Genomic DNA, 57,671 nt, shown 5'->3' with positions numbered 1-57,671 from the left:
GACGCAGGCGGTAGGGGAACTCGCCGAGCACGCGCAGGCCGAGGTTCTCCAGGATCGGCAGCACGTCGGACAGCGCCAGCGGCGTATCGGCGTGGTACAGCTTGCAGTGCAGCAGGCGCTCGCCCAGGCGTGTCAGCGGCTGGTAGAAGCTCATCACCAGCGGCTTGGTCTCCGACAAGGCCAGCACATGTTGCAGGTCGACCACCGCAGAGTGCGCCGGGAAGCGCTCGCGGTAGCCGGCCGGGAAGCCCTTGGGGAAGTCGCCGAGCACGTTGGTGCCCTGGGCTTCGCCGAGGTTCTCGATGACCAGCGCGGTGTAGTCGTCCTGCCACGAGCGGCAGGCCTGGACCACTTCCTTTTCCAGCTGCTGGGGGTCGATGTCGATGCGGTTCTTCGGGTCGACCCGCAGAATCAGCTGCACCCGTGCCAGCACCGACTCGGAGAAGAAGGTCCAGAACTCGCAGTCGCTGGCCTTCAGGCGCTCCATCAGCACCTGCTGGATCTTCTGGCGCACCTCGGTGGAGTAGATTTCCCGTGGCACGTAGGCCAGGCAGTAGCAGAAGCGCCCGTACGGGTCCTTGCGCAGGAACACGCGGATCTTGTTGCGCTCCTGGATCTGCACGATCGACATCACCGTGCTGAACAACTCGTCGATCGGCGTCTGGAACAGGTCGTCGCGCGGCAGCACCTCGAGCACCTGGGCCAGCTCCTTGCCCAGGTGCGCCTTGGCGTCGAAGCCCGAGCGGCGCTCGACCTCGGCGACCTTGACGCGGATGTAGGGAATGGAGCGCACGCTCTCGCCATACACCGAAGAGGTGTACAGGCCCATGAAACGGCATTCCTTGATGACCTTGCCGTCGGCGTCCAGCTGGCGAATGGACACGTAGTCCGGGTAGGCCGGGCGGTGCACGCGGCTAGGCAGCGCGGCCTTGGCGAACGACAGCAGCAGTGGCTCGTTGAGATAGGCCACGGCGTAGTCTTCGATGCGCAGCTCCTCGGCGGTCAGGCCCACGCGCAGGCGTCGCGGCAGGCCGAGGAACGACTGCGGGTCGTAGACCATCTGGCCGCCGGCGCTGTCGCCCTGGACCGTGAATTCCTCGTAGCCGAGGAAGGTGAAGTGGTTGTCCAGCAGCCATTCGAGGAACGCCTTGACCTCGCCCTTCTCGTGCTGCGCCGGGCCGTATGCGGTCTGCTCGACCTGTGCCACCACCTCGCGCAACTTGGCCTTCATCGGCTCGAAGTCGGCCACCGCCACCCGCACTTCGGCCAGTACCTGCTCGATCTCGCGGGCCAGCACCTGCAGCTCGGCGGCGTTGGCGCAACGGTCGATTTCCAGGAACATCAGCGATTCATGCTGCACGCCCTCGCCCTGGGTACCCTTGGGCAGCAGTTCGAGCAGTTCGCCCTTGGCGCCACGGCGCACGCTCAGCACGGTGGTCTGCAGGGTGTGGATGCTGTAGCCACGGCGGTTGAGCTCGGTACGCACCGAGTCGACCAGGAACGGCAAGTCGTGGTGCAGCACCTCGACCACGGTGTGCGTCGACTGCCAGCCATTGCGCTCGTAGTCGGGGTTGTACACCCGCACCTGCGGCTGCTCAGGGTCGAAGCGCTCGATGATGCGCCAGGCCGACAGGGTACAGCCGGCCAGGTCGGACAGGCGCCGCTGGGTGAGTTCGTCCAGAGAGATGATGCCGAAGAACTGCTCGGCGAACAGGGCCACTTGTGGCAGTGCCTGTTCGCCGATGTGCTGCGCCAGGGCCGCTTGCAGTTGATGCTGGAAGTCGGCTTTGCTGGCTGCGGTGAAAAACGCCATCTGTGGTACTCCGCTTGGGCTTTGTCGTAGTTGGAGCGTCGCATGCGTGCGCCGGCTACGGATCAACGATAGCCAACCCGTGGCAAGGCGAACGGTGAAAAACAGGGCGTTGAACGTGCGGGCACGTCCAGGGCTCGTCGAAGCTTAACGACTGAGTGGTCACCGCCGCTTGCGGTGCTGCGACAATTTCGGTCAAAGGGTGGAAACTTTACGTTTATGGATATGCCTGGGGCTGTCAGAATTCCCTTTCATTTCTTTCAGTCCGAGCCCTGCCATGCACATCAAGACCGCCCTGCTGTTCGCCACCCCTTGCGACGACGAGGAAGACAACATGGCGACCCTGTGCTGCCACAGCGACAAGGGTCAGATGTTCCTGCTGACGCGGTACCCGGACGAGGACACCGTCGACCTGACCCTGGACGACGAGCCGTCGACCCTGGATGGCCTGAAGGTCACGCTGAGCGCCCAGCGGTTGTTGATCGAGGTGGCTGCGGGTGATCGAGATGCGCTGAAAGGCGACGAATCGCTGGAGATCGTGCTGACATCTGCGGGCACCGACCTGGAAGAGGTGGCGTTGACGTTGCGTAATATCCTCGATGGGACCGGGACGTTCGTCAGCGAGCTTTGATGTAAGCAGGGCCGCGCAGACCTAAACCTAACATTTTGAAATCATTGACAACCCAACACCCGCCCAGGCATTGTCTGACAACCTGACCATTAGGCAACCGTTTCCATGCTAGAGCTGCAGCGCCCCGACACCCTGGTCGAACGGGTCGTCGGCGCCATTCGCGCCGAGATCGACTCCGGCCGCCTGGCCGCCGAGTCGCGCCTTCCCACCGAACAGCAACTGGCCGAACAGCTGAACGTCAGCCGCTCGGTGGTGCGCGAGGCGGTGGCGCAGCTCAAGGCAGACGGCGTGCTGATCGCCCGGCGCGGGCTCGGCTCCTATATTTCGCAGACGCCCAAGGGCACGGTGTTCCGTTTCCCCGGGAGCGTGGGCAGCAAGCCCGACCTGGTGCAGATGTTCGAGATGCGCCTGTGGATCGAGACCCAGGCCGCAGCCATCGCCGCGCGTCGCCGTGATGACGCCGACCTGGCCTGCATGGCCCAGGCCCTGCAGGCCATGCTCGACAAGCGCAGCGACTTCGCCAGTGCCTCGGCCGCCGACGTGGCCTTCCACCGGGCCATCGCTGCCGCCAGCAAGAACGACTACTTCGTGGCCTTTCATGACTTCATCGGTGGCCAGTTGGCCAGTGCCCGGCGCACGGCCTGGGAAAACTCCGCCGTCCATTCGCAGGGCGGTTCGGCCGACGCCAACCGCGAGCACCAGGCACTGTACCAGGCCATCGCCGACGGCGATCGCCTGGCTGCCGCCGCATGCGCCGAAGCACACCTGCGCGCCTCGGCCAAACGCCTGCACATCGACCTGCCTGCCCTCGACTGACCGGAGCCCTGGCCATGACGACCGGGCGCGGTCTTTTTAACGCATTAATTAGTCTGACAACCTGATAAGCAGATCCACTGACAAGCGCACCAAGGTACCCCAGCATGACCTACGACTATTGCATCATCGGCGGCGGCATCGTGGGCCTCGCCACGGCGATGGCCCTGCTCGAACAGCGCCCTGGCGCCTCCTTGCTGATTCTGGAAAAAGAGGCCAGCCTGGGCTTGCACCAGACTGGCCACAACAGTGGCGTGATCCACGCCGGCATCTACTATGCCCCGGGCAGCCTCAAGGCCGAGTTGTGCAAACGCGGCGCCCAGGCCACCAAGGACTTCTGCAGCGAGCACGGCATCGCCTTCGATGTCTGCGGCAAACTGCTGGTGGCCTCCAATGCGCTGGAACTGCAACGCATGGGCGCGTTGCACGAACGCTCGCGGCAGAACGGCCTGAAGGTCGACCGCCTCGACGCTGCCGAGCTCAAGCGTCGTGAACCGAACATCGCCGGCCTCGGCGCGCTGTTCGTCGACACCACCGGTATCGTCGACTACAAGCAGGTGTGCGATGCCATGGCCCGGGTGATCGAGAAAGCCGGCGGCGAAGTGCGCCTGTCCACCACCGTGCGCGCCATCAGCGAACGCGGCGAACATGTCGAGATTGCCGATCACCAGCAGACCTGGCGTGCCCGCCAGCTGGTCGCCTGCGCCGGCCTGCAGTCGGACCGCCTGGCGCGCCTGGCCGGGGTCAGGATCGACCACCAGATCATCCCCTTCCGTGGCGAGTATTACCGCCTGCCGGCGAGCAAGAACCAGATCGTCAATCATCTGATCTACCCGATCCCCGACCCGGAACTGCCGTTCCTCGGCGTGCACCTGACGCGGATGATCGACGGCAGTGTCACCGTCGGCCCCAATGCCGTGCTCGGTTTTGCCCGCGAGGGCTACCCCAGCCTGTCGGTGAACTGGCGCGACGTGGCCGAGTACGCGCGCTTCCCCGGTTTCTGGAAAACCATCTGGAACAACCTCGGCTCCGGCACCACCGAGATGAAGAACTCGCTGTTCAAGCGCGGTTACCTGGAGCAGTGCCGCAAGTACTGCCCGTCGCTGCAGGTCGAGGACCTGCTGCCCTATGAGGCCGGGATCCGCGCCCAGGCGGTGATGCGCGACGGCACCTTGGTGCACGACTTCCTGTTCGCCGAGACCCCGCGCATGGTGCATGTCTGCAATGCCCCTTCGCCGGCTGCCACTTCGGCCATCCCCATCGGCCAGATGATCGCCGAGAAGATCCTCAAGGCCCGCTGAACCTGCTGCACCCATCGATTACAAAGACAACAAGGAATACCCATGTCAGTACATGAGGCGGCCCCAGCCGCGCACGAGACCCCACAGCAACAACGCAAGCGCCTGCGCAAGGTGGCGGCGGCGACCATCTTCGGCTCGATGCTGGAGTGGTACGACTTCTACCTCTACGCGACCATGGCGGCGATCGTGTTCTCGAAGATCTTCTTCGATGCCAGCAACCCGGCAGTGGCCTCGCTGCTGGCCTTCTCGACCTTCGCCATCGGCTTCATCGCCCGCCCCTTCGGCGGCATCCTGTTCGGCTACCTGGGCGACCGCTTCGGCCGCAAGCACGTACTGGTGATCACCTTCTGCATGATGGGCGTGTGCACCGCCCTGATCGGGCTGATCCCAAGCTACGCCTCGATCGGCATGTGGGCGCCGATCCTGCTGGTGGTGATCCGCATCATCCAGGGCCTCGGCGCCGGTGCCGAACTGTCCGGCGCCGCCGTGACGTCGTACGAACACGCCAGCGAAGGCAAGCGCGGCAGCCAGGGGGCCTGGCCGGCGCTGGGCCTGAACCTGGGCCTGCTGCTGTCGTCGCTGACCGTGTACCTGCTGACCATGAATGGCAACGACTTCCTCCTGGCCGGAGGCTGGCGCATTCCATTCATAGCCAGTATCGCGCTGGTGGCGATCGGCCTGTGGGTGCGCAAGAGCATTCCCGAGACGCCGGACTTCAACAAACTCGACCAGCAGGATGACAAGCCGCAGGTATCGCCGCTCAAGCTGCTGTTGAGGAATGACCTCAAGGGCCTGGCCGTGGTGTTCTTCGTGGCCATCGGCTACAACGCCCTGAGCTATATCTTCAAGACCTTCTCGCTGGCCTACCTGACCCAGTTCAAGGGCGTCGAGGCGCATGTCACCTCGCTGTCGGTGACCATCGCCAGCCTGGTGGCGATCTTCGCCGTGCCGTTCTTCGGCTGGCTGTGCGACCGCTGGAGCAGCAAGACCGTGCTGATGCTCGGCGGCGTGCTGTCGGCGCTGTTCGCGTATCCGTTCCTGGAACTGCTGAGCACCGGTGAGCCGACCTTGATCTACGTCGCCATCGCCATTGGCACCGGGATTCTCGCACCGATGATGTTCGCCCCACAGGGCTCGTTCCTCAGCCGTCAGTTCCCGACCCAGACCCGCGCCTCGGGTTTCGGCACCGGGCGCGAGATCGGTACTGCGGTGGCCGGTGGCCTGGCCCCGCTGGGCGGCCTGGCGCTGGTGGCCGGGTCGGCGACCCATTCCACCGATGGCGTGGCGGTGATCCTGGCGATTTCCGGGGTGCTGGTGTTGGTGTTCGCGCTGTGTGACCAGGGGCGCAAGCACTCGACCTCGAAGAACTGACCTGCTGAGGCAGTGCCGGCCTCTTCGCGGGTAAACCCGCTCCTACAGGCTATCCACACCTGTACGAGCGGGTTTACCCGCGAAGAAGCCTCCGCCGCCCTCATCAGCCCAGCGGATTGTCATGCATCACCCTGCCCCCCTCGGCCGGCCGGTTCACATACAGGAAATCCAGCGCACTGCTGTCCAACCCGCGCAGGGCATTCCAGTTCGCCGAGGTATGCACGTACTTGCCACGCAGCAGCGCCTGCTCTTCAGCCGTAAGCCGCAACGGCGCAGCAGGCCCCAAGGCGAATTCATGCAGCTTGTCACTGATCACCTGCAACTCTCCCGGCAACTGCACCTGCTCTGCGTTCAACCCTGCGAACGGCACCCCGCCGCGCACGCCCAGTTCGCGCATGATGCTCAGGTACACCCGCGACAGGTGGCCCAGCACCTCACGTTCCCGATACGCCGTGGCATACACCTGCTTCTGCGCTCCGGCAGGCACCTCCCAGCTCAATACCTGCGGCGCCGGCTCGCCCAGCTCGGCAAGGACCGACTCGCGCAAGGCGTCGGCCTGCGCGTAGGCCGGGGTCCGGTGCACCGGGGTGTCCTGGCTCACACGGCTGGAATATGGCTTGCTCAACCGCACCTGCTCGCGCATCGACAGTTCGTAGCCCCCGCCGACATCGCCGTGCGCCCCAGGCACGACGATATCGTTGCCACTGCGCAGCAAGGGGAAGTTATGCCGCTGCTCGTCCTGGGCCACCAGCTGTACCACCTGCCGGGCGATACCCGCCGGCAGCCCCAGACGCAGGTCGGCATGCCGTGCATCGGCGGGATCGAAATCGCCGCGCAGCGGCGCGATGATCGCGGCGACGGTGTCGAACAGGCCGATGAAATTGATCGCACAGTGCCCAGGATCCAGGCGGTTGGCCAGATCCCTCGCCGCCGCTGCGCCACGACTGAAACCGAACAGGTCGACTTCGATGGGCACCGCCTTGCCCTGCCGGTCCAGCTGTTCGAGGGTCCATTCCAGCGCCTGCGACACCTGGGCCTCGACCCCCATCGTCCCCCTTCCCGTCGCCTGGGCATAAGCCGAGTCGGCTGCGCCGGTGCGGGTACCGACACCTTGCACATAGCGTTTGCAGTAGGCCCGGTCACCTACCAGCCCTTGTGGATACAGCGCATGCAGATGGGCGACGTTGGTGCGCGCGTTGCGATAACTCTCGCCGTCGCCAGCTCCGCCGGCCTGCAGGTTGTATTGGTTGTGGCCCGTGCCGTCGAAAAAAATGCCCACACGCAGCGCGTATGAGCCTAGCTGCTCGTTCATGGTTGCCTTCCAGCAGGATCAGGAGCAACCAGCAAGCCCGCAGTCGCGGGGCGGGCAAATCAGCGAATGCGCAAAGGCATACGGAAAAAATCGACGCGCCGTTGTGTATGGAAATGGTTCTTCTCGAGTTGTCGGGGAGGGTTCGCCGATAGGGATGGGGCGCCTATGAGATCGCGCGCCGCGCGGGCGGCGCGCGATCCACGCACCACTACAATCCTCAAGCCAAGCCCAAATCCAGCCCCCCACCAATCCCCGAAGAACCATAAAAATCCCGCCCCGCATTGGTCGGCGCCCCCCCGGATAGATTAAAGTATCACCCCCTGCCAGGCCGCCTGCCCAAAGCGCTCGCCCTGGCGCAAACCCAGGAACCGTCGCCGATGGAACACCGTGAAGCGCTGATCGCGCTGCGCACCTTTCTTTCCTCCCAGATCCTAGGTCAGGAGAAGCTGGTCGAACGCCTGCTGATCGTGCTGCTGGCCGACGGCCACATGCTGGTGGAGGGCGCGCCGGGCCTGGCCAAGACCAAGGCCATCAAGGAGCTCGCCGAAGGCATCGAAGCGCAGTTCCACCGTATCCAGTTCACCCCCGACCTGCTCCCGGCCGACATCACCGGCACCGAGATCTACCGCCCGGAAACCGGCAGCTTCGTGTTCCAGCAGGGGCCGATCTTCCACAACCTGGTGCTGGCCGACGAAATCAACCGCGCCCCGGCCAAGGTCCAGTCAGCCCTGCTCGAGGCCATGGCCGAACGCCAGGTCAGCGTCGGGCGCAGCACCTACGAGCTGTCGCCGCTGTTTCTGGTCATGGCCACGCAGAACCCGATCGAGCAGGAAGGCACCTACCCGCTGCCCGAAGCCCAGCTCGACCGGTTCCTCATGCATGTGAAGATCGGCTTCCCGGATGCCGCAGTCGAACGCCGCATCCTGCTCCAGGCCCGGGGCGAGGCCCTGGGTGGTGAGGTCAAGCCCGAGCGCCGGGTCAGCCAGCAGGCGATCTTCGCCGCGCGCAAGGAAATCCTCGGGCTGTACATGGCCGACGCGGTGGAGGAATACCTGGTGCAGCTGGTGATGGCCACGCGTACCCCGGCCAAGTTCGACGCCGAGCTGGCCGACTGGATCGCCTACGGCGCCAGCCCGCGCGGCTCGATCGCCCTGGACCGGTGCGCACGCGCCCATGCCTGGCTGGCCGGGCGCGACTTCGTCAGCCCCGAGGACATCCAGGCCGTGCTGTTCGACGTGCTGCGTCACCGCATCATCCTGTCGTTCGAAGCCGAGGCCGCGGGGATCGACCAGGACCGGGTGGTCCAGCGCATCCTCGACGTCGTCGCCGTTGCCTGAGCCCATGCCCACCACGCCGCAGGCCGAACCCGGCATCCGCATCGGCCTCGCCGAGCTGATCGACATGCGCCATCGCGTGCGGGAGATCCAGCTGTTTTCCCGGCCCGGCCAGCGCAGCCCGCTGGTGGGCCTGCACCACTCCAAGCTGCGCGGACGCGGGGTCGACTTCGACCAGGTGCGGGTGTATCAGGCCGGCGACGACGTGCGCAACATCGACTGGCGGGTCACCGCGCGCACCCAGGAGCCGCACACCAAGCTGTTCCATGAGGAACGCGAGCGGCCGATCTTCATCCTCGTCGAGCAGAGCCATCGGCTGTTCTTCGGCTCGGGGCTGATGTTCAAGTCGGTGCTCGCCGCCCAGGCCGCAGCGTTGTTCGGCTGGGCCGCGCTGGGCCACAACGACCGCATTGGCGGTTTGGTGTTCGGCGACCACGAACACCACGAGATCAAGCCGCGACGCAGCAAGCAGAGCCTGCTGCAACTGCTCAACCGCCTGGCCCGGGCCAACCAGGCGCTGCACACCGAAGCCGCGCCGCACACCGACAACCTCGGCCTGGCCCTGCGCCGGGCACGTGAGGTGCTGCGCCCCGGCAGCCTGGCCATCGTCATCTGCGACGAGCGCTCGCTGAGCGCACAGGCCGAACAGCACCTGGCCATGCTCTCGCGGCATTGCGACCTGCTGCTGATGCCGGTCAGCGACCCGCTCGACCATGCCCTGCCGGCAGCCGGCCTGCTGCGCTTCGCCCAGCGGGGCCGGCAGCTCGAACTCGACACCCTGGACGCCAGCCTGCGCCAGGCCTACCGCCAGCAGGCCGAGGCGCGGGGGGAACGCTGGGAACTGATGGCGCAGAAACTGCGTATCCTGCTGATGCCGCTGAGCACCCAGAGCGAAATGATCGAGCAACTGCGCGAGCACACCAACGCCCAGCGCCCCGGGAGCCAACCGTGAACCCGCTGGACCAGTTGCAACCGCTGATCGCCCCGCCGGCGATCGGCCTGTGGCCGCCAGCGCCCGGCTGGTGGCTGCTGCTGGCCCTGCTGCCGCTGCTTGGCTGGGGCCTGTGGCGCCTGCCTCACTGGCGCCCGGGCAAGCGCCGGGTGGTGCGCGCCGAACAACCCCTGGACCCGGTGCGCGTCGCCGCCCTGGCCGAACTCGCGCGCCTGCCGCGCCCGTATGACGGTGCGCCGGCCGGTGCCTGGCTGCAGCAGATCAACGCCCTGCTCAAGCGGCTGTGCCGCAACCACTACCCTGGGGCCAACAGCCACACCCTCAACGGCCGCCAGTGGCTGGCGTTTCTCGATAACCGCTGCCCTGCCGCCGGCCTGACCCGCTGGATGGTACTGGTCGAAGGCGCCTACAAGCCTGAATGCCGGCTCGACGACAAGGCCATCGCCGGGCTCGCCCAGGCGGTCGAAACCTGGATTCGCAAACATGTTTGAGCTCGCCTGGCCGTGGCTCCTGGTACTGCTGCCGCTGCCCTGGCTGGCACGCCTGCTGCTGCCGGCCGCCGACAGCGGCGAGCCGGTGCTCAAGGTCAGCTTCCTGCGCGAGCTCGAGGGCCTGGCCGGGCGCCGCGCGCGGCTGAACCTGCCGACCCTGCGCCAGCAGTTGCCGTTCATGATCATCTGGTTGCTGCTGTTGTTGGCCGCCGCGCGTCCGCAATGGCTGGGCGAGCCGGTACCGGTGGCCGCCAGTGGCCGCGACCTGCTGGTGGCGGTGGACGTGTCCGGCTCGATGGACTTCCCCGACATGCAGTGGCAGGGCGAAGACATCAGCCGCCTCGACCTGGTCAAGGCGCTGCTCGGCGACTTCCTGCAACACCGCGAAGGCGACCGGATCGGCCTGATCCTGTTCGGCAGCCAGGCCTACCTGCAGGCACCGCTGACCTTCGACCGGCGCACCGTGCACACCTTCCTCGACGAGGCGCAGATCGGCATCGCCGGCAAGAACACCGCCATCGGCGACGCCATCGGCCTGGCGGTCAAGCGCCTGCGCATGCGCCCGGCACAGAGCCGGGTGCTGGTACTGGTCACCGATGGCGCCAACAACGGCGGGCAGATCCACCCGCTGACCGCCGCGCGCCTGGCCGCCCAGGAGGGGGTGCGCATCTACACCATCGGCATCGGTGCCAACCCCGAGGCCAGCGGCACACCGGGCCTGCTGGGGCTGAACCCGAGCCTGGACCTGGACGAAGCCTCGCTCAGGGAAATCGCCGAGCTGACCCACGGTGCCTACTTCCGCGCCCACGATGGCGCCGAGCTGGACGCCATCGGCGACACCCTCGACCAACTTGAGCCCGTCGCCCAGCAACCGACCCAGACCCGCACCGCCAGCGAACTCTACGCCTGGCCACTGGCCCTGGCGCTGCTGCTCAGCGTGCTGCTGGTGGCGGCTACGCTGTGGCCGGACAACCTGCTGCAACGGGCACTGCGCAAGCCACGTTTCCTGCAACCCCACCCCGAATGGCGCCAGCGCCTCAAGCGCCTGCGCCTGAGGAGGCGGCGATGATCGAACTCTGGCCGCAATGGCTACGCCCGCTGTGGTTGCTGCTGGTGCCGCTGCTCGGCTGGCTGCTGTTCAAGCTGTGGCACCGGCGCAAGCGCGCCGGTCGCTGGCAGATGATCCTGCCCCCAGCTTTCCATCCAGTACTGCTCGGCGGAGGCAGCGGCAGCAACAGCAAGTTGCCGTGGGTGGCCCTGGGCCTGGCCTGGTTGCTGGTGGTGCTGGCCCTGCTCGGGCCGAGCTGGCAGCGCCTGGAGGAAACCCGGCAACGCCCGGCCGACCCACTGGTGATACTGCTCGAACTGACCCCGCAGATGCTCGCCGAGGACGCCACGCCCAACCGCCTGGAGCAGGCGCGACGCAAGATCCTCGACCTGCTCGAACACCGCCGCGACAGCCAGACCGCCTTGATCGTCTATGCCGGCTCCGCGCACACCCTGGTGCCGCTGTCCGACGACCTCGGCACCACGCGCAACCTGCTCGAAGCCATCGACCCGTCGATCATGCCGCAACCCGGCCAACGCGCCGACCTGGCCGTGCAAAAAGGCCTCGCCCTGCTGGCCCAGAGCGGCCTGGGCCAGGGCCGCCTGCTGCTGGTGGGCTCGGCACTTGACGCGGATGAGCGCCAGGGCATCGTCAAGGCCCTCGGTCGCCAGGGCCCGAGCCTGCTGATGCTGGGTATCGGCAGCCGCGAAGGCGCACCGGTGCGCCAAGCCAATGGCGAATACCTCAAGGACGACCAGGGCGGCATCCTCGTGCCACGCCTGGACAGCGCCGGGCTCAAGGCCTTCATCAGCGGCACCGGCGGGCGCTACCGCCACGCCCGCATCGACGACCTCGACCTGCGCGGCCTGGGCCTGTTCGACACGCCGCACAACCTGCGCAGCGACGGCCAGAACCTGCAGCTCGACCGCTGGGCCGACCAAGGCTACTGGCTCCTGCTGCCGTTGCTGTTGCTGGCGGCCTGCGCCGGGCGCCGCGGCTGGCTGTTCTGCCTGCCACTGCTGCTGGCCCTGCCGCAGCCGAGCCAGGCCATGGGCTTCGATGACCTGTGGCTGCGGCCCGACCAGCAGGGCCAACGCCTGCTCGAGCAACAGCGCCCGGCGGATGCGGCGCGGCATTTCACCAACCCCCTGTGGCGTGGCATGGCGCTGTACCAGGCCGGCGACTACGCCGGCGCCGCCCAGGCCTTCGCCCTGCACGACAGCGCTGCGGCACACTACAATCGAGGCAACGCCCTGGCCCGTAGCGGCGAACTGGAAGCCGCGCTGGATGCCTACGAGCAGGCCCTGGAACGTCAGCCCGACCTGCAACCGGCACTGGACAACCAGGCGCTGGTACAGCAACTTCTGCAGCAGCGCGAAGGCCAGGCCGAACAGCAACCGGCCAGCAGCGACGCCCAGGGCACACCGAGCAACGACACCGACGGCAACAGCAGCTCGGCCAGCAACCCGGCCCAGGGCACGCCCGGCAGCGACGAACAGGCCGCAGCCCAGCAATCCGGCGACAGTAACGGCAGCAGCCAGGCCGCCCCCGGCAGCAATCCCGGTGGCGACGACGACAGCATCACCCGGCCACCGCAGCGCCCGGAGTCCGCCAGCCTCGACGCCGAACAGCGCCAGGCCCTGGAACAATGGCTGCGGGAGATCCCCGACAACCCGGCGGAGCTGCTGCGGCGCAAATTCTGGTATGAACAGCAATTGCATCAGGAAAACCCACGATGAGTCGCTTCGGCGTCTTTCTCTTCAGCCTGCTGTGCAGCGTGATGGCCCAGGCCGCGCCGAGCCTGCAGGCCAGTGTCGACCGCGACCGCCTGGAAGCTGGCGAAACCTTCGAACTGACCCTCGAAAGCCAGGACGTGACCCAGTTCGGCAAACCCGACCTGCGCGCCCTGGAGGGCGACTTCGAGGTGCGCGCCACACGCCAGCTCAACAGCCTGCATACGCTCGACGGCGAAACCCGCGCCAGCACCCGCTGGATCATCACCCTCCTGCCCCGGCGCAGCGGTAGCCTGCGCATTCCTGAGTTGCAGCTGGGCCAGTCGCACAGCCAGGCCATCGACCTGCAGGTGCTGCAAGCCGACGCCAGCCGCCCGGACAGCGCCAAGCAGGTCTTCGTCGAAGCGACGGTGGACAGCCAGCAGGTCTACGTCCAGGCCCAGGTGGTGCTGACCCTGCGCATCTACCATTCGGTGTCGCTGTATGACGACAGTAGCCTCAGCCCACTGCAGTTGGAGAACGCCAAGGTCGAGCCGCTGGGTGAGTCGCGCACCTACGAAAAGGAAATCAACGGTGTGCGCCACGGGGTGATCGAGACCCGCTACGTGGTCTACCCGCAGCAGAGCGGTAGCCTCGAGATCCCTCCGCTGACCTTCACTGCCACCGCCGCCGACGGCGCATCACAAGCGGCCGGAGCCCGTGCCGGCCGCCAGGTGCAGGTCAGCTCGCTGCCATTGCGTATTGCCGTGCGTCCGATCCCCGCAGCCTGGCCGGCCGACACCCCCTGGCTGCCGGCGCGGGCCCTGAGCCTGGAAGAACACTGGAACCCAGACCCCGCCAGCCAGCCCACGCAGATCGGCGATTCGCTGACCCGCAGCATCACCCTGCGTGCCGAAGGCTTGTCCAGCACCCAGCTGCCCCCTCTGCCCGCCACCGAGATCAACGGCCTGCGCCGCTACCCCGACCAACCCCTGCTGCGCAACGACATCAACGAACGCGGCATGACCGCCAACCGCGAGGAACGCGAGGCGCTGGTACCTACCCACAGTGGCGAACTGGCCCTGCCGGCACTGGAAGTCACCTGGTGGAACACCCGCGAGGACCACCTGGAACACAGCAGCCTGCCGGCTCGTACCCTGAGCGTGCAGGACAACCCGGCGCTGAGCGCCGAGACGCCGGTGGGCGACAACAGCAGCGCCAGCACCCTGCTCTGGCCCTGGCAGCTGGCGACCCTGGTGTTCGCCCTGACCACGCTGCTGGGCTTCGCCCTGTGGTGGCGAGCCCGCTCGCAACCGGCGGTGCTGCGCGCGGCGCAGAACGGCCCGAGCCCGCGCACCCTGCTCGACGACCTCAAGCGCGCGTGCCTGGCTAACGACCCCCAGGCCACCCGCCAGGCCCTGGACGCCTGGGCCCGCCAGCAGCCGGAAACCCTGGCCGAGATGGCGGCGCGCTTCGTGCCGCTTTCCGATGCGCTGGATGGGCTGAACGGGGCACTGTACAGCGAGAGTGGCCAGTATTGGCAGGGGGAGGAGCTGTGGCGGGCGATCGGCGCCATTCCGCCGGCCGAGCAGGTGCTGCTGCCGACGGCGGAGAATGGCAGTTTGCCGCCGCTTTATCCGAAGTGAGTCTTGGCGCTTCGCGGTGTTCGACGCTAGAGGTGCACTGCCGCTGATATCGAGCGCCGCCCGCGCGGCGCTCGATCTCCGCCACACTGCAAACCCTGAACCAATCACCTGCGATTTCCGCCGCCGCCACACCGCCCAACCCTCCCCATCTGAGTTACCATACCCGCCCTCCCCGCTTGCCCCGAATCGACACCAACAGGTCATCCATGCGTCTGTTTCACACCTCCGACTGGCACCTGGGCCAAAGCCTGCACGGCCAGGAACGCGATTTCGAACACGCCTGCTTCCTCGACTGGCTGCTTGGCCAACTGCGCCTGCGCCAGCCCGATGCGCTGCTGATCGCTGGCGACATCTTCGACACGGTCAACCCGCCGGTCAAAGCCCAGGAGCGCCTCTACGACTTCATCGTCCAGGCCCACGAGCAACAGCCGAAGCTGGACATCGTGATGATCGCCGGCAACCACGATTCCGGCTCGCGCATCGAGCTGCCCGCCGCACTGATGCGTCGCCTGCGCACCCATGCCCTGGGCCGGGTGCACTGGCTCGACGAAGGCCAGCTGGACGCCGAGCGCCTGCTGATCCCGCTGAGCAACGCCCGCGGCAAGGTCGAGGCCTGGTGCCTGGCGCTGCCGTTCCTGCGCCCCGCAGAAGTCACCGGGCCGCAACTGGGTGACGACTACCTGCAAGGCATCACCCAGGTTCACCAGCAGCTGATCGCCGCCGCGCAACGAAAGCGCAAGAAGGGCCAGGCACTGATCGCCATCAGCCATGCGCACATGGCCGGCGGCTCGGTGTCCGAGGACTCCGAGCGCAGCCTGATCATCGGCAACGCCGAGGCCCTGCCGGCCAAGCTGTTCGACAAGGCCATCAGCTATGTCGCGCTCGGTCACCTGCACAAACCGCAGAAGGTCAACCGGGAAAACCGCATCCGCTACAGCGGCTCGCCGATTCCGCTGTCGTTCGCCGAGATCAACTACCCGCACCAAGTGCTGGAAGTCGAGCTCGACGGCGCCGAGCTGGTCAGTGTCGAACCGCGTCCGGTGCCGCGTGCCGTGGCCTTGCAGCGCATTGGCCCGGCGCCGTTGGGCGAACTGCTCGAACAGCTCGCCGAGCTGCCGGTGATCGACCTGCTCGAAGACCCCAACCGCCAGCCCTGGCTGGAGGTCCGCGTGCAACTGGACGAACCGCAGCCCGACCTGCGCCAGCAGGTCGAAACCGCCCTGCATGGCAAGGCCGTGCGCTTGATCCGCATCAGCGCTGAATACGCCGGGCATGGGCGCCAGGAGGACGACGACCAGGCCTTCGTCGAATTGGCCCAGATGACCCCGCAGGACCTGTTCAGCCGCGCCTGGGAACAGGCCTACGGCAACCCCGTCGACGAGCAGGTGCTGGCCGACTTCGCCCTGCTGCTGCAGGACGTGCAGCTGGAAGAGGAACAGCCATGAAGATTCTCGCCATCCGCCTGAAGAACCTGGCCTCCCTGGCGGGTCCGATCGACATCGACTTCACCGCCGAACCCCTGGCCAGCGCCGGCCTGTTCGCCATCACTGGGCCCACCGGGGCCGGCAAGAGCACCTTGCTCGACGCCCTGTGCCTGGCCCTGTTCGGCAACGTGCCGCGGCTCAACGACATCGGCCGCGAGGCCAAGGTGCCGGACGCCGACGGCGAGATCCCGACCTCCGACCCGCGCAACCTGCTGCGCCGAGGCACCGGCAGCGGCTTCGCCGAGGTCGACTTCGTCGGTATCGACGGGCGCCGCTACCGCGCCCGCTGGGAAGCCAACCGCGCCCGCGACAAGGCCAACGGCAAGTTGCAGCACAGCCGCCAGAGCTTCTACGACCTGGACAGCGAGCAGGTGCTGGGCAGCGGCAAGAACGAGTACAAGCAGCTGGTCGAGGCCCGCCTGGGGCTGAATTTCGAGCAGTTCACCCGTGCGGTGATGCTGGCCCAGAGCGAGTTCGGCGCGTTCCTCAAGGCCGACGACAAGGAACGCAGCGAACTGCTGGAAAAGCTCACCAACACTGCCATCTACACTCGCCTCGGCCAGCGCGCCTTCAGCAAGGCCCGCGAAACCGGCGAAACCCACAACGCCCTCAAGGAGCGCGCCAGCCACCTGCTGCCCATGGCCGAGCAAGCGCGCGCCGAGCTGGACCAGCGCCTGGAGCAGGCCCAGCAGCAGTTCAAGGCCGAGCAGGCCGGCGAGCGCCAGCTGGAACAGCAACTGAGCTGGCTCAACCTGCAACACCAGCTGCAGGCCCAGCACGCCGAGGCTGCCACGGCGTTGCAAAGCGCCGAACAGCAATGGCAAGACCTCGCCGAGCAGCGTCTCGACCTGCAGCGCTTGGAACGCCTGGCGCCACAGCGCCATCAGTTCCATCGCGAGCAGGTCCTGGCCGCCCAACTGACGTCCCTGGCCGCGCGGATCGACGAGCAGCAGCGTCAGCAGGACGAGCTGCACCGCCAGACCACCACCCACGAGCAGACCTTGGAAAGTGCCCGCCAGGCCCTGGCCCACTGCCAGGCCGAGCATGGCGAGAACGCCCCACGCCTGCGCCAGGCGTTCGCCGGCCAGAACGACCTGGCCCGCCTGGACCAGGAACTGACCGCCCAACGCAGCAGCGCCCAGAACGCCGAACAGCAGGTCGCCGAAGGCCAGCAGCAGCTCCAGCAGCTGGAAGAAAACCAGCAACGCAGCCAGCAGCAGATGGCGCAGATCGACGCCGCCCTGGAAGGCAGCCAGCACCTGGCGACGCTGGCCAGCGCCTGGCAGGCCTACCTGCCGCAACTCAAGCAGGTGATGCTGATCGGCGGCCGCCTGGCCAAGGGCCGTGAAGAGCTGCCCGGCCTGCAAGCCCAGGCCAGCCAAGCCAACGCCCAGTTGCAAAGCCAGCGCGATGCCTTCGAATTGCTGTTCCGCGAAGCCAAGGCCGAGCCCCAGGCCCTGGCCGAACAGATCGACCTGCTCGGCGGCATGCTCCAGGACAACCGCAAGCAGCAGCGCGCGGTCGAGGAACTGTCGCGCCTGCATGACCGCGAGATGGAATTGCGCCAGCAGCTCGGCACCCTGCAAGAGCGCCAACAGCAGGCCATGCAGCAACGCCAGCAACTGATCGGCGAAGGCACCGCGGCCAAGGCCGAGCTGGAAGCCGCCGAACAGGCCCTCAACCTGACCCGCCAGTTGCTCGAACGCCAGCGCCTGGCGCGCAACACCAGCGTCGAGGAACTGCGCGGCCAGTTGCGCGACGGCGAACCATGCCCGGTGTGCGGCAGTGCCGAACACCCGTTCCATCAACCCGAGGCCCTGTTGCAGAGCCTCGGCCGCCATGACCAGGCCGAAGAAGCCGCAGCCCAGCAGCAGGTCGAGACCCTCAACGGCAAGCTGGTCGAACTGCGCACCCAGCTGGGCGTGGTCAACGCCCAGCTCAAGGACAACCAGCAGCAACAGCAGCAGTTGGGCGAGCAGTTGCAGGCCCAGGTCGCGCAGGTGCAGGCTCACAGCCTCTGGCCCGCGCTCGCGCCACAGGATGACCAGGCCCGCAGCCGCTGGCTGGCGGGCCAGTTGCAGCGCCTGGAGGAACAGATCGGCCAGGACGAGAAACGCCAGGCCACTCTGCTCGCCTTGCAAAAGGATGCCGCGCGCCTCAACCAGCAGTTGCAGGCTGCCGAACAGGCGCAGCAGCAGGCCCAGCGCCACCTGGACCAGCAGCACCAGGCCCTGGCCAGCGACGAGCAACAACTGCAGCAAGGCCTCGGCGACCTCGCCAGCGTGCTGCCGGACGACGTGCTCAAAGCCCTCGGCGACGACCCGGCCAATGCCTTCCTCGCCCTCGACCAACAGATCGCCCAGCGCCTGCAGCAAGTGGAGCAGCGCCAGGACGAACAGCAAGAGCAGCAGGCGCGCCAGGCCCAGCTGGACAAACTGCACGACCAGCAGCAGGCACGCCTGCAACAGCTCCAGCACGCCCAGGAAAAACTCGCCGCCCTCGACCAGCAATGCCAACAGGCCCACGCCGCGCTCGCCGAGCTACTCGGCGAACACGCCAGCGCCGAAGCCTGGCAACGGCACATGGACGCCGCCCTGGAACAGGCCCGCGCGCTCGACGCCGACACCACCCAGCGCCTGCAGGACCTACGCACCCAGGGCGTGCAGTTGGCCAGCGAGCTCAAGGCCGAGCAGCAACGGCAACAGGCGCTGGAACAGGAGCGCCAGCAGTTGCAGGGGGCAATCGCCCAGTGGCGCGCCGAACACCCGGAGCTGGACGATGCCGGGCTCGATCGGCTGCTGGCCATGGATGACGGGCAGTTGAACGCACTGCGCCAGCAGTCGCAGGTGGCCGAGAAAGCCATCGAGCAAGGCCGCGTGCTCCTGCAGGAGCGCGACCAGCGCTTGCAGCAACACACCGGGCAGATGGCCGTGCAGGCCACCCGCGAAGAACTGGAACAAGCCTTGGGCGAACTGCGCGAACGCCTGGCCAGCCATGAACAGCAATGCGCCGAACTGCGCGCCCAGCAAGCCGACGACCAACGCCGGCAGCAGGCGCACCAGGCCCTGGCTGGAGAAATCGACCAGGCCTACCAGCAGTGGCAGCGCTGGGCACGCCTGAACGCGCTGATCGGCTCGGCCTCCGGCGATGTGTTCCGCAAGATCGCCCAGGGCTACAACCTCGACCTGCTGCTGCACCACGCCAATACCCAATTGCGCCAGCTGGCCCGCCGCTACCGCCTCAAGCGGGGTGGCAGCGCCCTTGGCCTGCTGGTGCTGGATACCGAGATGGGCGATGAGCTGCGCTCGGTGCACTCGCTGTCCGGCGGCGAAACCTTCCTGGTCTCGCTGGCCCTGGCCCTGGGCCTGGCCTCGATGGCCTCGAGCACGTTGCGCATCGAGTCGTTGTTCATCGACGAAGGCTTCGGCAGCCTCGACCCCGAGTCGCTGCAACTGGCCATGGATGCCCTCGACGGCCTGCAGGCGCAGGGCCGCAAGGTCGCGGTGATCTCCCACGTGCAGGAGATGCACGAGCGCATTCCGGTGCAGATCCAGGTCCGTCGCCAGGGCAATGGTCTGAGCGATGTCGAGGTGTGTGGGTGATTCTCTACTCGTTCCGCCGCTGCCCCTGGGCCATGCGCGCGCCTGGCGCTGCGCTACGCAGGGTGCGAGGTGGAAATCCGCGAGGTGGCGATGAAGCACAAGCCGGCAGAGCTGCTGGCACTGTCGCCCAAGGGCACGGTGCCGGTGCTCGATACGGGTGACGGGATGCTGGAAGAGAGCCTGGATATCATGCGCTGGGCGCTTGAACGCAATGACCCGCAGGACTGGCGCCTGCTGGCCGACCCTGCAGCCGCGCAACAGGCCGAGGCGCTGATCGCCCGAAACGACAGTGAATTCAAGGCACAGGTGAACCTGTACAAGTATGCCGAGCGTTATCCCGAGCATTCACGGGCGTATTACCGCGAGCAGGCCGAACCTTGGTTGGACGAGCTGGAAGGCTTGCTCGAAGGCCGGCCGTACCTGCTGGCCGAGCACCCGAGCCTGGCTGACGCCGCCTTGTTGCCCCTGATGCGCCAGTTTGCCGGGGTCGAACCGCTGTGGTTCGCCGAGGCGGCGTATCCGCGGTTGCGGGGCTGGCTGGAGGGGTGGCTGGGGTCGGAGTTGTTCAAGGCGGTGATGGCGCGCTAAACACCTTTCTCAGGCATGTCTCTACCCCTGTAGGAGCGGGTTTACCCGCGAACACCGGCGAAGCCGGTGCCATCCACCGCGGTGGCTTCTTCGCGGGTAAACCCGCTCCTACATTTGTTGCAACGTACCAAACCTGCCTTGGCGCAGGGCTGGGCTTGAAATCCAGCCATACCTACAAAGCTGACAACCCTGGCCTCACAGACATGGCCAAGTTGCAACGAATGTAGGAGCGGGTTTACCCGCGAAGCGCCGCGCGGGCGGCGCTGGATCTCAGCCCCACCGCCCACCTCAAGCCAACCCCACTTCACTCAATGAACTTGAGATCCGAAGGCGCATCCTGCGACAACGTCTGCACCGTCTCCCCCAGCCTGCCAGTGCGAGGATCACGACGTATCACCACGATCTGGTTGCTCTTCTGGTTGGCCACCAACAGGAAGTTGTCACTCGGGTCGAGGGCGAACTCCCGCGGGTGATCGCCTTCCACCGAACGGCGTTGCAAGAAGGTCAGCTGGCCATCGTCCTTGCCGACGCTGAACACCACGATCTCGTTGGCCGTGCCGCGGTTGCTGACATACAGGAAACGCCCATCGGCCGACAGGTGCAGCCCGCCCGACGCCTTGGCCGCCGCCTCCTGGCGCTCGGTCAGTGGTAGGCGCTGGCGTTCGACCAGGGTGTGTTCCTCAACATCGAACATCGCGACTTCGCCGCTCATTTCCAACGTCAGGTAGGCATGCCGACCCTTGGCATCGAACAGCAAATGGCGCGGCCCGCTACCCGGTGGCAGCTCCACCGACGGCGGTATCGCCGGGCTCAACGGGCGGTTCGGGCTGGCACCGTCATAGCGGTAGATGAACACCTTGTCGGCACCCAGGTCACTGGCATACACATGCTGGCCGTCGGGGGCCAGCACCAGCGAATGCACATGGGCACCGGCCTGGCGCTCCGGGTTGACGCCGCTGGGCTTGTGCCGCGCCTGCTGGACCACTTCGCCAAGCTTGCCAGCCTTGTCCACCGGAATGACCACCAGGCTACCGCCGGGGTCCGGGGCCACGGCGTAGTTGGCCACGAACAGGTAGCGCTGGTCCTGGCTGAGGCTGGCGTGGGTCGGCTCGTCACCGCGCGTGGCCACCTGATTGAGCGGCTTGATCTCGCCCTTGGCGCTCACGCTGAAGCTGCTGGCATGCCCCTGCTTGGTCTCGTTGACCGCGAACAGCAGGCGCTGGTCGGCCGAGAGCACCAGCCACGAGGGGCTGACATTCTTCACCACTTGCAATGGGATCGGGTCGATATGCCCGGTCTTGCTGTCGAACCGATAGCGGTAGATACCTTGGCTCTGGCCATCGGTATAGCTGCCGACCAGCAGGGTCGCGGCATGCGCGTCGATCATGACGGTCATCAGGCTAGCGGCCAGCAGGCTCTTCCAGGTCCGGTTCATCTTCGTCCTCATCGGGTGCGCGAAACGCTTCCATACAGACTAGACGGTGTTCACCTTGGGCATCGCTGATCAGCCAGTCGTTCCCGTCCTGAACGGCGGCGGCGAGCTGTTCGGCGCTGAACTGCCAGCGGCGGAGCTGGCGACCGTCCATGCATTCGACGGCCAGGCCAGTGTCGTCGGCGGTGAAGTCGAAGGCATGCAAGCCGTCGATCAAGAGCATATCGCAGGCTGCGAGGGCGGTGCTGAGCGTGGTCATCGGGGGTATCCGCAGGAAATGGCCCGGCAGTATACCCCCTCGGCTCAATGGGCGAAGATCGAGCCGCCCTGCTTGCCCACCATCTTCTCTGGCTTGATCAGGAAACGCGCCAGCGCCGGCAACAGCCACAGCGCGCCGAACATGTTCCACAGCAACATGAACGTCAGCATCAGGCCCATGTCGGCCTGGAACTTGATCGCCGAGAAAATCCAGGTGCACACGCCGATGGCCAGGCACAGCCCGGTGAACAGCACCGCCTTGCCGGTCGAACGCAGGGTCTGGTAGTAGGCCTCCTGCAACGGCAGCCCGGCACGCAGGAAGCTCTCCAGGCGGCTGTAGATGTAGATGCCGTAATCGACGCCGATGCCCACGCCCAGCGCGACCACCGGCAGGGTCGCGACCTTGACGCCGATGCCCATGAACGCCATCAGCGCGTTGCCCAGCACCGAGGTGAGCACCAGCGGCAGGACGATGCACAGGGTGGCGGCGAACGAGCGGAAGGTGATCATGCACATCACCGCCACGCACAGGTACACCAGCACCAGAATGGTCAGCTCGGCCGACTTGATCACCTCGTTGGTGGCCGCCTCGATGCCGGCGTTGCCGGCCGCCAGGAGGAACTGCAGGCCGTCCTTGTCGTGGCTTTCGGCAAATGCCCTGGCCGCTGCGGTCACCCGCTCCAGGGTCTCGGCCTTGTGGTCGTTGAGGAACACCAGCACCGGTGCCAGCGAGCAGTCGGCGTTGTACAGGCCATCGGCGCGGGCGATGGAGTTGTTGAGCACGTCCGGGTTGCGCGACAGCGTCTCCCACTTCAGGCTGCCCTCGTTCATGCCCTTGATCACCTGCTTGGACACGGTCACCAGGGAAATCGCCGACTGCACGCCGGGGGTGTTTTCCATGGTCCACATCAGTTCGTCGATCGGCGCCATCGTCGCGTGGACAGAGCAGCTTTCCGGCGGGGTCTTGACCATGATCACCAGCACGTCCGAGCTGGTCGAATAATTGCTGATGATGAAGTTGTTGTCCTGGTTGTAGCGTGAGTCCGGACGCAATTCAGGGGCGCCCTGGTCGAGGTCGCCGATCTTCAGGTGCTGGCTGTACCAGAGGCCGCCGGCGAACATCATCAGGGCCAGGGCGATAGACACCGGCGCCACCTTGGCACTGGCGAAATTCGACAACAGGCGCCAGAACGGGTGCTCGCGGGTGGCGTCCTTCTTGCTGCGCTCGATGGCCTTGTTGCTGATACCGATGTAGGAGATGGCCACCGGCAACAGGATCAGGTTGGTGAAGACGATCACCGCCACGCCGATCGAGGCGCCGATGGCCAATTCGCGGATCACGCCGATGTCGATGATCAACAGGGTGATGAAGCCCACGGCATCGGCGAGGATGGCGATCATCCCCGGCAGGAACAACTGGCGGAAGGTACGCCGCGCCGCGGTCAGGGCATTGTCGGCATCACTGGACTGCAAGGCGATGCCATTGATCTTCTGCACCCCGTGGGAAATACCGATGGCGAAGATCAGGAACGGCACCAGCATCGAATAGGGATCGAGACCGAAGCCCACCGCGTGCATCAGCCCCAGCTGCCACACCACCGCCACCAGGGTGGTGACCAGCACGGCGATGGTGCTGCGCATGCACCAGGTGAACCAGTACAACAGGGCCCAGGTGATCGCCAGGGCCACGCCGAAGAACATCGCCACCATCACCAGGCCATCGATGAGGTCCCCGACCTTCTTGGCGAAGCCGACGATGTGGATCTTCACGTTGGGGTTCTGCGCTTGGAACTTGTCGCGGATGCGCTCTTCAAGCTGGTGGGAGAACTGCTGATAGTCGAGCTTCACCAGCTTGCCCGGGTCCTGCGGGTCGGGGTAGCTCTCCAGCAGCGGCACGTCGACGATGCTGGACTTGAAGTTGTTACCCACCAGGCGCCCTACCTGGCCCGACTTGAGCACGTTGTCGCGCAGGGCATCGAGGCTTTGCGGCGAGCCGTCGTAGGTGTTGGGGATCACCTCGCCGCCGGAGAAGCCCTCCTCGGTGACTTCCGTCCAGCGCACGCTGGGGCTCCACAGCGACTTCAGCCCGGCGCGGTCGACGCCGGGAATGTAGAACACCTCATCGTGGATCTGCCGCAGGGTCTCCATGTAGGCCGGGTCGAAGATATCGCCGTTGACCGCCTCCACCGAGATGCGCACGGTGTTGCCGAGGTTGGCCAGGTCGTTGCGGTGGGCCATCATCTGTTCGATGAACGGGTGCTCGAGCGGGATCATCTTCTCGAAGCTGGTGGACGGGCGGATCTGCGTGGCTTGCCAGAACAGCAGCACGCTCACCAGCAGGCACAGCGCGATCACCGCCGGGCGATTGTTGAAGATGATGCGTTCGAGCAAGGACGCCTTGTCCTGGTGGTGCGGGGCGATGCTTTCGCGGCTGGTCATGGGCGAGCCTCCTCGGCACCTTGGGCACTGGCCAGATGGATACCACCCTGCCCCACCAGCAGCAGGCTGCCATCGGCCAGGCCGGTGGCGCCGGCCAGCGCGATGCGGTCGGCACGGTTGTAGACGCTGAAGCTCATGCCATGGTCCTGGCTGCGCAGCACGCTGCCGCCGTTGCCGACCAGCACCAGCGAGCCATCGTCGAGCCGGCTGGCGCTGGCCAGGCCGAAGGCGAAGGTGCCACGGCTGGCCTGCAGCGCGATGGGCTGCCAGCTGTCACCGAAGTCGCTGGAGCGCAGCAGGTTGCCGCGCAGGCCGTAGGCCAGCAGGGTGTGGGGTTGACCGGTAGCGATCACGCCGAACAGCGAACCCTCGTAGGGGCTCTGGACCTTGCTCCAGGTCTGGCCGTTGTCGGCGGAGCGGAACATGCTGCCCTGTTCACCGACGATGAACAGGCCGCTGTCGGCGATCTGGGCGATGCCATTGAGGTGCAGTTGATCAGGATTGTCGAGGCGCTCGGCGACGTCCTGCCAGTGCTGGCCGCCGTCGGTGGTTTCCAGCAGCGCACCGTAGGCGCCCACGGCAAAGCCATGCTGAGCGTCGAGCATGTCGATATCGAGCAACGGCGCCTCGCGGGCCAGGTCTTCGAACTGCTTGCTCCAGGTGGCGCCGCCGTCGCTGGTGGCGAGAATCTGCGCGTCATGGCCGACCGCCCAGCCGCGCTTGTCGTCGACGAAGGTCACGGCGGTGAGCAGTTGCCGGGTAGGAACGCGAGCCTGGGTCCAGGACTTGCCCTGGTCATCGGAGAACAGGATATGGCCACGGTCGCCCACCACCACCAGGCGCTTGCCGGCCTGGGCGGCATCGATCAGCAGACTCTGGCTGGCCTTGGCGGATTCGCTGGAATACTCATCGTTGCCGGACGCCTGCACGGCGCCGCTCCAAAGCCCCAATGCCAGCGCCAGCAGCGCGCCGGCGGCCGATGGCCAAGCAGCGCGCCGGACCTGCGTCATCTCCCGCTCCACCATGAGCGTCCCCCTGTTATGTTGTTGTGGGTGGGTCTAACTCTTGTGTATCGATCGTATCGGGGAAGGTTGGCGCAGGACAACGAGCGGGACGTTATGTTTTGTTAAGCGCCCAAAAAGCTTCGCGGGTAAACCCGCTCCTACAGGGTCTTCACCGTTTCTGAAATCGGTGGAAAACCTGTAGGAGCGGGTTTACCCGCGAATGGGCCAGCAGCAGCTACGAAAAACTCAAGCCAGGCTCTTGCTCACCACCTCATACACATCGCTGGACAGCGCCCCCGACGCCAGGATCCGCTCCAGCTCGCCCTTCATCAACACCTGACGCGCGTCATCGTACTTGCGCCAGCGGGTCAATGGCGCCAGCTGGCGCGAAGCGATCTGCGGGTTCAATGCATTGAGCTCGATCACCAGATCGGCCAGGAAGCGATAGCCCGAACCATCGGCCGCATGGAAGTTGACCAGGTTCTGCCCGGCAAACGCACCGATCAACGCCCGCACCTTGTTCGGGTTCTTCAGGGTGAACGCCGGGTGCTGCATCAGCGCCTTGACCCGCGCCAGCCCGCCCGGCAGGCTGCTGGCCGCCTGCACGCTGAACCACTGGTCCATTACCAGCGGGTTGTCCTTGAAGTGCTCGGCGAAGGCTTCCAGGGCCTTGGCCCGCTCGGCCTCGAACGGCGAGTTGACCAGCACGGCCAGGGCCGTCAGGCGCTCGGTCATGTTGTCGCAATGCTCGAACTGCTCCAGGGTCGCCTCCAGCACCTGGGCCTGGCCGCTCAGCATCAGGTACGACAGGGCGATGTTCTGCAGGCTGCGGCGGGCGAAGTGCTCGGCCGAAGCCACGTAGGCGGTCTGGCGCGACACCTCGCGGTTGGCCTGGTAGCGCGCCCACAGGGCATCGAACAGCTGCGTGGCGATCTGCTGGCGAGCGAACTCGCGAGCGGCGTGGATCGCCTCGACATCGGCCACCTGGCTGATCTCGGTGAGGTAGGCCTCGCCCGGCAAAGAGAGCATCTCGGCGACCATGGCAGGGTCCAGCGAGGCGTTGCCGAGCACGGTGCCCAAGGCGGTGATCAGGCGCTGGTCGAGTACCAAGGCTTCGCCGCGCTGGTGCTGGCCGATCAGTTCCTGCAGCACCTGCACGGCCAACTGCTGCCCCGCTTCCCAGCGGTTGAAGCCGTCGCTGTCATGCTGCATGAGGAACATCAGCTGGTCGCGGTCGTAGGGGAAGCTCAGCTTGACCGGGGCGCTGAAGCCGCGCAGCAGCGACGGCAGCGGCTTGGCGCGGATACCCTGGAAGGTGAAGGTCTGCTCGGCCTCGGTCACCGACAGCACGCGGCTGCTCCCGGCAGCGGCGGCTTCGCCGGCCAGCTGCAGCGCCAGGTCGTTGCCTTCGGCGCCGAGCAGGCCCAGCTCGACCGGGATCACGAACGGCAGCTTCTCGGCCTTGTCCGGGGTCTGCGGGCAGCTCTGGCGGAACGTCAGGCTGTAGGTCTGCGCGGCGCCATCATAGGCTTCGCTGACCTCCAGGCGCGGCGTGCCGGCCTGGCTGTACCAACGCTTGAACTGGGTGAAGTCGACGCCGTTGGCATCTTCCATGGCCTTGATGAAGTCATCGGTGGTCACCGCCTGGCCATCGTGACGCTCGAAGTACAGGTCGCTGCCCTTGCGGAAGCCCTCGGCGCCCAGCAGGGTACGGACCATGCGCACCACTTCGGCGCCCTTCTCGTACACCGTGAGGGTGTAGAAGTTGGAAATCTCGATGAAGCTGTCCGGGCGCACCGGGTGCGCCATGGGGCCGGCGTCCTCGGCGAACTGGTGGGTGCGCAGGTAGGCGACGTCTTCGATGCGCTTGACCGTGCGCGAGTTCATGTCGGCGCTGAACTCGGCGTCGCGGAACACCGTGAAGCCTTCCTTGAGCGACAGCTGGAACCAGTCGCGGCAGGTCACGCGGTTGCCCGACCAGTTGTGGAAGTACTCGTGGGCGACCACCCCTTCGACACGCTGGTGGGCGGCATCGGTGGCGGTCTCGGCGCGGGCCAGCACGCAGCTGGAGTTGAAGATGTTGAGGCCCTTGTTCTCCATGGCGCCCATGTTGAAGTCGTTGACCGCGACGATCATGAAGATGTCCAGGTCGTACTCGCGGCCATAGACTTCCTCGTCCCAGCGCATCGACTTCTTCAGGCTGACCATGGCGTGGTCGCACTTGTCGATGTTCTCGGGCTCGACGTAGATGCGCAGGGTCACGTCGCGGCCGGACTGGCGCACGAACTTGTCCTCGACGCACCACAGGTCACCGGCGACCAGGGCGAACAGGTAGGCCGGCTTCATGAACGGGTCTTCCCAGGTCGCCCAGTGCCGACCGTCTTCAGCCGGCCCGCTGCCGATCGGGTTGCCGTTGCTCAGCAGCACCGGGTAGCGATGCTGTTCGGCGATCACCGTGGTGGTGAAGGTGCTCATCACGTCGGGGCGGTCGAGGTAGTAGGTGATCTTGCGGAAGCCCTCGGCCTCGCACTGGGTGCAGAACATCTTGCCCGACTTGTACAACCCTTCGAGTGCGGTGTTGCTCTCGGGGTGGATCTTCACGCTGGTGTCGAGGGTGAAACGCTCTGCCCTGGGCTGCACGGTCAGGCTGTCGGCCTCGAGCTGGTAGGCGTCTTCCTGCAGCTCCTGGTCGTCGAGCGAGGCTCGCAGCAGCTCCAGCTGCTGGCCATCGAGCACCAGTGGCGGCAGGCCGGCACCGCGTGCCGGGTTGCGGCGCATCACCAGTTGCGCGTGCACCAGGGTGTGGTCCTCGAACAGTTCGAAGGTCAGGTGCGTCTCGTCGATCAGGTAGTCGGGCGCCTGGTAATCCTTGAGGTAGATCACTTGCGGTTGTTCGGTACGCATGTGCAGGTCCTTTTACTGGAGCACGGCCAGCTGGTAGGCCGTGTACTTGCGAATGTTGATCACGCCGGTGTCGAAGATCAGGTACTGGCCCTTGATGCCCAGCAGCGTGCCTTCCACCACCGGGTCCTTGTCGAGGTTGAAGCTGACGATCTTCTTCGGGTAGGCCTCGACCGGGTATTTCATCTGCACCACCTCGGCCTCGGGCAGCGCCTGGATGGCCTGCAGGCCGAAGCGCTGCTGCAGCTCGCGCAGGCCATCGGCGCAGGCGTCGAAGATCTGCTCACGCACGGCCACCAGGTCGAGCACCTCGGCATCGCCCTTGAGCAGCGTGCGCCAGTTGGTGCGGTCCGGCACCTGGCTGCGCAGCAGGTCTTCGACCAGGCCCGATTGCTGGCGGGTGGCCACGCGCATGATCGGCAGCGCCTGGCTGGCGCCCTGGTCGAGCCAGCGCGTCGGCAGTTGGGTGGCGCGGGTGATGCCGACCTTGATCCCCGACGAGTTGGCCAGGTACACCACATGGTCGGTCATGCAGAACTGCTCGCCCCACGACGGCTCGCGGCAGGTGCCGGCGTCGTAGTGGCAGCGTTCCGGGGCCATGATGCACACGTCGCACTGGGCCAGCTTGGTCATGCACGGGTAGCAGTAACCCTGGCTGAAACTGGTCTTGGTGCGCTTGCCGCAATGGCTGCAGTGAATCGCGCCCAGGTACTCCAGGCGCAGGCGCTGGCCGATCATGGGGTTGACCGGCACCTGCGTCTCGCCCAGGCGGAAGCTGTACTGCACCAGCGGGGCTTCCAGGCGCACGGCCATCTTGCTCAACGAGCCACGAGCGAGTTCGATCAATGTACCGAGTCCGACTTGAACAGGATGTTGGCAATCGGTGCCGACTTCGAGGCGCATTCCTGCGGGCCCATGTAGCCGGTGCGCTGCTCTTCGGGGAGGTTCTTCATCTCCCAGGCGATCACCGCCTGCAGCGACAGCTCCTTCTGCTCGGCGGTGAGCTTGCGCCCATCCGACCATTTGCCGATTTCCACGGCCGTTTTCAGGCTTTCGTAGATTTCCGGGGTGATGTTTTCGATCATTTGCGCAAAAGTGGACATAGCGTCTCCTAAATCAAGCCGACAGTTTACGCCGGGCCAGCCATCCGCCCAAGAGGCCGGTCAGGCATCCGATGAGTAGCCCGCCGACGTGGGCGGCATTGGCGATCTGGCCGAAGCCGAGCTGGTCGACCACACCGCTCAGGCAGACCACCAGCCAGATGAGCATCATCGCGATGACGCTCCTGGGCAGGCTGAAATAGCGGTTCGGCGCCAGCCACTGGTACAGCCAGACATGCCCGAGCAGGCCGTACAGCACGCCGGAAAGGCCACCGAACAGGCTCGGCCCGCTGGAGTAGTGTTGGGCCAGGTTGGATACCAGGCTGAACAGCAAGGTCAGGCCCAGCAGCGTCCCGGGGCCCTGGCGCAGCTCGATGCGTTTGCCCAGTTCCCAGTACCAAAGCCCGTTCATCACCAGGTGCAGCACGCCGAAGTGCAGCAGCATCGGCGACACCAGGCGCCACCACTGGCCTTCGCCCAGGCCCTGGGCCAGCGAGGTGAAGTACAGGTAGTCGCCCTGCACGTCGAAGTCGAGGAAGGTGAACCAGCGGATGGTCGACAGGTTGTCGCCCAGGCCGGTGATGCCGGCGACCACCAGGCAGACGACGAGGATGCTGGCGGTGACCTTGCAGGCTCGAGCCTGGGCCACCAGGGAAGGGGGTGCCGGGGCATTCGCGGGCAAGCCCGCTCCCACAGGGTCCTGGGCGAGCTGCACATCGGCGTTGCCGTCGGGGAAGCGTTGATACAGTTCGCGCACATCGGCGGCCAGGGCGTCGGGGGCCCAGAGCACTTGCTCCTCGCCCTCCAGGCTGACCCGGTGCGGCAGCTGCAGGCGCTGCAACATGCCGACGAAGCCACTGAGGTCCTGCTGCAACGGCAGGCGCAGCACGGCGACGACGTTCATGGCTGCACCTGCGGGCGTTCGACGTCGACCCAGACGAACTTGTGCGGGTCGATGCGGGTTTCATCGTCCAACCGGTACGCCACCAGCTTGCCGTACAGCACCGCGCTGTAGTCCAGGCACGCCAGGTTGTCGCGGATCGGCGCCGGGCGCCCACTGCGCCAGTAGTGGCCGACGAACAGCAGCGGTTCGTCCTCGGCATAGCGCAACAGGGCGTTCTTCTGCTTGGGATCGAGCGGCGTGCGCGCCACTGCCTCGGGCAGTGCGTCTGGCTGGAAGACGATGTCGCCGTAGGTCTGCGGGTCTTCTTCCCAGAACTTGGTGCGGAAGAAGGCCCGGGTCAGGCCATCGCCGCCGGTCAGGGTCAAACCATCCGGCAGGCGCATGTCGGTGCCCCGCAACAAACGGTTGCACGCCGTGGCGGCAAAACTGCCGGACACCGCCGAGGCCTGGATGAAATGCTCGTCGATGCAGCCGTCGGCGTATTGCTGGCGCAGCGGCTCGATCACCCGCGGGTCCCAGCAGGCATGTACCAGGCGGAAACGCCCGGCATCGACGAACAGCGGCATCTCGTAGAACCATTGGAGGAAGTCGTGCCAGTCGCCCGGATGCTGGGCGAACTGGGTCAGCGTCTCGTCGATCAGCCGGGCATGGCGCGGCGTGTGCTCGCGGACGAAGGCCTTGCCACTGCCGGGCAGGGCCGGAGTGACCCAGCCCAGGGCGTTGTATTCATGGTTGCCCATGATGCAGAACGCCTGGCCGGCCTCGACCATGTCATGGACGATGTGCAACGCCTCGCGGATGCGCGGGCCGCGGTCGACGATGTCGCCGAGGAACAGCGCCTGACGCCGAGGGTGGCGCCAGACGCCGGCGACACGCTTGTAGCCGAGGGTATCGAGCAAACGTTCGAGGGTATGCGCACAACCGTGAACATCGCCGATGATGTCGAAACTTCGCGCCGGATCGAGCATCAGTCGTCCCTACCTCCCAGGCGGCTGCCCCAGCCGAGCTTGGTGCGGCAAACCTCGTAGTAGTTGTGGTCGAGCGGATGGATCAGGCGCAGCTTCTGGGCCTTCTTGCTCACCGTGATGGTGTCGCCCGGCGCGCAGGTGAAGTGGTTCTGGCCGTCGCAGGACACCTGCGGGTAGATCTGCAGGTCCTTGGACACCACGATCTTCAGCTCGCTGTTGCCGTCCACCACGATCGGCCGGCCCGACAGCGTGTGCGGGTACATCGGCACGATGACGATGGCATCGAGCTTGGGGTGCATGATCGGGCCGCCGGCCGACAGCGCGTAGGCGGTCGAGCCGGTCGGGGTGGCGACGATCAGGCCGTCGGCCTTCTGGCTGCAGACGAACTGGCCGTCGATGTAGATCTCGAACTCGATCATCCGCGTCGACTTGCCAGGGTGCAGGACCACGTCGTTGAGTGCGTCGCCCTGGCCGATGGCTTCGTGATGGCGGCGCACCTCGGCGCTCAGCAGGAAGCGGTTTTCCACCAGGTAGTGGCCGTCGAGTACTTCGGCGACCTTTTCTTCCAGCTCGTCGGGGCGGATATCGGTGAGAAAGCCCAGGTTGCCGCGGTTGATCCCCAGCACCGGGATGTTGTGCCGGGCCAGCGCGCGGGCGGCGCCGAGCAGGCTGCCGTCGCCACCGACGACGATGACCAGGTCGCAGACCTCGCCCAGCAGCTTGCGCGTGGAGGTCTGCAGGCCATGGCCAGGCAGCACTTCGGCGATGGTGTCCTCGAGGATCACGTGCAGGTGGCGCTCGAGGAGGAATTTTTTCAGTCGGCGAATGGTGTCGAGCACCTGCGAGCTGCCTAGGCGTCCGATGATACCGATATTGCGAAATTGCTCCATGGGGCTCCTGCGAGGCTCTGCGGCGGCTGACTATGCCGGGATTATGGGCGAAACGACCGGGTAGCGGCAAACCGGCTATGCTCGCAGCATGATGCCTTTTGCCGCACTCCAGCACCTGCCCCGTCAACTGCGCCAGCCTGCCGTGCGCGACCTGGCCTGGGCACTGCTGTCGCCGCCGCTGCTCAGCGCCCCGCCCTGCCCCCAGCGCCACCCGCTGGCCGGCAGTGCCTGGGCGGCCGACCCGCAGCGCCTGCACGACTGGCTGCTGGGCCTGGACGCCGATCCACAGGCGCTGCATGCCTGGCTCGGGCGCATCACCAGCCGGCGCCTGGGGTTGTACTACGAAGGCCTGTGGCAATTCGCCCTGGGCCAGGCCCCGGGCGTCGAGTTGCTGGCCGCCAACCTGGCGATCCGCACCGAGGGGCGCACCCTGGGCGAGCTGGATATCGTGCTGCGCGATGGTGATGGCTGCCACCACCTGGAGCTGGCGATCAAGCTCTACCTGGGGCCGACCGACAGCGACGGCGACGATGCCATGCAATGGCTCGGCCCCGGCTGTCACGACCGCCTGGGCAGCAAGCTGGCGCATGTCGCCACGCACCAGTTGCCGATGTCGAGCGATCCGCGCAGCCGCGAAGTGCTGGCCGGGCTGGGTATCGGGGAGCTGCAGGCGCACCTGTGGCTGGGTGGCTACCTGTTCTATCCCTGGCCGGGCCACGCCGAACCGCCTGCAGGCGCCAGCCCCGGGCATCTGCGCGGGCGCTGGGTGCGACGGAGGGACTGGCCGCTGGGCGCCGAGGCACGCTGGCAACCACTGGCGCGGCATGCCTGGCTGGCGCCGGCGCGGATCACGGCGGATGCGTGCTGGACCCTGGCGCAGTTCGGGGCCTGGCTGGAGGCGCTGGAAGAACACGCCCCGGCGCAGTTGCTGGTGCGGTTGGAGCAGGATACCGAGGGTGCCTGGCAGGAGGTCGAGCGGGTGTTTCTGGTTGCTGACAGCTGGCCGCATTTGCCTGGGGTTTGATGTTGTCTGGGCGGGCCTATTCGCGGGTAAACCCGCTCCTACAGTTTGTTTCGGGCCAGTTATGCCTTGTTGGCTCGCCGCGATGGTGTGCCGGACCGACAAGACTGGCAAACATGGCCTCACAGACATGGCCACGTTGCAACAAATGTAGGAGCGGGTTTACCCGCGATGCGCCGCGCGGGCGGCGCTCGATCTCATAGGCGCTAAATCTATAAAGTCAATCACACCGACCTGATGAAGAGGACCGCCCATGGTGTCATCCACCCCCGCCCCCCACTACGCACGCCTGTCCATCGCCCTGCACTGGCTGATGCTGGTACTGCTGGCCGCGGTCTACGCCTGTATCGAGCTGCGCGGCCTGTTTCCCAAGGACAGCGCCGAACGCAACCTGATGAAAGACCTGCACTTCATGCTCGGTCTGAGCGTCTTCGTGCTGGTCTGGCTACGCCTGGCAGTGCGTCTGAGCCGCCCCACCCCGCCGATCATCCCCAAGCCGCCGGCCTGGCAGACTGGCCTGGCGCACCTGATGCACCTGGCGCTGTACCTGCTGATGATCGGCATGCCCCTGGCCGGCTGGCTGATCCTCAGCGCCGCCGACAAGCCGGTACCGTTCTATGGCCTGGAACTGCCGCAGCTGATCGGCCCGAACACCGACCTGGCCAAGTTCATCAAGGGCTGGCACGAGCGCGTGGGCAGCTGGGGCTACTGGCTGATCGGCCTGCATGCCCTGGCCGGGCTGTACCATCACTACGTGCAGCGCGACAACACGCTGCTGCGCATGCTGCCTTACAAGTAACCGCGCCGCCCCTGCAAGCCGCCGGTATGCACGAAGATCAACCGCGTACCGGCGGCGAACAGGCCCGCCTCGACCTGCTCGCGCAGCGCCAGCAGGGCCTTGCCGGTGTACAGGGCTTCGAACGGCACGCCAGTATGGCCCTCGCAGTCGGCGATGAAGGCCATCAGCTCGTCATCGACCTTGGCGAATCCACCTCGGCAGGCCGCGTGCAGCTGGTAGCCAGCGCTACCGGCCAGTACCTCCACCGTTTGCGCCACACCATGGTTCGCCGGCACCGCCAGCGCGCCATGCACGGTGTGCGCGCCGCGTTCGGCCAGCACCAGCCCGGCCAGGGTGGTGCCGGTACCTGCGGCCAGCCACCAGGCGTGGTAATCCGGCCAAGCCAGCGCGGCCAGCTGCGCCCGCGCCTGCTCGACGATCAACGCGCAGCCCTGCGCACCGGCTGGCCCACCACCGCCTTCGGGAATGCAGTGCCAGCCGGGGAAGCGGGCCTGCCAAGGTTCCCAGAAACCGGCCTGGTGGCGCTCGCGGTAACCGCCATAGCCCAGCCAGTGCAGCTCCATGCCCAGTGCCTGGAGGTCACGCACCGTGGGGGTGTCCTGGGCATGGCCGCGCAGCAGGCCGACGGTGGCGAAGCCGAAACGCTTGCCGGCGGCTGCCAGGGCGTGCAGATGGTTGGAATGGTTGCCGCCGAGGCTGATCAGGCCAGGCGCACCGGATTGGCGGGCGCGGTCCAGGTGGTGGCGCAGCTTGAACCATTTGTTGCCGCTGATCAGCGGGTCGATCAGGTCCAGGCGCAGGACCGCGGCCTCGACTCCGGCTGCCTGGAGCCAAGGGAGGTTCAACGATTGCAGCGGGGCTTGGGGTAGCTCGAATGTCATGGGGCGACAGCTTACCGCAGAGCAGCACGGTCGTTGTAGGAGCGGCCTTGCCGGTCCGGCGCCCCGGCTAGGCCGCTCCTACACAGTCCTGAGCATTCAAAGCCGCTTGATCACAACTCCGCCGCCAACCGCGACCCCTGGTTGATCGCCCGCTTGGCATCCAGCTCCGCCGCCACGTCCGCCCCACCGATCAGGTGCACCGCCTGCCCGGCTTGCGCCAATCCGTCGTAGAGCTCGCGCAGCGGCTCCTGGCCAGCGCAGATCACCACGTTGTCCACCGCCAACAACTGCGGCTCACCTTCACCGATACGGATATGCAGCCCGGCATCGTCGATCTTCAGGTACTCGACGCCATTGAGCATCTGCACCCGCTTGTTCTTCAACCCAGTACGGTGGATCCAGCCCGTGGTCTTGCCCAGGCCATCGCCCACCTTGGACGTCTTGCGCTGCAACAGGTACACCTGGCGCGCCGGGGCATGGGGCTCGGGCTTGATCCCGGCGACACCACCACGGGCCTGCAACCGGGTGTCGATGCCCCACTCCTTCCAGAACGCCTCGCGGTCCAGGCTGGTGGCCACGCCCTCGTGCACCAGGTACTCGGACACGTCGAAACCGATACCACCGGCACCGATCACCGCCACCGACTTGCCGACCGGCTTGCGCTGCAGCAGCACATCCAGGTAGCTCAGCACCTTGTCGTGCTCGATCCCCGGGATGGCCGGGGTGCGCGGGGCGATACCGGTGGCGAGGATCACCTCGTCATACCCTCCGGCCAGCAGGGTCTGCACATCCACCCGGGTATCCAGGCGCAGGTCGACGCCCGTGGTGCGTACCTTGTTGCGGAAGTAGCGCAGGGTCTCATTGAACTCTTCCTTGCCCGGCACCCGCTTGGCGACGTTGAACTGGCCGCCGATCTCGCTGGCCGAATCGAACAGCACCACCTCGTGGCCACGCTCGGCAGCCACGGTGGCCGCCGCCAGGCCGGCCGGGCCAGCACCGACCACGGCGATGCGTTTCACAGTGCGCACCGGCAGGTAGTTGAGCTCGGTCTCGTGGCAGGCGCGCGGGTTGACCAGGCAACTGGTCAGCTTGCCGCCGAAGGTGTGGTCCAGGCAGGCCTGGTTGCAGCCGATGCAGGTATTGATCTCATCGGCGCGCCCTGCGGCGGCCTTGTTGACGAAGTCGGCGTCGGCCAGGAACGGCCGGGCCATCGACACCATGTCGGCATCACCCTCGGCCAGCACCGCCTCGGCCACCTCCGGGGTATTGATGCGGTTGGTGGTGATCAGCGGCAGGCGCACCGCGCCACGCAGCTTGGCGGTGACCTTGCTGAACGCCGCCCGCGGCACCTTGGTGGCGATGGTCGGGATACGCGCCTCGTGCCAGCCGATACCGGTGTTGATCAGGGTCGCGCCGGCCTGCTCGATGGCCTTGGCCAGTTGCACGATCTCTTCCCAGGTGCTGCCGCCCTCGATCAGGTCGAGCATCGACAGGCGGAAGATGATGATGAAGTTCGGCCCCACCGCCTCGCGCACGCGGCTGACGATTTCCACCGCCAGGCGCATGCGGTTCTCGTAGCTGCCGCCCCAGCGATCGCTGCGATGGTTGGTGTGGGCGACCAGGAACTGGTTGATGAAGTAGCCTTCCGACCCCATAACCTCGACGCCATCGTACCCAGCGCGCTGGGCCAGCACGGCACAATTGACGAAGTCGTCGATCTGCTTCTGGATGCCCGCTTCGTCCAGCTCCCGGGGCTTGAACGGGTTGATCGGCGCCTGGATCGCACTGGGCGCCACCAGCCGCGGGCTATAGGCATAGCGCCCGGCATGGAGGATCTGCAGGCAGATCTTGCCGCCTGCCACATGCACCGCCTCGGTGACGATACGGTGCTGGTCGGCCTCCTGCTCGGTGCTGAGCTTGGCCGCCCCGGAGTACACCCCACCCTCGTCGTTAGGCGCGATGCCGCCGGTCACCATCAGGCCGACGCCGCCGCGCGCACGCTCGGCGAAATACGCCGCCATGCGCTCGAAGCCGCCGGGGCGCTCCTCCAAGCCGGTGTGCATCGAGCCCATCAGGGTACGGTTACGCAGGGTGGTGAAGCCCAGGTCGAGCGGGGCCAGCAGGTGCGGGTAGCGGTCGGCAGCCATGGCGCGGTGTCCTCGATGGCGTTATCACGGAAATGCAGGCGCCTCATCCAATGGCGGGGCCCGTCGCTTATGGGGCAAACATTAAACAGGCGTTTGAACAGCCTCAATGATCGTAACTTACAACTTGATGACTACAATGCACAGCCGAGACCTTCAGCCCATTGGCGAGCGACAACGCGCCAATGTCGACGCTCGCGGCATGGGGTAAAAATTTGAAAAGATTTAGCGGAGTCGGCTCGGTTACGTGGGCCATTTCCCTACGTGCATACGTTAGACTTGCGCCCGGGTGCTAGCTGCTTGGGGCAGTGAAGCAGGTTAAATGAACAACGCAGGTCGGGCCGCCATGCGGGAGTCCTTGCGCCTATGCAACACAAACCATTGCCCCGCGCCCAGCAGCTGGCCGAGCGCGCCTTCGCCAATTTCGAGCGTTTCCTGCACATCGAAGCCGTCAGCGGCGTCGTCCTGCTGATCGCCGCCATCGCCGCCCTGATCTGGGCCAACTCCTCGGCAGCAGCAAGCTATGAAGCGCTTTGGCACACCCCAATAACCCTGGGTGTGGGTTCGCTGGTGTTCTCCCAATCGTTGCATTTCTGGATCAACGACGGGCTCATGACCATTTTCTTCCTGGTGGTCGGCATGGAGATTCGCCGGGAAATCCATGAGGGAGCCCTCTCCAGCCTACGCCAGGCTTCCCTGCCAATGGCGGCAGCGGTAGGCGGCGTGGCCGTACCTGCTCTGGTCTACCTTGGCTTCGGCCACGCGCCGAGCGAGCAACAGGGCTGGGCCGTGCCGACCGCGACCGACATCGCCTTCGCCGTCGGCGTACTGGCGCTGCTCGGCAAATCGATTCCATCGAACGTGCGGATATTCCTCCTGGCCTTGGCGATCATCGACGACATCATCGCCGTGCTCATCATCGCCTTCTTCTACTCCGGCGGGCTCGACTACAGCGGCTTCGGCGTTGCCGCCGTCGGCCTGCTGATGGTCGTGGGGCTGCAGCGGATCGGTGTGGGGTCGGCCTACGCGTATGTCATCCCCGGCGCCGTCACCTGGGTCGGCGTGCTGATGACCGGCGCCCACCCTACTCTGGCCGGTGTGGTGCTGGGGCTGATGACCCCGGTTGCCGCCATGCCCATGCGCGAGCGCCCACTGGATGCGGTAACCCGCTTCACCCAGGAGCTGCTGGGGCGCGCCAAGGCCCCCGAGCGCGACGCCAGCGAGCTGATCAGCCCCCTCAAGAGCCTTCGGCTGGCACAGCGGGAGTTGGTGCCGCCGGTAGTCCGCGTACAAGGCGCCCTGCATCCCTGGGTAGCCTATGGGATCATGCCAGTGTTCGCGCTGGCCAATGCCGGCGTCAGCCTGGCAGGTGTCGATCTCGGTACCCAGGCGCCGCAGTGGGTGATGATGGCCGTCGCGGTGGCCCTGGTGCTGGGCAAGCCGCTGGGTATCGTCAGTGTCAGCTGGTTGATGGTGCGCCTGGGCTGCTGCGCGCTGCCAGCGGGGGTCAATTGGAGCAGCATCACCTTGATCGGCCTGCTCGCCGGCATCGGCTTCACCATGTCGATCTTCATCGCCAACCTGGCCTTCGTCGACCCGGCAACGCTGGGCGCGGCTAAACTCGGGGTGCTGTCCGCCTCGGTGGTCGCCGCCGCTCTCGGCCTGGCCTGGGGAGCCTGGCGAGTACGCAGAGCCTGACCCAGGACGCCCCGCTACGCCGTTGCCCCTGGCGCCAGCGCCATGGGCAACGGCCCTCTGCGAAAGCTACTATCCCGGCCTTCAAACGCGCTGCACCCGCAGCGTTGCCAGCTCACGTACCTGCTGCTGCAACTGCCGGGTCGCTGCAGTGCTGGCGGCAGCATCGCGCGGGCTCACCATCAGCAGCTCACTCATCGGTGCATCGTCGGGCAAGGGCCGGGAGACCACATCCTTGGGCATGAAGTTCTCGGCATACGCAGGTAGCAAGGTGTAGCCCAGACCCGCCGCCACCAGATTGATGCTCATCAGTGGATTGGACGACGGATAGACGTGCCCAGCAGTGACGCCATGGTCTACGAGGTATTGCGCCAGAGCATCGTGGATAGAGCGCCCATAGCCGGGGTCGATGTTGATCGCTGGCAAGTCATGCAGGTGGCCGGGGGCGATGCGTTCGAGCGCCGCCAGCGGGTGCCCCTGTGGCAGGTAAACACGAAATGGCTCGACCAACACCACTTCGCTGCACAGGTTGGCGGTGGGCACCGGGCCGCGCATGAAGCCCAGTTCGATCTCGCCCCGGGCCAGGGCCACCTGCTGTTCTTCGGAGGTCAGGCTGCGCAGGACAATGTCCACCTCGGGGAACGCCACGCGAAAGATCGGTAGCACGCCTGGAAAGATGCGTACCTCGGCGGCGGGCACGAAGCCGATGGTGATCCGCTCGCGGGCCTGGGTAGCCGCCCTGGCGGCACGCGTAACGGCCATCTCGACGTGACCCAGGATCTGCCGCGCTTCCTCCAGGAACACCGCCCCCGCTGGCGTCAGCTCGACTTTGCGCCGGGTTCGGGTGAGCAAAGGGAAGCCGATTTCCAGCTCCAGGTTGCGGATCTGCTCGCTCAACGACGGTTGGGAAGTGAACAGCCGCCCGGCGGCACGGGTGAAGTTCAGCTCTTCAGCTACGGCAACGAAGTAACGCAAGTGGCGCAGTTCCACGGGGGCCTCGGATCAGGGCAATTCACTGATAGGTTTAACCGATCAATAAATCCAAAGAAAGTATTTTTTCATCCGCGCTTGCTGGCCTAGATTTAGCGCATCTGTTGGCGCCGACAGCACATTCGACAAAAAACGCACCCTTCTTGTAAGCGGTGAGGAGAATAAGAGTGGCTATCACCCCAGAACAGATCGAGGCGTTGGTCGACGCCCGTAACGGCCGTATCAGCCCTGCCATCTACACCGACCCGCAGATCTACGAGCTGGAGCTCGAACGCATCTTCGGTCGCACCTGGCTGTTCCTCTGTCATGTCAGCCAGATCCCCAAGCCCGGTGACTTTTTCAATACCTACATGGGCGAAGACCCGATCGTGGTCGTGCGTCAGAAAGACCGCTCGATCAATGCCTTCCTCAACCAGTGTCGGCACCGTTCGATGCGCGTGTCCTACGCCGACTCGGGCAACACCAAGGCGTTCACCTGCCCCTACCACGGCTGGAGCTACGGCACCGACGGCGAACTGATCGACGTGCCGCAGGAGCCGCGTGCCTACCCGCAGGGGCTGTGCAAGAAGCAATGGGGCCTGCAGGCGGTGACCCGCGTGCGCGAATACAAGGGCCTGGTATTCGGCAACTGGGACGCCGAGGCACCTGAACTCGAAGACTACATGGGCGACATCGCCTGGTACCTGGACGGCGTGCTCGACCGCCGCGAAGGCGGTACCGAAATCATCGGCGGCGTGCAGAAGTGGACCATCGACTGCAATTGGAAACTGCCCGCCGAACAGTTCGCCTCCGACCAGTACCACGCCCTCTACTCGCACGCCTCCGCGGTGCAGGTGCTGGGGCAGGCGCCCGGCAACACGGAAAAGGCCCTGGGCTCTGACCAGACCGCGCGCCCGGTCTGGGAAACCGCCAAGGACGCCGTCCAGTACGGCCAACGCGGCCATGGCAGCGGGTTCTTCTTCACCGAAAAGCCCGACGCCAACGTGTGGGTAGACGGCGAAGTGTCGCGCTATTTCCGTGACACCTTCGACGAGGCCAAGGCGCGCCTGGGCGAAATCCGCGCACTGCGCCTGGCCGGCCACAACAACATGTTCCCGACCCTGAGCTGGCTCAACGGCACCGCGACGATCCGCGTGTGGCACCCGCGTGGACCGAACCAGGTGGAGGTGTGGAACTTCTGCATCGCCGACGCCGCAGCACCGGACGACGTCAAGGCTGCCTTCGAACGCAGCGAAACCCGCGCCTTCGGGCCGGCCGGGTTCCTCGAGCAGGACGATTCGGAGAACTGGACCGAAATCCAGAAGGTCTTGCGTGGCAAACGGGCCCGCAACGCCACCCTGTGCATGGAAATGGGCCTGGGCAACGAGAAGCTGCGCGAAGACATGCCCGGCATCACCAACTACATCTTCAGCGAAACCGCGGCACGCGGCCTGTACCAGTATTGGGCGGACCTGCTGTTGTCGCCGTCCTGGGACGAAGTGAACCGTCGCACCGAAGCCTATGAACAGGAGCTGGTGAAATGAACGACGCCGCGATCCGCGACCCGCTCGCGCCCAGCACGCAACCGATCGTCGATGCCCAGACCCACCATGAAATCGCCGACTTCATCTTCCAGGAAGCCGAGTTGCTGGATGACTGGCGCTTTCGCGACTGGCTGATCGTCGTTGCCCAGGACATCAGCTACACCATGCGCACCGGCGCCAACGCACAAACCCGCGACCGCCGGCGCAAGGTCGGCCCGCCCACCACATGGATCTTCAACGACAACTGGCACCAGCTCGAGCGCCGTGTCGCGCGCCTGGAAACCGGTATGGCCTGGGCCGAAGAGCCCCCTAGCCGCACCCGCCATTTCGTCAGCAACCTGCGCATCCGCGCAACCGAAGACGGCAAGGGTTTCGAGGTGCGCAGCAACTACCTGCTGCACCGTTCGCAGAAGGAAAAGGACAACGTCAGCTACCACGGCATGCGCATCGACCGCCTGCGCCGCGTCGACAACGGCTTCGGCTTCGAGATCTACCACCGCGACATCGCCCTCGACCAGGTGGTGATCACCTCGCACAACCTCAGCGTACTGTTCTGAAACGCGGGGCCCCTGCCTCGCATCCAGACTCTCCCGAATACCGGTACCCCTACCATGACCACTCTCAGCGTCTGTGAAACCCACGCGCTCGCCGATGGCGAAGCCGTGACCGTGCAAGCTGCCGACCGGCTGATCGCCGTGTTCAACGTCGGCGGCGAATTCTATGCCCTGGACGATCGTTGCAGCCACGGCAACGCATCCATGTCCGAGGGCTACATCGAAGACGATGCCACCGTCGAATGCCCGCTGCACGCTGCGCGGTTCTGCCTCAAGAGCGGTGCGGCCCTGTGCCAGCCCGCCACCGACCCGCTGCGCACCTACCCAGTCAGCATCGTCGACGACATCATCCACGTAGTGCTGGAGGACGCAGCATGAGCGGCTGGTTGCAGGATGAAGTGGTGCTGATCACCGGTGGCGGCTCGGGCCTGGGCCTGGCGCTGGTGCAACGCTTCCTCGCCGAAGGGGCGCAACTCGCGGTGCTGGAGCGTTCCCCAGAAAAATGCGCGATGTTGCAGGCACACTTCGCCGGTGAGGTGGTCGTCACCCAGGGCGACGTGTGCAGTAGCGCCGACAACCAGCGTGCGGTGGATGCCGCCGTGGCGCGCTTCGGCAAACTCGATTGCTTCGTCGGCAACGCCGGCGTGTGGGATCACGGCGTGCGCCTGCTCGACACCGATGCGGAGAAACTCGCCCAGGGCTTCGACGAGCTGTTCGCAATCAACGTCAAGGGCTACCTGCTGGGCGCCAAGGCCGCTGCCGCCGAACTGGTCAAGTCGTGCGGCAGCATGATCTTCACCCTCAGCAACTCGGCGTTCTACCCCGAAGGCGGCGGGCCGCTGTACACCGCCAGCAAGCACGCGGCGGTCGGCCTGATCCGCGAGCTGGCCTTCGAGCTGGCGCCCAAGGTACGGGTCAACGGCGTCGGGCCGTGCGGCATGAACACCGACCTGCGCGGCCCCACCGCGCTGGGCCAGCAGGACACCCGTATCATGGATTCGCGCTCGCCGGATGCGATCAAGGCGATCCTGCCGCTGCAGTTCTTCCCTGATGCCAGCGAATTCACCGGGCCGTTCGTACTGCTGGCCTCGCGACAGAACAACCAGACCTTGAGCGGCGTGATGATCAACGCCGACGCAGGCCTGGGCATTCGCGGCATCCGTAATGTCGCCGGAGGGCTGGCGCTATGAACACGCGCATCGTGATCATCGGTGCCGGCCAGGCCGGCGCCAACGCAGCCATGGCCTTGCGCCGCCAGGGCCATGCCGGGCCCGTGGTGCTGGTCGGCGAGGAAGTGCACCTGCCCTACGAGCGCCCGCCGCTGTCCAAGGACGCCTTGCTGCGGCCGCAGCAAGCCAGACTGGCCCTGTACACGCAGGAGCAGTTCGCCGAGCAGGATATCACCTTGAAACTCGGCCTGCGCGCCACTGCCATCGACAGCCAGGCCGGCACCGTCAGCCTGGCCAACGGCGAGACGCTGGCCTACGACAAGCTGCTGCTGGCCATCGGCGCCCAACCCCGGCGTCTGCCGGCACTGGACGCCCTGGGCGAGTGCACCCACGTGCTGCGTACCTTGGAGGATGCCCAGCAGATACGGGCCCAGGCACAGGCCGGCAAGCGAGCCCTGCTGGTCGGCGCCGGGGTGATCGGGCTGGAGCTTGCCTCCAGCCTGAGCGAACTTGGGCTGCAGGTGGACGTGGTCGACCCAGCGCGGCGTGCCATGCTGCGCAATTCGCCGGAACCGATCGGAGCTTTCCTGCAAGCGACCCATGAGGCTCGCGGCGTGCGCTTTCACTTCGCAACTGGTGTCCAGGCTGCCGAGCGGCGCGGCGATGCCATCCATCTCACCCTGGACAATGGCACGCAACTGCAAGGCGATCTATTGGTCTACGGCATCGGCGTGAGCGTGGACACCACCCTGGCCGACAGCGCCGGCCTGCGCTGCGAACAAGGGGCAATCGTGGTCGACGAGCGCTGCCGTACCTCGCAAACCGGCATCTACGCCGCCGGCGATGCCGTGGTGCAGATTGACGCCGACGGCCAGCGCTCACGCATCGAAAGCTGGGAGAACGCCAACCTGCAAGCCGCCGCGGCAGTGTCCGACATGCTCGACCAGGACCTTGCCACGCCCACGGTGCCGTGGTTCTGGACCGACCAGTGCGGCTACAACGTGCAGTTCGCCGGCGACATGGCGGCGCCGCACTGGTTGCTGCGCGGTACCCCGGGCCAGGGGCCTTTCGTGGCGCTCGGCCTGGCCGATGGCACCATCGTCGGCGCGGTCACGGTCAACGCCGGCAAGGACATGCGCCCGGCGAAGGAACTGATCGCCAGGCGCGCGCAGGTGGATGAGGCGCTGTTGCGCGACCCAGCCGTCGCCCTTCGCGAGCTGGCAAAGATGTCCTGACCCAGGACGCCCGACCGGCACCTACCAGAGCTTGACCGTGTAATCCACATTGACCCGCAACTCGTTGTCGTCCCGGTGCGTGGCGCCGGGCAGGAAGTCGTTGCGGTACCAGGCGTGGCGCAAGCGCAGCGTCACGCCCTTGAACGTGCCCTGCTGCACGGCATACGACAGCTCGACGTCTTTCTCGCTCTCGCTCAGCCCGCCGCCACCGAAGCGCGCCAGCTCGATGTTGTCGCCACGCACATAGCGCAGCATGCCCTTGAGCCCAGGCACGCCGAATGGGGCGAAGTCCTGGTCGAACTTGACCTGCCAGCTGCGCTCCTTGGGGTTGATGAACTCGGAGCTGAGCGTGCCTTCGGTGATCACCAGTGGCTCGGTGCCGTATAGGTAGGGCATCGCGGTGTCGCCATCGAGCCGCATGTAGCCCACGCCCAGGCTGTGGCTGGCCCAGGCGTAGGTGAGCATCAGCGCGGTGTTGCGGTTGTCGACCGGGCCGGCTTTGGCGGCGCCGTCCTCGCCGGTGACGAACAGGCGGAAATCACTCTTCAGGCGGCCCGCGCCGAGCGGGCGATCATCGACGAATCCGAAGTAGTCCTTGCGGTACAACTGGTCGAGCTCGGCGTGGTAGTAGCGCAGGGTCAAGGTGTCGGACCAGGCGTAGTCGCCGCCGAGGAAGGTGAAGCGATCGGAGGTGGCTGCGCCGTTGAAACGGCCGTTGGGCGCGGCGACGCTCATCTTCTGGTAGTCGGTGGAGTCGCGCAGATTGATGCGGTCGAGCCAACCGGCATGCAGGCTCAGGCGGTCGATGTCGCTGGAGCGCAGGTAGGCGCCGCGGAAGGTCTGCGGCAGCAGCCGGGTCGGGCTGGCGAAGGCGATCGGCAGGAAGGTGCTGATGGTGCCGCCTTGCAGCTCGGTACGCGAGATGCGCATCTTGCCGGTCAGGCCGAGTTCGGAGTAGTCGTCGGCAGGTTCGCGGGTGACCGGATCGTAGGGCAGCAGGCCGGTACCGACGCGATCGGGCGAGGAGTCGAGCTTGACCCCGAGCATGCCCTTGGCGTCCAGGCCGAAGCCCACCGGGCCCTCGGTGAAACCGGAGCTTACGTTGAGGATGAAACCCTGGGCCCATTCGCGGGCAGCCGCCTGCGGGGTCTGGCCCACGTAGTTGCGGTCGAAGTAGTAGTTACGCAACACCAGCTCGGCATGGCTGTCATCGACGAAGCCAGCGGCGTGGGAGGGGTTGGCGCAAAGCAGGCCGATGGCCAGGGCCAGGCAGGTTTTTGGGGCCTTGTGCATGGTCACTTCACTTTCTTGTAGTTGTAGGGTGCCCTGCCGCGTGAGCAGCAGGGAGCAAGCAAGGTTGAACGAGGGCTGGGGTCAGGCCGGGCGGCGACCGATCAGGCGGAACAACGCCAGGGCAGCGATCACCACCCCCGGAGCCGAGGCCATCAGCACCCCGGCCGAGCCGGCGCCGAGGGCGAGCATCTGCCCGGCTACCAGCGGGCCGCTCATGGCCCCCAGGCGCCCGACCGCCACCGCTGCGCCAACGCCGGTAGCGCGCACGCGGACCGGGTAGAAGTGCGGCGCCAGGGCATACAGCACGCCCTGCCCGCCAGTGGCGAAGAAGCCGGCGAAGAAACCGGCGACGAGCATCGTCGCCAGCGCGCTGGCCAGCCCCAGGCCCGCCAGAGCGGCGAGCAGGCCGACGTATACCAGGGCCGCGGTTACCCCGGCCGGCAGGCGCTCGAGTACCTGGCCGAGGATCAACGTACCGATGGCCGCGCCGATCTGCAGGGCGAACATCACCCAGCTGGCGTCATGGCTGCTGAAGCCCTGCCCGACCAGCAGGCTCGGCAGCCAGTTGATCAGGATGTACACCACCATCAGGGTGAAGAAGTAGCTCAGCCACAGCAGCCAGGTGGCGCGTTGGCCGAACAGCTCGCGACGCAGGCTCGGCGCATCCTCGGCCTGGCCGGTGGCGCGGAACTGGCCCGATTCGGGCAGGTAGGCCACCAGCAGCGGCAGGATCAGCAACGGCCCGGCGCCACCGACATGGAACACCGTTTGCCACTCGCCGCTGTAGCCGGCGATGCCGATGCCGGCGGCGATCGCCGCGCCCAATGGCACGCCGCAGTACATCAGGCTGACCGCGCTGCCACGCAGGCGCTGGCCGGCGGCTTCACTGCACAGGGCGATCAGGTTGGGCAGTGCGGCGCCCAGCCCGACCCCGGTGAACAGCCGCGCCAGCAACAGGCTGGGCAGGCTCCAGGCATGGGCCGTGGCCAGCGAGAACAGGCCGAACAGGGCCACCGAGCCGATCAGGATGCGCTTGCGCCCGAAACGGTCGGCCAGCCAGCCGCCGACCAGGGCGCCGGGCAGCAGGCCGAGAATGCCGGCGCTGAACACCCAGCCCATTTGCAGCTTGTCCAGGCCGAAGGCACTGGCCATGCCTGGGGCTGCGATGCCGGCAGCTTGCAGGTCGAGACCTTCGAGCAGGGCGACGAGGAAACACAGGCCGATGGTGACGGCCACGCGAGGCGGGTTATTGGCAGAAGTCATGAAGTCACCCATTTTGTTTTTGTGTTGGGTTGGGGCGCTGTGCGCCCCATTCGCGGGGCTGCGCAGCAGCCCTGTTTCTCGGGTCAGCGCTTGAGCAAATCCAGCGCCACGTCCACGATCATGTCTTCCTGACCCCCTACCATCCTGCGCTTGCTTAGCTCGACGAGGATGTCCACCGCCTTGATGCCGTAGCGGGCTGCGGCCACCTCGGCATGGCGCAGGAAGCTCGAGTAGACCCCGGCATAACCCAACGCCAGGGTTTCGCGGTCCACCCGCACCGGCCGGTCCTGCAACGGGCGCACCAGGTCGTCGGCGGCATCCATCAGCGCATACAGGTCGGTGCCGTGGTTCCAGCCGAGCTTGTCGGCGGCGGCGATGAACACCTCCAGTGGCGCGTTGCCGGCACCTGCGCCCATACCGGCCAGGCTGGCGTCGATACGGTCGCAGCCCTCCTCCACCGCGGCGATGGAGTTGGCCACGCCCAGGCTGAGGTTGTGGTGGGCATGGATACCGGTGTGGGTAGCCGGGTCGAGCACGGCCTTGACCGCACGAAAGCGCGCACGGATGTCATCCATGTTCATCGCCCCGCCCGAGTCCACCACATAGATGCAGGTGGCGCCGTAGCGCTCCATCAGCTTGGCCTGCTGCGCCAGCCCTTCGGGCGTCTGCATGTGGCTCATCATCAGGAAACCGACGGTGTCCATGCCCAGCTCGCGGGCATACTCGATGTGCTGGCGCGAGACGTCCGCTTCGGTGCAGTGGGTGGCCACGCGCACGATACGGGCACCGGCATCGTAGGCATTCTTCAGGTCGTGGAGGGTGCCGATCCCTGGCAGCAGCAGCGTGGCGATCTTGGCGTGGCTGACCGCGTCGGCGGCTGCTTCGATCCATTCGAGGTCGGTGTGGGCACCGAAACCATAGTTGAAGCTCGAACCCTGCAGGCCGTCGCCGTGGGCGACTTCGATGGAATCGACCTTGGCCCGGTCCAGGGCCGTGGCGATGGCGCGCACGTCGTCCAGCGAATACTGGTGGCGGATGGCATGCATGCCATCGCGCAGGGTCACGTCGGAGATGTAGAGTTTCTTGCCGTTCATGCCAAAGCTCCCATCGCCAGGGCCATGCGCTCGGCGGTGGCCAGCGCGGCGGAAGTCATGATGTCGAGGTTGCCGGCATAGGCCGGCAGGTAGTGGGCGGCGCCTTCGACTTCGAGGAACACCGAGGTCTTGAGGCCGGTGAAAGTGCCCTGGCCGGGCAGCTTGAGGTCGCGCACCTGTTCGAACTGCACCTGTTGCTTGAGGCGGTAGCCTGGCACGTAGGCCTGCACCGCGGCGGCCATTTCCTCAACGCTCGCCGCCACCTGCTGCTGGTCGGCGTCGTCGCTCAGCACGTACACCGTGTCGCGCATCATCAGCGGCGGCTCGGCGGGGTTCATGATGATGATCGCCTTGCCCTTGCTCGCGCCGCCGATCACTTCGATGGCCTTGCTGGTGGTCTCGGTGAACTCGTCGATGTTGGCGCGGGTACCCGGGCCTGCGGACTTGCTGGCGATCGAGGCGACGATCTCGGCGTAGTGCACCTTGGCCACGCGCGAGACCGCCGCGACCATCGGGATGGTGGCCTGGCCACCGCAGGTGACCATATTGACGTTGGTCGCCTGCAGGTGCTGCTCGAGGTTGACCACCGGCACGCAGTACGGGCCGATGGCCGCCGGGGTCAGGTCGATCATGCGCAGGTCGGCCTTGTGCTGGCGCAGGAAGGCGTCGTTCTTCACGTGGGCACCGGCGCTGGTGGCATCGAAGACGAAATCGATGTCCTTGAACACGGGCAGGCGAGTCAGCCCTTCGACGCCTTCGTGGGTGGTGGCCACGCCCATGCGGGCAGCGCGGGCCAGGCCGTCGGAGGCCGGGTCGATGCCGACCATGGCGGCCATTTCCAGGTGCTTGGCGTTGCGCAGGATCTTGATCATCAGGTCGGTGCCGATGTTGCCGGAACCGATGATGGCGACTTTGCGTTTCTGGCTCATGGGGGTCTCCATCACTCGCCGCTGAAGGTCACGCCGACACGGCCCAGGCCGTCGATCTCGGCTTCGAAATGATCGCCCGGCGCCACCGCCACCATCGGCCCGAGGGCGCCGGTGAGGATGATGTCGCCAGCACGCAGTGGCTCGCCCAGGCGCGCCATGGTGCGGGCCAGCCACACCGCGGCGTTGAGCGGGTGGCCGAGGCATTCGGCGCCGCTGCCGCTGGACACCTGCTCGCCGTTGCGGGTCATGCGCATGGCCGCACCGCGCAGGTCGAGGTCGTGCAGCTGACGAGCCGGGCCGCCAAGCACGAAGCAGCCACTGGAGGCGTTGTCGGCCACGGTGTCGGCGAAACGGATGTTCCAGCCCTGGACGCGGCTGCCGACGATTTCCAGCGCCGGCAGCACATGGCCGGTAGCGGCGATCACGTCGGCGAAGGTGGTCTGCGCGCTGGGCAGGTCATGGGCCAGCACCAGGGCGATCTCGGCCTCGATCTTCGGCTGCAGGACGCTGGTGTACGGCACGCGTTCGTTGTCGCCGTAGCACATGTCGGCGAACAGGCTGCCGAAGTCCGGCTGGTCGACACCCAGCTGGGCCTGCACCTTGGGGTTGGTCAGCCCGATCTTGCGGCCCACCAGGCGGCGCCCGCCTGCCAGGGCGTGGGCGACGTTCAGGCGCTGGATGGCGTAGGCGGCTTCGGCGTTTTCCTCGCCGATGGTGTCACGCAGCGGGGCGATGGCCTCGCCCTGCTGCTCGGCGCGGCGCAGGTCGGCGGCCAGGCGCTCGAGGGTTTGCGAATCGATGGTCATGGGAAGTACCTCAAATCAGTGCTGGAGGAAGTCCAGAACCAGGCGGTTGAAGGTGTCGGCGTGTTCCCACTGGGCCCAGTGGCCGCAGTTGTTGAACACGTGCAGTTCGGAGTTGGCGATACCGGCGATCAGGCGCAGGCCGACGTCCATCGGCACGAAGCGGTCGTTGCGGCCCCAGATCACCAGGGTCTTGGCCTTGATCTCGCCCAAACGCGCGCCGAAGTCGGGGAACTGCTTGGGGTTGGCAGCCAGGCTGGCGACGAAGTTGTCGAGGTGGTCGCGGCGGCTGAGCATGTTGTCCAGGCGGGTCTGGAACAGCGCCTCGGTGAGGTCGCTCGGGTCGTAGACGAAGACGTTCATCATCTTCTTCAGGTTGTCGATGGTCGGCTCACGGTACAGCGCGTTGATCAGCTTGATGCCTTCGGTCGGCATCGGCACGAACGGGCTGGCGCCACCGGTACCACCGCCCATCAACACCAGCTTACCGACCCGCTCGGGGTAGCTCAGGGTGAAGGCCACGGCGCTGTGGCCACCCATGGAGTTGCCGAGGATGTGCACGCGCTCCAGGCCCAGCACATCGAGCAGGCCCTTGAGCGCGGTGGCGTTGAGGTCCGAGCGCGAGCTGCGGCAGACGATCGGGTCGCTCTTGCTCCAGCCCGGGCAGTCCATCAGCACCACGCGGTAGCCGGCGGCCAGCAGCGGCTCGATGTTGCGGTTGAAGTTGGCCCAGCCGCTGGCACCAGGCCCGGAGCCATGCAGCATGACCACGGTCTCGGCGCCCTCGCCGAGGTCGTTGTAATGCACTTGCAGGTCGAGCTCGCCTTCGCGGATGCGGGCGAAACGGCTGCTGGCGGCTTCACTGATAGAGATGCTGGTCATGATGGAAGTCCTCCGTTGATCAGGTAAGGGAATGGGCACTGAGCGAGCCGAAGCCGGCGATCCACTCGGGAATCGGCCGGTAGTAGCGTTCGCTGGCCTGGTAGTCGCCGAACGCGGACAGCGCGGCGAAGGCCGCCACCCAGGTCTTGACCTCGTGGGTCGATTTGCCGGCCAGGGTCGACAGCTCGGCATTGGCCATGGCGTCGAGTTCGCCGAAGCGGCGCTGCTCGAGCAGGTCGAGGAAGTGGTTGTCCCAGGTCGGGTTGAGCGGATGCAGCGTGTGCTGATCGCGCACGAAACCTTCGGCGGCGCTGATCACCCGTTCTTGACGGGCCTGGCGCTCGTTGGCCGGCAGGTCGCGGCCGCTGCCCATCAGGCGGTCGGCCATGCGCGCATCGACATGCGCCAGCTCCGGCACCGGGGGTTGGTGCGACAGTCCACCGGAACCTAAGAACAGCACGCGCTTGCCGGTGCCTTGCGCGAAGCGCCCAATGGCCTCGCCAAGCAGGCGGGCGCGGGCGAAGCCTGGCAGCGGCACCGCCACGCTGTTGATGAAGACTGGGATCACCGGCTTTGCCGCGAGGCCGCCAAGCAGGTACTCCAGCGGCTGGGCGAAGCCGTGGTCGACCTGCATGCGGTACGACACGGCAGCGTCCACCCCGGCGTCGAGCACCGCGTTGGCACAGGCCTCGGCGATGTCGCGGGGTACGTCGAGCGGGCCGGCGGCGCTCTGGAAGTCGCCGATGGCGGTGGCCCCCATGCCGATGCAGAACGCCGGCATGACGTCATAGAAGAAGCCGTTGTAATGGTCCGGGGCGAACAACACCACCAGCTCCGGATCGAACGCGGCGATGCGCGCACGGGCTGCGCCGATCACCTCGTCCACTTCGGCCAGCACGGCTTGCGGCGGGTCGACATAGCCCACCAGCGGGGTATGCGACAGGCAGTGAAGATAAGCGCTCATCTCACGCCACCTTCGCTGCCAGCGGCGCCTGCTGGCCCGCCTGGGGTTGCGCCGCCAAGGCACGCAGCAGGGTGTCGCTGGCCTGGCCGATGGTCTGCGGGATGGCCACGGCGCCGACGAAGCGGTCCGGGCGCAGCAGCGCGATGGACACCGGGAAGCGGCCGAACCACTCCTTCAGGCGGCCCGTGCTGTCACCCACGCGGATGACCCCTTCCGGCACTTCGCGGCCGGCCTTGAGCTGCACTTGCGGCAGCACCTGGATGAAGCAGGCACCCAGCGCGCGCCAGGCCTGCTCTTGCTCGACGCTCAGGCCCCAGAGCGGGTTATTGCCCCAGGCGATGAAGGCGAAGTTGCTGCCGATCACGTCGTCGAGCAGGCGGGTTTCGCCCGATTCGGTGAGCACCTTGGGCTGGATGAACATGCGCCCGACCGGCGAAGCCTTGCTGTTTTCCTGCGCCACCAGCGCCCCCTTAGTGTACTGCGGCATGGGTTTGAAGCGCATTTCCAGGAAGTAGCGCTTGACCGCCGGCAGGTAGTTCAGCGCCCACGAAATACCGTCGCGCAGCGCGCCCTGCCAGCGCTTGGGCGGCGCCAGCACGTGGCCTGCCAGCACCGACAGGTCGATCATCGCCTTGGCGTGGTCACGGCGCTCCTGCTCATAGGTGTCGAGCAGCGCTTCGCCGGCCAGACCCTTGACCACCAGGGCCAGCTTCCAACCGAGGTTGCTGGCGTCACGCATGCCGCTGTTGTAGCCCTGGCCTTGCCACACCGGCATGATGTGCGCAGCGTCTCCGGCCAACAGCACCCGCTTGACCCGGAAGCGGCCGGCCAGGCGAGCGTTGTGGGTGTAGACGCGCTTGCGGATCAGCTCGACGCGGTCCGGGTCTGGCAGCACCTTGGCCAGCAGCTTGCGCATGTTCTCGGGCTTGCCCAGTTCCTCTTCGGTTTCCCCCGGCATCACCATGAACTCGAAACGCCGCACGCCGTGGGGCAGTGCCGCCGAAACGTACGGGCGCACCGGATCACAGCACAGGTAGACGTTGGGCGTGCCGAGCGGGTCGTTGGCGATGTCGATGACGATCCACTGGTTGGGCGCGGTCTTGCCTTCGAAAGAGATGTCCAGGGCACGGCGGATCAGGCTGTTGCCACCGTCACACGCCACCAGGTAGCGGCCGCGCACGGTTTCCTGGCGGCCTTCGGGGCCATTCATGCGCAGGCTGACGCCCTGCTCGTCCTGCTGGAACTCCACCACATCGCGGGAAAACAGCGTGCGCACGTTGGCAAAGCGCTCAAGGCCACGGTGCAACACGGCGTCGACCTGCGGCTGGATGAAGGCGTTGCGGCGCGACCAGCCAAACTCGTCGGTGGTCGGCTGGATATCGGCGAAGCAGCGGCCCTTGGGGGTCAGGAAGCGCATGGCGTGCCACGGCGTGGTGTGCGGCAGGACCTGCTCGACCAGGCCGATGGCCTGCACGGTACGCAGCGACTCGTCATCGATGCCGATGGCGCGGGGGTAGTCGATCAGCTGGTCGAGCTTCTCGATCTGCAGCACCTGCACCCCGGCCTGGCCGAGATAGTTGGCGATGGCCAGCCCAACGGGGCCTGCGCCGATGATCACCACGTCTGCGGTGTAGTCGGCCTGGATGTGATCTGGATGCGGCTTGTTCATTGTTGTAATCCTCGACACTGCCCACGGCGGCCCGGAAAGTTTCCAGGCAAGCCGCGACCGTCCTCGCGCAGGCTGGCGCAAGGGGGATGAACGGGCGTTTTGACTGGTACGGGGTCTAGCGGAATGTCGCTACGCTTCGACAGGCGAAGGCGCAGGCGTTGGATGCAGGTGTGGATAGCGAGAGCAGGCAGGCATGGCGCATGGTGTCTTCCCCTGTCAGGGCGTTTGTAGTTGTTGCGGCGAGTATAGGAATGCCGCCGATTGCCCTACAATGAAAAACCGCCTTGCTGTGCACTAAGTGCACTTCATTGTTTTATAAGGATTTTTCGTGAATATCGACCGAGATTCCGATTACAAGACCGTGCGCGGGCTAAGCCGTGGCCTGGCGCTGCTCAACGCCCTGAACCGCCTGGACGGGGGGGCCAGCCCGACACGCCTGGCCGAGATCACCGGCCTGCACCGCACGACCGTTCGGCGCCTGCTCGAAACCCTGCAGGACGAAGGCTACGTGCGCCGCAGCGAATCCGACGACAGCTTCCGCCTGGCGCTCAAGGTACGCGAGCTGAGCGAGGGCTTTCGCGACGAGCAGTGGATCTCGGCCATCGCCGCGCCGCTGCTGGGTGACTTGCTGCAGCGCGTGGTCTGGCCAACCGACATCTGCACCCTGGAAGTCGACGAGATGGTGGTGCGCGAGACCACCCACCGCTTCAGCCGCCTGTCGTTCCACCGCTCGATGGTCGGCCGCCGCCTGCCGGTGTTGCAGACCGCCACGGGGCTTGCCTACCTGGCATTCTGCGGCGAGGCGGAACGCGAGCAGATCCTGGCGCTGCTGGCCACCCGTGACGATCCCGAATGCCAGCTGGCGCGCGATCGTCTGGCGCTCGACAACATCCTGCGCAAGGCGCGCCATCGTGGTTACGGCGAGAACTACATGGGCTGGAACCGCGAGGCCAACATCGCGTCCATCGCCGTGCCCCTGTACGACCATGACAGCCAGCGCCTGCTGGGCTGCGTCAGCCTGATCTACATCGCCAAGGCGATGCCCATCGAGCAGGCCGCCGAGCGCTATCTGCCAGCGCTGCAGGCCTTTGCCCTGCAGGTACGGCAGAGCCTGGGCGCTGACCATTCGCCGCCGCCCGGGTTATCGTGACAGAATGCGCAGCAGCGGCCGGCGCTATCGCCTGGCCCATCACACTTTCAGCGAATATCGACGTTTCATGCGAAAACTCCTGGCAAGCGCCCTGGCGCTGGTGATGATCGCCGCCCTGTGCGGCTACGGCTTCTGGACCCAGCAGCGCCCGGAAGGCCACTACCTGTCCGACCTGCGCATCGCCCTGGCGCTCGACCACGGCGTGCCCGGCGAGCGCGGCAACCTGCTCGGCGTCGAGCCGCTGCTCTACCCCAGCGACTACCAGAACCTGCAACGCCTGCACCGCAAGCTCGCGGCCTATCTCGAACAGGCCCGCGCGCAAGGGCTGGTGGGCCCGCGCACGGTGGTGGTGCTGCCCGAGCACATCGGCACCTGGCTGTGGGCGCGGGGCGAAAAGAAGGAGCTGTACCAGGCCACCCAGAGCCGCGAAGCCGAGCAATGGCTGGAGCTGAGCAACCCGCTGCGCTACGGCCTGGCGATGCTCGGCGCCAGTGGAGACGACCGGCGCAGCGACGCGCACCTGCGCATGAAGGCCCAACAGATGGCCAGCGACTACCAGCAATTGTTTGGCGGCCTGGCCAAGGAATTCGGCGTGACCCTGGTGGCCGGTTCGATCGTGCTGCCGGCCCCCTACGTCGAACAAGGCGTGCTGCATGCCGGCAGTGGCCCGCTGTTCAACAGCAGCCTGGTATTCGCCGGCGACGGCTCGCTGCTCGGCCAGCCCCAGCACCAGCAGTTTCCTGAAAGCGAAATGCGCCGCTATGTCCATGCCGGCCACAAGCACCCCCTGCAGGTGATCGATACACCGGCCGGGCGCCTGGGCGTGCTGATCGGCAGCGACAGCTGGTACCCGCAGAACCAGCAGCAACTGGCCGGCCAATCGGTGCAACTGATCGCCAACCCAGTGTTTCTCAGCGGCAAGGGCAGCTGGCAAGCACCCTGGCGTGGCAATCGCCACCAGGATGCAGCCACGCGCCTGGGCGTGCAGCGCGGCGAGGTCAGCGAAGAGGCCGCCTGGGAGCAACTGACCCAGCCAGCGTCGAGCGACGTGACCAGCATGAGCGTGTTCATGCGCGGGCAGTTCTGGGAACAGGGCAGCGACGGCCAGGGCTTTGCCCACCAGGCCGGCGAGCTGCTGGCAGGGCCGCCCAGCCAGGGCGCACGCCTGCTCAACCTGTGGCTGTAGCCCGATGCCTCGCCCCCGCGTGCGTCTGGGTGACCTTTCGGTTGGCTTCGTCCAGCCGCTGGCCGCCGCCCTGACCGAACTGGGCCACGACCCGCTGCCGCTGCTGCGCCGCTACGGCCTGGACCAGGCGCGCCTGGCCGAGGCCGGAGCGCGCTTGTCGATCCCGCGCTATATGCACCTCGGGCATGCCGCCACCGAGCTGGCCGGCGAACCGGCCCTGGGCTTGCGCATGGGGCACCTCAGCCGCCTGCCCCATGCGGGCCTCGCCGGGGTGACTGCGGCCCAGGCCCCCACGATCGGTGACGCGGCACGCGTGCTGCTGCGCTTCGAGCCGCTCTATGCAGCCAACTACCGCGGCCATTCGAGCTACCACGAAGACGCCCAGGGTGCCTGGCTGCGCTTCTATTCGATCAGCCCCTACAACGGCTACAACCGCTTCGTGGTCGAGTCCCTGCTGGCCGGCTGGCTGGCACAACTGTCGGATCTTGCAGGCCGGCCGTTGCAGGCTGAGCGCCTGGACATCGAATTCGATGCGCCGAGCTATGCCACCCGCTACCAGGCGCTGTGCAGCGGCGCCGTGCAATTTGCCGCCGAGGGCAACCAACTGCGCCTGGGTCGGGCGAGCCTCGACATCGCCAACCCACGCCACTGCCCCAGCACCTGGCAGCACTTGCTGCAGTTGTGCGAAACGGAGATGGCCCAGCGTACCCGAGTGCGCAGCCTGGGCGAGCGCATCACCCACCTGATCGGCCCACTGCTCAATGGCGGGCGTGAGCCGGATTTGGAAGAAGTGGCGCGTCATCTGCAATTGCCCACCTGGACCCTGCGACGCAAGCTTGCCGAGGAAGGCACTGGGTTTCGCGAGTTGTTGAACGACACGCGCCGCGACCTGGCCGAAACCTACATCCGCGATACAGAACTGGCCTTCGGCGAAATTGCATATTTGTTGGGATTCGCTTCGGCGGAGGCCTTCCAGCGCGCATTCAAGCGCTGGACCAGCCTCACACCGGGGGAGTATCGCCGCAAGCAGCGGCGAGCGGGCTAGAGCTCGGTGGCGTCGTCTGCCGGTTCCGCAGTGTCGAGCTCATCGGCGTGGTACTCGAGCAGTTCTTCCTGATATTCATCCATTATCCTGCGTCCTCTTTCTCATGGGTCTTCGTTGGTCATGCCTTCAACCTAGGCAGGTCGGATGAAGGAATGATGACAAGTGTATGAGTGGTAAACGTAGCAGGTGTTCAGGAAGTTATCGCCGGCTGTCTGTTACAGGTCGTGTAGGAGCGGGTTTACCCGCGAAGAGGCAGTACAGGCGCCAGTCAGGGCGTAGCCGGCGCGCTCTCGACAGCCTCGGTGGTGGCCTCGCTCACCCCCACTTCCTGCGGCTGCACCTCGATCGGCGTTGATTCCGCTGGTGGCGCCACTGGCTGCGACCCCTGGCTGTCATCCACCACCGGCGCGCTGGCGGCCTCACTGGCCGCGGAAACCGCGGCTGGCGCCGCCTCAGCGACAGGGGCCGGCTGCGCTGGCGGCGCGGGCTCAGGCGCTGGCACTGGTGCCAGCGCGGGTGCAGGTACAGGAGCAACCGGCGCCGCCGAAGCCTGTTCCGGCAAGCCAAGGGCAGGTGCGGCCGGCTCGGGCTTGGGCGCTTCGGCCTTGACCTTCTTGACCTTCTTCGGCTTGGGCAGGTAGCTCTCGACCAGCGCAAAGTAACGGTCGTAGAACTGCGCCGCAGTCACCGTCTCGCTGGCCACCTTGACCATGGAATCATCGCTGGAGCCGATCGGCATCGACACCGAGCCGAGCACCCCTACCCCAAGGCTGGCCGAGGTGTTGGATTTCTTCAGGCTGTAGCGGTCCTGCAGGGCGTTGGCGAACATGGTCGAGCGCTGCTCGTCGCTCACATCGGGTGCACAGGTCACGTTGAAGCTGATCTGCAGGTGGTTTTCGCTGTTCTGCTGGAAGCTCTTGTTGCCGGCAACCTGGTTGGGGCCACTGTTGGTGATGATATAGCCCTGGCTGAGCAAGGCACGCCGCGCCGCCTCGCACGAGCCGGCATCGCTGACCGGGAAGCTGCGCGAGAAGGTGCCCGAGTCGTCGAAGTTCTCGTGCTCGTAGATGGCGGCCTTTTTTGAAGAGCAACCGGTCACGCCCGCCAGCACAAGGGCCAGCCCGAGCGCACCAAAGACGGATGATCTGGTCATTGCGAATTCCGGGTAAGTCGAAGGGTGCCTATTGTGCAACACAGTAGGCAGCACGGGAACTGTCGTTGGGTTAAGACTGTGTCAGCATCGTGTAAAAGTCTGCGACCTGGCGCGGCGCACAAACGAAAAAAGCGACCCGAAGGTCGCTTTTCCGTTGCTTCGAGGTGTTCAGGGCCTCGAGGCGAAGATGGCGCAGCGGACGGGACTCGAACCCGCGACCCCCGGCGTGACAGGCCGG

Annotated in this window: 47 protein-coding genes and 1 pseudogene (1 of these 48 running past the window's edge); 24 read left to right on the top strand and 24 right to left on the bottom strand. The window is 66.3% G+C overall.

Annotated elements, in window-relative coordinates; translation table 11 throughout:
- A protein-coding gene (locus tag IAE37_RS19360; RefSeq protein WP_201176098.1) for an NAD-glutamate dehydrogenase crosses the window boundary here: on the bottom strand, positions 1-1,813 show its beginning. The gene continues 3,053 nt to the left of window position 1, outside the view; 1,813 of the gene's 4,866 nt are visible here — the first part of the coding sequence; it begins with the start codon at positions 1,811-1,813; the stop codon falls past the left edge of the window.
- A 274-nt stretch (positions 1,814-2,087) separates the two neighbouring features.
- Between IAE37_RS19360 and IAE37_RS19355 the strand changes: the two genes are divergently transcribed.
- From IAE37_RS19355 to IAE37_RS19340, 4 genes are all read left to right on the top strand, one after another.
- On the top strand, positions 2,088-2,441 hold the full coding sequence (locus IAE37_RS19355; RefSeq protein WP_201176097.1) for a hypothetical protein: 354 nt from the start codon (positions 2,088-2,090) through the stop codon (positions 2,439-2,441).
- 105 nt (positions 2,442-2,546) lie between these two features.
- A complete protein-coding gene (locus IAE37_RS19350; protein ID WP_201176096.1) occupies positions 2,547-3,257 on the top strand; it encodes a FadR/GntR family transcriptional regulator in 711 nt (236 codons plus the stop codon).
- 104 nt (positions 3,258-3,361) lie between these two features.
- Positions 3,362-4,555, top strand: a complete 1,194-nt coding sequence (lhgO, locus tag IAE37_RS19345; protein WP_201176094.1) for an L-2-hydroxyglutarate oxidase — start codon at positions 3,362-3,364, stop codon at positions 4,553-4,555.
- Positions 4,556-4,597: 42 nt separating this feature from the next.
- Positions 4,598-5,926 carry an MFS transporter gene (locus IAE37_RS19340; RefSeq protein WP_201176093.1) on the top strand — a complete coding sequence of 443 codons (1,329 nt, stop codon included), beginning with the start codon at positions 4,598-4,600 and terminating at the stop codon, positions 5,924-5,926.
- A gap of 103 nt (positions 5,927-6,029) precedes the next feature.
- Here the strand turns inward: IAE37_RS19340 and IAE37_RS19335 are convergent, their stop codons facing one another.
- Positions 6,030-7,238 (bottom strand): phospholipase effector Tle1 domain-containing protein, encoded by a 1,209-nt coding sequence (locus IAE37_RS19335; RefSeq protein WP_201176091.1) that lies wholly within the window; start codon positions 7,236-7,238, stop codon positions 6,030-6,032.
- Positions 7,239-7,615: 377 nt separating this feature from the next.
- Here IAE37_RS19335 and IAE37_RS19330 point away from each other — a divergent pair, with 377 nt between their 5' ends.
- The 9 genes and pseudogenes from IAE37_RS19330 to IAE37_RS19290 all read left to right on the top strand — a co-directional run bounded on the left by IAE37_RS19330 (position 7,616) and on the right by IAE37_RS19290 (position 20,095).
- Positions 7,616-8,575 (top strand): AAA family ATPase, encoded by a 960-nt coding sequence (locus IAE37_RS19330; RefSeq protein WP_136913637.1) that lies wholly within the window; start codon positions 7,616-7,618, stop codon positions 8,573-8,575.
- A gap of 4 nt (positions 8,576-8,579) precedes the next feature.
- Positions 8,580-9,524, top strand: a complete 945-nt coding sequence (locus tag IAE37_RS19325) for a DUF58 domain-containing protein (RefSeq protein ID WP_201176089.1) — start codon at positions 8,580-8,582, stop codon at positions 9,522-9,524.
- Positions 9,521-10,015 (top strand): DUF4381 domain-containing protein, encoded by a 495-nt coding sequence (locus IAE37_RS19320; RefSeq protein ID WP_201176087.1) that lies wholly within the window; start codon positions 9,521-9,523, stop codon positions 10,013-10,015. The genes IAE37_RS19325 and IAE37_RS19320 overlap by 4 nt, the downstream gene beginning before the upstream one ends.
- Positions 10,008-11,084, top strand: a complete 1,077-nt coding sequence (locus tag IAE37_RS19315; RefSeq protein ID WP_201176085.1) for a vWA domain-containing protein — start codon at positions 10,008-10,010, stop codon at positions 11,082-11,084. Before IAE37_RS19320 ends, IAE37_RS19315 begins: the two co-directional genes overlap by 8 nt.
- Complete coding sequence (locus IAE37_RS19310; RefSeq protein WP_201176084.1) at positions 11,081-12,802, top strand: tetratricopeptide repeat protein; 1,722 nt, start codon at positions 11,081-11,083, stop codon at positions 12,800-12,802. Before IAE37_RS19315 ends, IAE37_RS19310 begins: the two co-directional genes overlap by 4 nt.
- The gene (locus IAE37_RS19305; RefSeq protein ID WP_201176083.1) at positions 12,799-14,421 is read left to right on the top strand and encodes a BatD family protein; all 1,623 of its coding nucleotides are present in this window, start codon (positions 12,799-12,801) and stop codon (positions 14,419-14,421) included. Before IAE37_RS19310 ends, IAE37_RS19305 begins: the two co-directional genes overlap by 4 nt.
- A 206-nt stretch (positions 14,422-14,627) precedes the next feature.
- The gene (locus IAE37_RS19300) at positions 14,628-15,866 is read left to right on the top strand and encodes an exonuclease SbcCD subunit D C-terminal domain-containing protein (protein WP_201176080.1); all 1,239 of its coding nucleotides are present in this window, start codon (positions 14,628-14,630) and stop codon (positions 15,864-15,866) included.
- Positions 15,863-19,507 carry an AAA family ATPase gene (locus IAE37_RS19295; RefSeq protein ID WP_201176078.1) on the top strand — a complete coding sequence of 1,215 codons (3,645 nt, stop codon included), beginning with the start codon at positions 15,863-15,865 and terminating at the stop codon, positions 19,505-19,507. The genes IAE37_RS19300 and IAE37_RS19295 overlap by 4 nt, the downstream gene beginning before the upstream one ends.
- A pseudogene (locus IAE37_RS19290) lies at positions 19,504-20,095 on the top strand (glutathione S-transferase). Before IAE37_RS19295 ends, IAE37_RS19290 begins: the two are co-directional and overlap by 4 nt.
- Positions 20,096-20,399: 304 nt before the next feature.
- On the opposite strand, the gene IAE37_RS19285 reads toward IAE37_RS19290, so the two are convergent.
- The 10 genes from IAE37_RS19285 to IAE37_RS19240 all read right to left on the bottom strand — a co-directional run bounded on the left by IAE37_RS19285 (position 20,400) and on the right by IAE37_RS19240 (position 31,991).
- The gene (locus tag IAE37_RS19285) at positions 20,400-21,530 is read right to left on the bottom strand and encodes a lactonase family protein (protein ID WP_201176077.1); all 1,131 of its coding nucleotides are present in this window, start codon (positions 21,528-21,530) and stop codon (positions 20,400-20,402) included.
- Entirely contained in the window at positions 21,496-21,786 is a 291-nt protein-coding gene (locus IAE37_RS19280; protein WP_201176076.1) for a DUF5629 family protein, read from the bottom strand. The genes IAE37_RS19285 and IAE37_RS19280 overlap by 35 nt, the downstream gene beginning before the upstream one ends.
- A 44-nt stretch (positions 21,787-21,830) precedes the next feature.
- Positions 21,831-24,224 (bottom strand): efflux RND transporter permease subunit, encoded by a 2,394-nt coding sequence (locus tag IAE37_RS19275; protein ID WP_201176075.1) that lies wholly within the window; start codon positions 24,222-24,224, stop codon positions 21,831-21,833.
- A complete protein-coding gene (locus tag IAE37_RS19270) occupies positions 24,221-25,234 on the bottom strand; it encodes a WD40/YVTN/BNR-like repeat-containing protein (RefSeq protein ID WP_442967841.1) in 1,014 nt (337 codons plus the stop codon). Before IAE37_RS19270 ends, IAE37_RS19275 begins: the two co-directional genes overlap by 4 nt.
- 240 nt (positions 25,235-25,474) lie before the next feature.
- The gene (gene pepN / locus IAE37_RS19265) at positions 25,475-28,132 is read right to left on the bottom strand and encodes an aminopeptidase N (protein WP_201176073.1); all 2,658 of its coding nucleotides are present in this window, start codon (positions 28,130-28,132) and stop codon (positions 25,475-25,477) included.
- A gap of 12 nt (positions 28,133-28,144) precedes the next feature.
- Positions 28,145-28,975 carry a DUF2797 domain-containing protein gene (locus tag IAE37_RS19260; protein WP_201176072.1) on the bottom strand — a complete coding sequence of 277 codons (831 nt, stop codon included), beginning with the start codon at positions 28,973-28,975 and terminating at the stop codon, positions 28,145-28,147.
- Positions 28,972-29,232: a YeaC family protein gene (locus IAE37_RS19255; RefSeq protein ID WP_011532970.1), complete on the bottom strand. Its 261-nt coding sequence runs from the start codon at positions 29,230-29,232 to the stop codon at positions 28,972-28,974. Before IAE37_RS19255 ends, IAE37_RS19260 begins: the two co-directional genes overlap by 4 nt.
- A 13-nt stretch (positions 29,233-29,245) precedes the next feature.
- Positions 29,246-30,133, bottom strand: coding sequence for a rhomboid family intramembrane serine protease (locus IAE37_RS19250; RefSeq protein ID WP_201176071.1), 888 nt, complete (start codon positions 30,131-30,133; stop codon positions 29,246-29,248).
- The gene (locus tag IAE37_RS19245; RefSeq protein WP_201176069.1) at positions 30,130-31,101 is read right to left on the bottom strand and encodes a metallophosphoesterase; all 972 of its coding nucleotides are present in this window, start codon (positions 31,099-31,101) and stop codon (positions 30,130-30,132) included. The genes IAE37_RS19250 and IAE37_RS19245 overlap by 4 nt, the downstream gene beginning before the upstream one ends.
- Positions 31,101-31,991, bottom strand: a complete 891-nt coding sequence (locus IAE37_RS19240) for an NAD(+) kinase (RefSeq protein ID WP_136913623.1) — start codon at positions 31,989-31,991, stop codon at positions 31,101-31,103. The genes IAE37_RS19245 and IAE37_RS19240 overlap by 1 nt, the downstream gene beginning before the upstream one ends.
- An 88-nt stretch (positions 31,992-32,079) precedes the next feature.
- Between IAE37_RS19240 and IAE37_RS19235 the strand changes: the two genes are divergently transcribed.
- Complete coding sequence (locus IAE37_RS19235; protein ID WP_201176067.1) at positions 32,080-33,015, top strand: DUF1853 family protein; 936 nt, start codon at positions 32,080-32,082, stop codon at positions 33,013-33,015.
- 250 nt (positions 33,016-33,265) lie between these two features.
- Positions 33,266-33,811 carry a cytochrome b gene (locus IAE37_RS19230; protein WP_201176065.1) on the top strand — a complete coding sequence of 182 codons (546 nt, stop codon included), beginning with the start codon at positions 33,266-33,268 and terminating at the stop codon, positions 33,809-33,811.
- Here IAE37_RS19230 and IAE37_RS19225 read toward each other — a convergent pair.
- Together IAE37_RS19225 and IAE37_RS19220 are read right to left on the bottom strand one after the other, a co-directional pair.
- Entirely contained in the window at positions 33,802-34,692 is an 891-nt protein-coding gene (locus IAE37_RS19225) for a 1-aminocyclopropane-1-carboxylate deaminase/D-cysteine desulfhydrase (protein ID WP_201176064.1), read from the bottom strand. The two genes, IAE37_RS19230 and IAE37_RS19225, sit on opposite strands and share 10 nt — an antisense overlap.
- Positions 34,693-34,802: 110 nt before the next feature.
- Positions 34,803-36,839, bottom strand: coding sequence for an NADPH-dependent 2,4-dienoyl-CoA reductase (locus IAE37_RS19220; RefSeq protein WP_201176062.1), 2,037 nt, complete (start codon positions 36,837-36,839; stop codon positions 34,803-34,805).
- A 363-nt stretch (positions 36,840-37,202) separates the two neighbouring features.
- Here IAE37_RS19220 and nhaA point away from each other — a divergent pair, with 363 nt between their 5' ends.
- Complete coding sequence (gene nhaA, locus IAE37_RS19215) at positions 37,203-38,534, top strand: Na+/H+ antiporter NhaA (protein WP_201176061.1); 1,332 nt, start codon at positions 37,203-37,205, stop codon at positions 38,532-38,534.
- Positions 38,535-38,615: 81 nt separating this feature from the next.
- Here nhaA and IAE37_RS19210 read toward each other — a convergent pair whose 3' ends face one another.
- The gene (locus tag IAE37_RS19210; protein WP_201176060.1) at positions 38,616-39,521 is read right to left on the bottom strand and encodes a LysR substrate-binding domain-containing protein; all 906 of its coding nucleotides are present in this window, start codon (positions 39,519-39,521) and stop codon (positions 38,616-38,618) included.
- A 167-nt stretch (positions 39,522-39,688) separates the two neighbouring features.
- On the opposite strand from IAE37_RS19210, the gene hcaE reads away from it, so the two are divergent.
- Genes hcaE through hcaD form a run of 5 tightly spaced genes read left to right on the top strand, consistent with a single transcriptional unit; the run spans position 39,689 to position 44,002 of the window.
- Positions 39,689-41,044 carry a 3-phenylpropionate/cinnamic acid dioxygenase subunit alpha gene (gene hcaE, locus IAE37_RS19205; RefSeq protein WP_328822758.1) on the top strand — a complete coding sequence of 452 codons (1,356 nt, stop codon included), beginning with the start codon at positions 39,689-39,691 and terminating at the stop codon, positions 41,042-41,044.
- Positions 41,041-41,601 (top strand): 3-phenylpropionate/cinnamic acid dioxygenase subunit beta, encoded by a 561-nt coding sequence (gene hcaF, locus IAE37_RS19200; RefSeq protein ID WP_201176059.1) that lies wholly within the window; start codon positions 41,041-41,043, stop codon positions 41,599-41,601. Before hcaE ends, hcaF begins: the two co-directional genes overlap by 4 nt.
- Positions 41,602-41,655: 54 nt before the next feature.
- Positions 41,656-41,976: a 3-phenylpropionate/cinnamic acid dioxygenase ferredoxin subunit gene (hcaC, locus tag IAE37_RS19195; RefSeq protein WP_201176058.1), complete on the top strand. Its 321-nt coding sequence runs from the start codon at positions 41,656-41,658 to the stop codon at positions 41,974-41,976.
- A complete protein-coding gene (hcaB, locus tag IAE37_RS19190; RefSeq protein WP_201176057.1) occupies positions 41,973-42,788 on the top strand; it encodes a 3-phenylpropionate-dihydrodiol/cinnamic acid-dihydrodiol dehydrogenase in 816 nt (271 codons plus the stop codon). The genes hcaC and hcaB overlap by 4 nt, the downstream gene beginning before the upstream one ends.
- A complete protein-coding gene (hcaD, locus tag IAE37_RS19185; protein ID WP_201176056.1) occupies positions 42,785-44,002 on the top strand; it encodes a 3-phenylpropionate/cinnamic acid dioxygenase ferredoxin--NAD(+) reductase subunit in 1,218 nt (405 codons plus the stop codon). The genes hcaB and hcaD overlap by 4 nt, the downstream gene beginning before the upstream one ends.
- A gap of 21 nt (positions 44,003-44,023) precedes the next feature.
- On the opposite strand, the gene IAE37_RS19180 is transcribed toward hcaD, so the two are convergent.
- The 8 genes from IAE37_RS19180 to IAE37_RS19145 form a co-directional block, all read right to left on the bottom strand.
- Positions 44,024-45,295 carry an OprD family porin gene (locus tag IAE37_RS19180; protein ID WP_201176054.1) on the bottom strand — a complete coding sequence of 424 codons (1,272 nt, stop codon included), beginning with the start codon at positions 45,293-45,295 and terminating at the stop codon, positions 44,024-44,026.
- Positions 45,296-45,376: 81 nt separating this feature from the next.
- A complete protein-coding gene (gene mhpT / locus IAE37_RS19175) occupies positions 45,377-46,558 on the bottom strand; it encodes a 3-(3-hydroxy-phenyl)propionate transporter MhpT (RefSeq protein ID WP_201176052.1) in 1,182 nt (393 codons plus the stop codon).
- Positions 46,559-46,641: 83 nt separating this feature from the next.
- Positions 46,642-47,652 (bottom strand): 4-hydroxy-2-oxovalerate aldolase, encoded by a 1,011-nt coding sequence (mhpE, locus tag IAE37_RS19170; protein ID WP_201176050.1) that lies wholly within the window; start codon positions 47,650-47,652, stop codon positions 46,642-46,644.
- A complete protein-coding gene (locus IAE37_RS19165; protein WP_201176049.1) occupies positions 47,649-48,581 on the bottom strand; it encodes an acetaldehyde dehydrogenase (acetylating) in 933 nt (310 codons plus the stop codon). The genes mhpE and IAE37_RS19165 overlap by 4 nt, the downstream gene beginning before the upstream one ends.
- Before the next feature lie 11 nt (positions 48,582-48,592).
- On the bottom strand, positions 48,593-49,387 hold the full coding sequence (gene mhpD / locus IAE37_RS19160) for a 2-keto-4-pentenoate hydratase (protein WP_201176048.1): 795 nt from the start codon (positions 49,385-49,387) through the stop codon (positions 48,593-48,595).
- 15 nt (positions 49,388-49,402) lie between these two features.
- A complete protein-coding gene (locus IAE37_RS19155; RefSeq protein ID WP_201176047.1) occupies positions 49,403-50,266 on the bottom strand; it encodes an alpha/beta fold hydrolase in 864 nt (287 codons plus the stop codon).
- Positions 50,267-50,285: 19 nt separating this feature from the next.
- Positions 50,286-51,230, bottom strand: a complete 945-nt coding sequence (mhpB, locus tag IAE37_RS19150; RefSeq protein WP_201176046.1) for a 3-carboxyethylcatechol 2,3-dioxygenase — start codon at positions 51,228-51,230, stop codon at positions 50,286-50,288.
- Between the two features lies 1 nt (position 51,231).
- A complete protein-coding gene (locus IAE37_RS19145) occupies positions 51,232-52,899 on the bottom strand; it encodes a bifunctional 3-(3-hydroxy-phenyl)propionate/3-hydroxycinnamic acid hydroxylase (protein WP_201176045.1) in 1,668 nt (555 codons plus the stop codon).
- Between the two features lie 328 nt (positions 52,900-53,227).
- Between IAE37_RS19145 and IAE37_RS19140 the strand changes: the two genes are divergently transcribed.
- The 3 genes from IAE37_RS19140 (at position 53,228) to IAE37_RS19130 (ending at position 56,280) form a co-directional block, all read left to right on the top strand.
- Positions 53,228-54,049 (top strand): DNA-binding transcriptional regulator, encoded by an 822-nt coding sequence (locus tag IAE37_RS19140; protein WP_201176044.1) that lies wholly within the window; start codon positions 53,228-53,230, stop codon positions 54,047-54,049.
- A 67-nt stretch (positions 54,050-54,116) separates the two neighbouring features.
- A complete protein-coding gene (locus IAE37_RS19135; protein WP_201176043.1) occupies positions 54,117-55,235 on the top strand; it encodes a carbon-nitrogen hydrolase family protein in 1,119 nt (372 codons plus the stop codon).
- A gap of 4 nt (positions 55,236-55,239) precedes the next feature.
- Positions 55,240-56,280 carry an AraC family transcriptional regulator gene (locus IAE37_RS19130; protein WP_201176042.1) on the top strand — a complete coding sequence of 347 codons (1,041 nt, stop codon included), beginning with the start codon at positions 55,240-55,242 and terminating at the stop codon, positions 56,278-56,280.
- Between the two features lie 268 nt (positions 56,281-56,548).
- On the opposite strand, the gene IAE37_RS19125 is transcribed toward IAE37_RS19130, so the two are convergent.
- Positions 56,549-57,433, bottom strand: coding sequence for a DUF2242 domain-containing protein (locus IAE37_RS19125; protein WP_201176040.1), 885 nt, complete (start codon positions 57,431-57,433; stop codon positions 56,549-56,551).
- Between the last annotated feature and the right edge of the window lie 238 nt (positions 57,434-57,671).

It is taken from the genome of Pseudomonas sp. S31, from assembly GCF_016648105.1.
In the GTDB taxonomy this organism is placed as follows: Bacteria; Pseudomonadota; Gammaproteobacteria; order Pseudomonadales; family Pseudomonadaceae; genus Aquipseudomonas.
The sequence above is the reverse complement of the archived record's forward strand: the minus strand, read 5'-3'. Positions and strand labels throughout refer to the sequence as shown.

Coding starts and splice junctions, on each gene's coding strand:
- IAE37_RS19355 (WP_201176097.1), top strand. CDS start 2,088: ATGCACATCAAGACCGCCCTGCTGTTCGCCACCCCTTGCGACGACGAG.
- IAE37_RS19350 (WP_201176096.1), top strand. CDS start 2,547: ATGCTAGAGCTGCAGCGCCCCGACACCCTGGTCGAACGGGTCGTCGGC.
- lhgO (WP_201176094.1), top strand. CDS start 3,362: ATGACCTACGACTATTGCATCATCGGCGGCGGCATCGTGGGCCTCGCC.
- IAE37_RS19340 (WP_201176093.1), top strand. CDS start 4,598: ATGTCAGTACATGAGGCGGCCCCAGCCGCGCACGAGACCCCACAGCAA.
- IAE37_RS19335 (WP_201176091.1), bottom strand. CDS start 7,238: ATGAACGAGCAGCTAGGCTCATACGCGCTGCGTGTGGGCATTTTTTTC.
- IAE37_RS19330 (WP_136913637.1), top strand. CDS start 7,616: ATGGAACACCGTGAAGCGCTGATCGCGCTGCGCACCTTTCTTTCCTCC.
- IAE37_RS19325 (WP_201176089.1), top strand. CDS start 8,580: ATGCCCACCACGCCGCAGGCCGAACCCGGCATCCGCATCGGCCTCGCC.
- IAE37_RS19315 (WP_201176085.1), top strand. CDS start 10,008: ATGTTTGAGCTCGCCTGGCCGTGGCTCCTGGTACTGCTGCCGCTGCCC.
- IAE37_RS19310 (WP_201176084.1), top strand. CDS start 11,081: ATGATCGAACTCTGGCCGCAATGGCTACGCCCGCTGTGGTTGCTGCTG.
- IAE37_RS19305 (WP_201176083.1), top strand. CDS start 12,799: ATGAGTCGCTTCGGCGTCTTTCTCTTCAGCCTGCTGTGCAGCGTGATG.
- IAE37_RS19300 (WP_201176080.1), top strand. CDS start 14,628: ATGCGTCTGTTTCACACCTCCGACTGGCACCTGGGCCAAAGCCTGCAC.
- IAE37_RS19295 (WP_201176078.1), top strand. CDS start 15,863: ATGAAGATTCTCGCCATCCGCCTGAAGAACCTGGCCTCCCTGGCGGGT.
- IAE37_RS19285 (WP_201176077.1), bottom strand. CDS start 21,530: ATGAACCGGACCTGGAAGAGCCTGCTGGCCGCTAGCCTGATGACCGTC.
- IAE37_RS19280 (WP_201176076.1), bottom strand. CDS start 21,786: ATGACCACGCTCAGCACCGCCCTCGCAGCCTGCGATATGCTCTTGATC.
- IAE37_RS19275 (WP_201176075.1), bottom strand. CDS start 24,224: ATGACCAGCCGCGAAAGCATCGCCCCGCACCACCAGGACAAGGCGTCC.
- IAE37_RS19270 (WP_442967841.1), bottom strand. CDS start 25,234: ATGACGCAGGTCCGGCGCGCTGCTTGGCCATCGGCCGCCGGCGCGCTG.
- pepN (WP_201176073.1), bottom strand. CDS start 28,132: ATGCGTACCGAACAACCGCAAGTGATCTACCTCAAGGATTACCAGGCG.
- IAE37_RS19255 (WP_011532970.1), bottom strand. CDS start 29,232: ATGTCCACTTTTGCGCAAATGATCGAAAACATCACCCCGGAAATCTAC.
- IAE37_RS19250 (WP_201176071.1), bottom strand. CDS start 30,133: ATGAACGTCGTCGCCGTGCTGCGCCTGCCGTTGCAGCAGGACCTCAGT.
- IAE37_RS19245 (WP_201176069.1), bottom strand. CDS start 31,101: ATGCTCGATCCGGCGCGAAGTTTCGACATCATCGGCGATGTTCACGGT.
- IAE37_RS19240 (WP_136913623.1), bottom strand. CDS start 31,991: ATGGAGCAATTTCGCAATATCGGTATCATCGGACGCCTAGGCAGCTCG.
- IAE37_RS19235 (WP_201176067.1), top strand. CDS start 32,080: ATGATGCCTTTTGCCGCACTCCAGCACCTGCCCCGTCAACTGCGCCAG.
- IAE37_RS19230 (WP_201176065.1), top strand. CDS start 33,266: ATGGTGTCATCCACCCCCGCCCCCCACTACGCACGCCTGTCCATCGCC.
- IAE37_RS19225 (WP_201176064.1), bottom strand. CDS start 34,692: ATGACATTCGAGCTACCCCAAGCCCCGCTGCAATCGTTGAACCTCCCT.
- IAE37_RS19220 (WP_201176062.1), bottom strand. CDS start 36,839: ATGGCTGCCGACCGCTACCCGCACCTGCTGGCCCCGCTCGACCTGGGC.
- nhaA (WP_201176061.1), top strand. CDS start 37,203: ATGCAACACAAACCATTGCCCCGCGCCCAGCAGCTGGCCGAGCGCGCC.
- hcaF (WP_201176059.1), top strand. CDS start 41,041: ATGAACGACGCCGCGATCCGCGACCCGCTCGCGCCCAGCACGCAACCG.
- hcaC (WP_201176058.1), top strand. CDS start 41,656: ATGACCACTCTCAGCGTCTGTGAAACCCACGCGCTCGCCGATGGCGAA.
- hcaB (WP_201176057.1), top strand. CDS start 41,973: ATGAGCGGCTGGTTGCAGGATGAAGTGGTGCTGATCACCGGTGGCGGC.
- hcaD (WP_201176056.1), top strand. CDS start 42,785: ATGAACACGCGCATCGTGATCATCGGTGCCGGCCAGGCCGGCGCCAAC.
- IAE37_RS19180 (WP_201176054.1), bottom strand. CDS start 45,295: ATGCACAAGGCCCCAAAAACCTGCCTGGCCCTGGCCATCGGCCTGCTT.
- mhpT (WP_201176052.1), bottom strand. CDS start 46,558: ATGACTTCTGCCAATAACCCGCCTCGCGTGGCCGTCACCATCGGCCTG.
- mhpE (WP_201176050.1), bottom strand. CDS start 47,652: ATGAACGGCAAGAAACTCTACATCTCCGACGTGACCCTGCGCGATGGC.
- IAE37_RS19165 (WP_201176049.1), bottom strand. CDS start 48,581: ATGAGCCAGAAACGCAAAGTCGCCATCATCGGTTCCGGCAACATCGGC.
- mhpD (WP_201176048.1), bottom strand. CDS start 49,387: ATGACCATCGATTCGCAAACCCTCGAGCGCCTGGCCGCCGACCTGCGC.
- IAE37_RS19155 (WP_201176047.1), bottom strand. CDS start 50,266: ATGACCAGCATCTCTATCAGTGAAGCCGCCAGCAGCCGTTTCGCCCGC.
- mhpB (WP_201176046.1), bottom strand. CDS start 51,230: ATGAGCGCTTATCTTCACTGCCTGTCGCATACCCCGCTGGTGGGCTAT.
- IAE37_RS19145 (WP_201176045.1), bottom strand. CDS start 52,899: ATGAACAAGCCGCATCCAGATCACATCCAGGCCGACTACACCGCAGAC.
- IAE37_RS19135 (WP_201176043.1), top strand. CDS start 54,117: ATGCGAAAACTCCTGGCAAGCGCCCTGGCGCTGGTGATGATCGCCGCC.
- IAE37_RS19130 (WP_201176042.1), top strand. CDS start 55,240: ATGCCTCGCCCCCGCGTGCGTCTGGGTGACCTTTCGGTTGGCTTCGTC.
- IAE37_RS19125 (WP_201176040.1), bottom strand. CDS start 57,433: ATGACCAGATCATCCGTCTTTGGTGCGCTCGGGCTGGCCCTTGTGCTG.